Raw genomic sequence first — 57171 nt, 5'->3', positions numbered from 1 at the left:
GACATGGACCTGATCACCACGGCGCCGACGGTGATCTACCAGGTCGTGCAGCGCGACGGCACGACCATCTCCGTCGAAAACCCGGCGAAGATGCCGGAGCCGCCGAAGATCGAGGAAGTGCGTGAGCCGATCGTCACCGTGAACCTGTACATGCCGCAGGAATATGTCGGCTCGGTCATCACGCTGTGCACGAACAAGCGCGGCCAGCAGATCAACATGCAGTATCACGGCCGTCAGGTGCAGCTGACCTACGAAATCCCGATGGCGGAAATCGTGCTGGACTTCTTCGACCGCCTGAAGTCGACGTCGCGCGGCTATGCGTCGATGGACTACGAATTCAAGGAATATCGCGCGGCCGATGTAGTCAAGGTGGATATGCTCATCAACGGCGACAAGGTCGATGCGCTGTCGGTCATCGTGCACCGCTCGCAGAGCCAGCATCGCGGCCGCGAAGTGGCGTCGAAGATGCGCGAGCTGATTCCGCGTCAGATGTACGACGTGGCGATCCAGGCGACCATCGGCTCGAACATCATCGCGCGCGAAAACATCAAGGCGCTGCGCAAGAACGTGCTCGCGAAGTGCTACGGCGGCGACATCTCGCGCAAGAAGAAGCTGCTCGAAAAGCAGAAGGCCGGCAAGAAGCGCATGAAGCAGGTCGGTTCGGTCGAAATCCCGCAAGAGGCTTTCCTGGCGATCCTGCGCGTCGATGAATGACGCTGGCGCCGCGAGGCAAACAACGATAACAACCGGAAGCGATTGATGAATTTCGCATTGATTCTTTTGATTCTCGTCGTATTGACGGGTATTGCATGGGTGCTGGACAAACTGGTGTTTCTGCCGCAACGGCGGCGCGCCGCCGAGGCCGCGGTGGCCGAGTTCGATCGCCAGCAGGAGCGCGTCGGCGAGCGTTTCGCCGATGAAAACGCCGCGCAGACGCGCGCCCGCCTGCGCGACGACAAGCTGCGCCAGCCGTGGTGGCTCGAATACACGGCGAGCTTCTTTCCGGTGATTCTCGCGGTGTTCGTGGTGCGCTCGTTCATCATCGAGCCGTTCAAGATTCCGTCCGGCTCGATGGTTCCGACCTTGCTCGTCGGTGACTTCATCCTCGTGAACAAGTACGAGTACGGCCTGCGCATGCCGATCACCAACACGAAGATGACGAACGGCGGCCCGCTCAAGCGCGGCGATGTCGTGGTGTTCCGCTACCCGAAGGACGAATCGGTCGACTACATCAAGCGTGTGATCGGTCTGCCGGGCGACACGGTCGCGTATGAAGACAAGAAGCTCACGATCAACGGCAAGCCGGTGCCCGAAACCCCGCTGCCGGACTACTTCGACGACGAGCGCATCGGCTATGCAAAACAGTTCGAGGAAGACCTCGACGGCCGCAAGAACGCGATCCTGAACAATCCGCAGGTGCCGCCGTTCGTCGTCGGCGCGGACGACTTCCCGTTCCGCGACAACTGCAACTACAACGCGCAGGGCGTCACGTGCAAGGTGCCGCCGGGCAACTACTTCATGATGGGCGATAACCGCGACAACAGCGCGGACAGCCGCTACTGGGGCTTCGTGCCGGACAAGAATATCGTCGGGCGCGCGTTCTTCATCTGGATGAACTTCAGCAATCTGAAGCGCATCGGCTCCTTCCAGTGATATGCGCAACGCCGGCTCGTCCCGATAAGACCGCCGGCGTTCGTCTCGATAAAAACAAGCTTCGAAACGGCGTGAAGAAGCGCGGCTAACACCGTCTCGCCACGCGTTTTCCGGCGTGGACCGGCGGAATCGTCCGCCCGCGCGCCCGCGTTATACTCTCTCCATGCCATCTTCTCCGTTGGAAAGCCGGCTGCGGTACGAATTTCGCAATGCGGAATTACTGCGCCAGGCGATGACCCACCGCAGTCACAGCGCCACGCACAATGAACGGCTCGAATTTCTCGGCGATTCCGTTCTAAATTGCGTGGTGGCGGCGCTTTTGTTCCAACGATTCGGCAAACTCGACGAAGGCGACCTGTCGCGCGTGCGCGCGAATCTGGTCAAACAGCAGTCGCTTTACGAAATCGCGCAGGCGCTCAACGTGTCCGAAGGCTTGCGGCTCGGCGAAGGCGAACTGCGCAGCGGCGGCTTCCGCCGTCCGTCGATTCTCGCCGATACCCTCGAAGCCATCTTCGGCGCGATCTTCCTCGACGGCGGTTTCGACGCCGCGTACACGGTCATCAAGCGGCTCTACACGCCGGTGCTCGATCACATCGATCCGCGCACCATCGGCAAGGATGCGAAGACGCTGCTGCAGGAATATCTCCAGGGACACAAGATCGCGCTGCCGACTTACACGGTCATCGCGACTCACGGCGCCGCGCACAATCAGCAGTTCGAAGTCGAATGCACGGTGCCGAAGCTCGACGTGAAGGTGTCGGGTTCCGGCGCGAGCCGCCGCGCCGCCGAACAGGCTGCCGCCAAAAAAGCGCTCGACGAAGTGGCGGCCGCCGCGCCGACGCTCGGCGTGAAGCCGAAGCGCAAGGGCGCACGCGCCGCGAAACTGGTCGAACCGGAAGTGGTGCCCGGCGTGACCGGCATCCAGACGGCGCTCGATCTGCGTTCTCCCGACCGGCGCGAGCGCCATCATGGTCCGCACGGCGCGCAAAACGCGGCGCAGGAACGCCCGGCCACCGCGCCGCTCGCCGTGATCCGCGCGACGCATGTTGAGCCGTCCGCGAGCGCCTATGCGGCCGCCGACAAAACCGAACGCGCCGTGATCCACAAGCCGGAAAAAGCAGCGAAGAGCGATTCGACGGAGCCGTCAGAGCGCAGCGCGAACGCAGACAAGCCCGCACCTTCCGGCGATCGTGAAGACGATTCAGCAGCCGACACCGAAACGAGTAACGCCGCGGGCCCCGATGCGACCAGCCACGTCGTGCGCGCCGCCGACGCCGGCCACTGACGCGTGCCGCCGCGCCTATCGCGCACACGCGCCCCAACGATTTATTGCCGCACACATCTATGAACGCTCCTACTTCTTCTGGTTTCCGCTGCGGCATGGTCGCGATCGTCGGCCGTCCGAACGTCGGCAAGTCGACGCTAATGAACGCGCTCGTCGGTCAGAAGGTGAGCATCACCTCGCGCAAGGCGCAGACCACTCGCCATCGCATCACCGGCATCAATACGTTCGAGGACGCGCAGTACATCTTCGTCGATACGCCCGGTTTCCAGACGCGCCACAGCGGCGCGCTCAACCGCTCGCTGAACCGCGCGGTGACGTCGACGCTGACTTCCGTCGATGCAATTCTCTTCGTGATCGAAGCGGGCCGTTTCGGTCCCGACGACCAGAAAGTGCTCGACCTGATTCCGGCCGGCACGCCCACGCTGCTGATCGCGAACAAGCTCGATCGCGTCGGCGACAAGGATTCGCTCTTTCCCTTCATGCAGCAGATGTCGGCGCTGCGTGACTTCCGCGAGATCGTGCCGCTGTCGGCCAAGCATCCCGAGGACATCAAGCGGCTCATGTCCGTCGTGAAGCCCTATTTGCCGGAAGGCGAGCCGATCTACGGCGAGGACGATCTGACCGATCGGAGCGAGCGCTTCCTCGCGGCCGAAATCCTGCGCGAGAAGGTCTTTCGCTGGACCGGCGACGAGTTGCCGTACACGAGCACGGTGCTCATCGACAAGTTCGAAACCGAAGGACGTCTGCGCCGTGTCTTCGCGACGATTCTCGTCGACCGCGACACCCACAAGGCGATGATCATCGGCCAGAAGGGCGCGAAGCTGAAGCAGATCAGCACGGAAGCGCGACTCGACATGGAGAAGCTTTTCGATGGCCCCGTGTATCTCGAAACCTTCGTCAAGGTGAAGAGTGGCTGGGCGGATAACGAAGCGGGCCTGCGCGCATACGGCTACGAGTGATGCATGGACGACGGCTCGAACGACGCCCGGATGATTCCACCCGCCGATGATCGTCCCGCCGACGATTTCGACGCGGACGAGCGCCCGGCCGCGCGCGCCGTGCCGAAGCCCAGGCGGACGTCATCGTCGTCGTCCGTTGCCGGGAGCGGCGAGAAGCGGACGCGCGCCGCGCCGCGCTCCGACTTTCGTATCGCCGAGCAGCCGGGCTTCGTGCTGCACAGCTATCCGTATCGCGAGACGAGCCTCATCATCGATGTGTTTTCGCGCGATTTCGGCCGCGTCGCGCTCGTCGCGAAAGGCGCGAAACGCCCGCATTCCGCACTGCGCGGCGTGCTGCAGACGTTTCAGCCGCTGGGTCTCTCCTGGTCCGGAAAGGGCGAAGTCCGCACGCTGACGACCGCCGAATGGGTCGGCGGCATGCTGCCGCTGGCCGGCGACGCGTTGCTTTGCGGCTTCTACGTGAACGAACTGCTCGTTAAGTTCTGCGCGCGCGAAGACGCGCATCCGGCGCTCTTCAATCATTACGTGCTGACGCTCTCACGCCTCGCGCACGACGAGCCCGCCGTGCAGGTATTGCGCTCGTTCGAGCGCGTGCTCCTGCGCGAAACCGGCTATGCAATGAATCTCACGCGCACCGTCACGCGCCAGCCGGTCGTGGCCGAAGGCCGCTATGTGTTCGATCCGGACCGCGGCGTGCGCGAAGCGTCCGACGATCTTCCCGCGCCCTGGCCGGTGATTTCGGGGCAGACGCTCATCGACATGGAACGCGACGACTACACCAGTCCGCAGACGGCCGCGCAGAGCAAAACGCTGATGCGCTTCCTGCTGAACCATTACCTGGGCGGCACGCCGCTCGCCACCCGTCAGATATTGATCGACCTGCAAAAACTATGAGCTTCTTTCTCTCATCGCCAGCGAGCGTGATCGATCTGGGCGTGAACATCGATCACGTTGCCACGTTGCGCAATGCGCGCGGCACGACGTATCCCGATCCGATCCGCGCGGCGCTCGCCGCCGAGGAAGCGGGCGCCGACGTCATCACGCTGCACTTGCGCGAAGATCGCCGCCATATCGTGGATGCCGATGTGCGCACGCTGCGACCGCTTTTGAAAACGCGCATGAATCTCGAGTGCGCGGTGACGCGCGAGATGCTCGACATCGCGTGCGAGATCAGGCCGCACGATGTCTGCCTCGTGCCGGAAAAGCGCCAGGAGGTGACGACCGAAGGCGGCCTCGATGTCGCGGGCCGCTTCGAGGAGGTGAAGGCCGCGTGCCGGCAGCTTGCCGACGCGGGCGCGCGCGTATCGCTTTTCATCGATCCGGACGAGACGCAGATTCGCGCGGCGCATGAAGCCGGCGCGCCGGTGATCGAACTGCACACGGGCCGATATGCCGAAGCCCACGACGAAGCCGAACAGCAGCGCGAGTTCGAGCGCGTCGCAGCGAGCGTCGATTTCGGCAACTCGCTCGGGCTCAAGGTGAACGCGGGCCACGGACTGCATTACACGAACGTGCAGGCGATCGCGGCGTTGCCGGGCATCGTCGAGCTGAACATCGGGCACGCGATCGTCGCGCATTCGATTTTCGCGGGTTGGGACAACGCCGTGCGCGAGATGAAGGCGATCATGGTCGCGTCGCGCCTCGCGTCGATCCACGCCCGCTGAGCACGTCATGGCGATCTACGGAATCGGCACGGACGTCGTGCAGGTGAGCCGCGTCGCGGCGGTAATGCGGCGCACGAAAGGACGCTTCGCCGAAAAGGTGCTCGGCCCCGACGAGTTGCGCATCTATCACGCGCGCAACGCGCGCTCGGAAGTACGCGGGCTCGCGTTTCTCGCGACGCGCTTTTCGGCCAAGGAAGCGTTCTCGAAGGCGATCGGCCTCGGCATGCGCTGGCCGATGACGTGGCGCGCGCTGCAGACGCTCAACGAGCCGAGCGGCAAGCCGATGATCGCCGCGTCCGGCGAGCTGGCCGAATGGCTCGCGCAACGCGGCATCACGGCGAAGGTCACGGTCAGCGACGAGCGTGACTACGCGGTGTCGTTCGTCATCGCGGAAGTGCCCGATCAGACCTGAGTTCAATCCAATTTACACACAAGAAACCAATTGAATCCGATGAAACGCACTCCCGGGCCCGTCATGTTCGACGTCGCCGGCACGACGCTGAACGACGCGGATATCGAGCGCCTCACCCATTCGATGACCGGCGGCATCATTCTGTTCGCGCGGCATTTCGAGAACCGCGTGCAGCTCGTCGCGCTGACGGATGCGATCCGCGCGGTGCGCGACGATATCCTGATCGCCGTCGATCACGAAGGCGGGCGCGTGCAGCGCTTTCGCACCGACGGCTTCACGGTGCTGCCCGCGCCGGGCAAGCTCGGCGAGTTGTGGGACCGCGACGTGCTCGCCGCGACGAAAGCCGCGACCGCATTCGGCTACGTGCTCGCGGCGGAGTTGCGCGCGTGCGGCATCGACATGAGCTTCACGCCGGTGCTCGATCTGAATTACGGACAGTCGAAGGTCGTCGGCGATCGCGCGCTGCACAGCGATCCGCGCGTCGTGACGATGCTCGCGAAGAGCCTGAATCACGGCCTCGCGCTCGCCGGCATGGCGAACTGCGGCAAGCACTTTCCCGGTCACGGTTTCGCCGAAGCCGATTCGCACGTCGCGCTGCCGACCGACGATCGCACGCTCGAAGAAATCCTCGCCACCGACGTGCGTCCGTATGACTGGCTCGGCATGTCGCTGTCATCCGTGATTCCCGCGCACGTCGTCTACACGCAGGTCGACGATAAACCCGCCGGCTTCTCGCGCATCTGGCTGCAGGACATCCTGCGCGGCAAGCTCGGCTTCAACGGCGCGATCTTCAGCGACGATCTGTCGATGAAAGCGGCCCGCGCAGGCGGCACGCTCACCGAAGCGGCCACCGCCGCGCTGACGGCGGGCTGTGACATGGTGCTGATCTGCAATCAGCCGGACGAGGCGGGCAAGGTGCTGGAGCAGTTGCGCTATACGCCGCCGAAGGCATCGGAGCAGCGCCTGAGGCAGATGCGTCCGCGCGGCAAAGCGCTGCGCTGGAGCAAGCTGCAGGCGCACGCCGACTATCAGGCGGCGCGCGCACTCGTCAAAGAGATGCTCGGCTAAAACGAAAACGCCACGACCTGAATCGTGGCGTTTTGCTTTTGGCGCCGCCGTGAATCACGACGATTCCAGCTTCATCCTCTGCAGCTTGTTGTAGAGCGTCTTCGGGCTGATGCCGAGCAGCGTCGCCGCGCGATGACGCGTACCGCCGACCGCTTCGAGCGTCGCGCGGATCAGCATGTCTTCGACATCCGCGAGCGCCGTGCCGACCGTCACCTGCACGCTGCTGCCGTTCAGGCCGCGTCCGCCGAGGCCGCCCGGCTCATCGACGCGCAGCGTCTCGATGGTTTCGCCCGACGCGTGATACGCGCGCCGCACGCGCTCGCGCATTTCGCGCACGTTGCCCGGCCATTCGCTCGTGATGCACTCGCGAATGAACGCCGGACTGATGCGCTTCGGCGAGCCGCTCGTGATCCCGGCGATGTGATTCTCGCGGTTCAGTTCATCGACGAGCGTTTCCGCGATCAGCGCGATGTCGTCGTCGCGATCGCCCAGCGGCGGCAACATGATCGACGACGCCGACAGACGCTGAAACAGATCCTCGCGCATCGCGCCGCTCGCGACCGCCTCGCGCATCGGCAGGCGGGACGCGGCGATCAGCCGGAAGTCCGTCATGATGCGATTGCTGCCGCCCACGCGCATGAAGGTCTGCGAATCGAGCGCGCGCAAGAGCGCTTCCTGCTGCGCGGGAGGCAGCGAATCGATCTGGTCGAGGAACAGCGTGCCGCCGCCCGCCTGTTCGAGCAGGCCCGGCTCGCGGTTCTCCGCGCCGGCGAACGCGTTGCGCTCGTGGCCGAAGAGGATGCTTTCCATCGAGCGCTGCGAGCCGTCGCTATTGCGGCTCGCGGAGCAATCGAAGGTGACGAACGGGCCTTTGCGGCGACGGCTCAGCTGATGAATCGTGCGCGCCGCGATCTTCTTGCCCGTGCCCGGCTCGCCGCAGATCAGCACGGCGGCTTCCGTCGGCGCGGTGTGCTCGATCAGGTCGTAGACGTGCTGCATCGCGGCGCTGCGCCCGATCATGTCGCCGAAATGGCCCAACTCGCGCAACGTCGAACGCAGCGCCTGGACTTCCTCGGTGAGCTCGTACGGTCGCGGTATGCGCGCGAGAAGGCTGCGCAGACGCGGAATGTTCACCGGCTTCAGCAGATAGTCCCAGATGCCGTGCCGCAGACCTTCGATCGCGCTTTCGACCGTCGCATTGCCGGTCATCACGATGACGGGCAACGCGCCATCGGGTGGTTGCGAGGGCAGGCTCGGCAACAGGTCGAGGCCGGAGCCGTCCGGAAGATTCAGGTCGATCAGCACGACATCCGGAATGAAGCGGGTCAGCGCGGAGCGCGCCTCGGCGAGCGTCGTCGCTGTATCGACGGAAAAGCCGTCTGCCGTGAGGATCGCGGACAGGCCGGAGAGGCTATTAGGATCGTCTTCGACAATCAGTGCGTGTGGCATGGCGGACCAACGTATCAAAGTGGACTGTAGTGCGCCGTCTCCGCGTGGGATCGGGCGGTTCGTGGGCGGGAAACGGCGCCTCGTTCCGGCGTATGGCGCGTCACCCGCTGCGGTTTTCGTCCTGCGTTACTCGTTCGTCATCTCGGGTGCTGCGCGCGTCATTGCGGCCTGAGATGCAATTCGTTGCTGACGGATTGCACGCCCGGCACGCCACGCGCCACGGCGAGCGCTTTTTGAATCTGTACCTCCGAATCCACATATCCCGACAACTGCACGACGCCGCGATAGGTCGCGACGCTCATCGGCAAAACCTTCAGCGCCGGATCCGCGACGAGCGCGGCTTTCACACGCGCGGCAAGCGCTGCATCGTCGGTGGCGATATCGCTGCCTCCGTTCGTGTTCGCCGATGTCGCCGGGGTGGACTTGCAGCCGGCAGTGAAAGCGAAGGCGGGCAGGGCGAGCGCCGCGACGATCAGAAACCGGCTCTGGATGAAAGGCGTGCTGTGCATGTCGGTTCTGAATTCTGGATTTGCACGTTCGAGCAGAAATCGTGCCAAGCAGTTAATTTTGCCGATGGAAGCGAATCGCGCGGGCCGGGCGCGGATGCTTGCGTCGATTGTCGACAAAACTTATCGGGGTGCGACCGGTAAAGTTTGCCTGAATTTGTCAAAAAATTCATGCAAAAGAAAAAGCGCCCGCGAAGGGGCGCTTTTTTGGAATGGCGGCGAGCCGTTGCGGCGGCCGCTCTGCTTACGATGCGGCGGCGCGAGGCTTACGCGCGGCTGCGATATTCGTTCGTGCGGGTGTCGATTTCGATCTTGTCGCCGATGTTGCAGAAGAGCGGCACTTGCAGTTCGAAACCGGTGTTCAGCTTGGCGGTCTTCAGCACCTTGCCCGACGACGTGTCGCCCTTGACGGCCGGTTCCGTGTAGACGATCTCGCGAACCAGCGTGGTCGGCAGTTCGACCGAGATGGCCTTCTCGTTGTAGAACACGACTTCGCAAGCCATGCCGTCTTCGAGGTAGTTGAGCGCGTCGCCCATCATTTCGGCTTCGACTTCGAACTGGTTGTAGTCGGCGTCCATGAAGACGTACATCGGGTCCGCGAAGTACGAGTACGTCACTTCCTTGCGGTCGAGCACGACGACGTCGAACTTGTCGTCCGCCTTGTAGACGGTTTCCATGCCGGCGGCCGTCAGCAGGTTCTTGAACTTCATTTTGACGACCGCGGAGTTGCGGCCCGATTTGTTGTACTCGGCGCGCTGCACGACCATGGCATCGTTGCCGATCATGACGACGTTGCCGACGCGGAGTTCTTGTGCGGTCTTCATAAAACTAGGTCCTGTACAAAAGGATTTGGCTTGAATGCCTGGAATGAATCGATCGGACGGCGGCGCTGCCGGTTTTTATTGCCGCCGCCGTGCGAGAGTTCTGGCTAACGAGGGAGAGACTCGCCTTCGGGCGGTCCCGCGCGGCGTAATGATGAAACTGCGACCTGCTTCCTCGGATAACCGCTTATTTTAACTGACTTTTTGCGTGTTTGGCCAGTCGCATGGCGCGGCGGGAAACGCCGTGAGGCGATGCTCATCGGCCCAGACGCGAGGCCGCGTGGGCGACGAGATTGCCCGCCAGATCGCCGACCCCCGCCAGTTCCTTCGCCCAGCGAGCGGCGCACGTCTCCAGCTTTTGCCGATGACGCCAGAAATCGGCCCAGTCGGGCGCGCCCGCGCCGTTCCACGCGTGCCAGAAGCGCGCGACGGCCTCGCGGGCGGACGGATCGAGCGTGCCCGTGTAATGCGCGAGCGCGGCGTCGAGTTTCGGCAGATGGGCGTCGTCGGCTTGCGGATAGATTTGCCAGACGAACGGCTTGTGCGCCCACTGCGCGCGCACGAAGGAATCCTCGCCGCGCACGAAGTTGATGTCGGCGGCCCAGAGCAACTCGTCGAAGCGTGGCTGCTCGACGAAGCCGAGCGCGTGCGCCCGCAACGCGCCCGCGCTCGCCGACGTGCCGGCCGCAAAGTTCGGCAAGCCGAAAAAGCGCGCGAGTGCGCCGGAAATACGGCCTTCGGGCACGAGCAGGACGACGGGCGCGTCGCCGTCGCGCCATTGCGCGAGCAGCGCGTCGACCGCCGGATTTTCATAGGCGAAGAGCGACACGACCGTTTCGCCGTCGCCCGGACGCTCGATGCCGACGCGCTCGCGCCACCATGCGTGCGCATCGAAGTGCTCGCGTCGCGTATCGAGATCGCGCTCCTTCAGCACGCCGCCCGTGCCCTTGCCGAGGCCCGGAAAGAAGAAGCTCTTGTCGAGCGGATAACGCGGGTGCGGAGACGGCCGCATGTGGAAATCGGCGACCCAGTCCTCGCCGCTCAGATATTCGAGATTGATCCAGACGGGCTTCGGCTCGCGGCGCGCCATCGCGGCGATGTACGCGTGCGGCAACTCGCACCCGAACGCCTCGATCACGACATCTGGGATGGCGAGCGTATCGCCGGCGTGCGACGGCTCGTGCCAGCGTTCGATCGTGACGCCCATCGCATCCTGACGCGACAGCGCCGCGTCGACCTCGGGGCAGAGCGCATGGAAGACCTTCAGATCGTCGACGAAAAGACGCACGCGCCAGCCGTGCTCCGCGCGCAACTGCCGCGCGAGACGCCAGCACACGCCGATGTCGCCGAAGTTGTCGACGACTGCGCAGAAGATGTCGCAGGCGAGTTCCGGGTCGGCGGGAAGTGGAGTCATGAGGATGAAGGCGCGCGGTTTAATGTTCTAAACTGGCGATTCTAAGATAACGCGCCTGGCACGGCTCACCGTCGTGCCGATGCTTTTCCGTCCCCCTTGCTGCATGACTGACACCGACGCCCCCCAACCGGATTTCGACTCGAAAAAGACGCTCGCGCAATTGCCGCATCTGCCCGGCGTGTACCGCTATTACGACGGCGACGGCAACGTGCTCTACGTCGGCAAGGCGCGCAACCTGAAAAAGCGCGTGTCGAGCTACTTCACGAAGACGCTGCATTCGCCGCGCATCGCGATGATGGTGACGCGCATCCGCAAGATCGAGACGACCGTCACGCGTTCGGAAGCCGAAGCGCTGCTGCTCGAGAACAATCTCATCAAGGCGCTTGCGCCGCGCTACAACATTCTCTTTCGCGACGACAAGTCGTATCCGTTTCTCAAGCTAACGGGCCACAAGTTTCCGCGCATGGCCTACTACCGCGGCGCGGTCGACAAGAAAAACCAGTATTTCGGCCCGTTTCCGAGCGCGTGGGCGGTGCGCGAGAGCATCCAGATCCTGCAGCGCGTATTCCAGTTGCGCACGTGCGAGGACTCGGTCTTCAACAACCGCACGCGGCCGTGCCTCCTGCATCAGATCGGGCGCTGCACGGCGCCTTGCACGGGACTCATCACGGAAGAGGACTACGCGCGCGATGTGTCGAACGCATCGCGCTTTTTGCTCGGGCGTCAGGGCGAGGTGATGAAGGAGCTGGAGCAGAAGATGCACGCGTTCGCTGCCGATCTGAAGTTCGAGCAGGCCGCGGCGGTGCGCAATCAGATGAGCTCGCTGTCGACCGTGCTGCATCAGCAGGCGATCGAAGTCGGCGGCGAAAGCGACGTCGATATCCTCGCGGTCGTCGCGCTCGGCGGCAAGGTCTGCGTGAATCTCGCGATGGTGCGCGGCGGCCGGCATCTCGGCGACAAGGCGTATTTCCCGGCGCACGTCGAAAGCGCGATAGCGCTGGACGATGAAGACGATCTCCCCGATGTCGCCGATCTCCCCGAAGTCGACGAAGCGGAAGCGGGCGCGCCCGTCGCAATTGAGTCTTCCGCGCAGACGAGCGTCGAGCCCGTGCAAGCCGATCCGGAAGCCGAACCCGAACCGCGCGAAGGCGCGCTCGAATCCGAAGTGCTCGAAGCCTTCATGGCGCAGCATTACATCGGCAATCGCGTGCCGCCGGTGCTCGTCGTGAGTCATGCGCCGTCGAGCCGCGAACTTGTCGATCTGCTGACGGAGCAGGCGGGCCACAAGGTCACGCTGCTGCGTCAGCCGCAGGGTCAGAAGCGCGCGTGGCTCTCGATGGCCGAAAACAACGCGAAGCTCGCGCTCGCGCGGCTTCTTTCAGAGCAAGGCTCGCAGCAGGCGCGCACGCGCTCGCTCGCGGACACGCTCTCGATGGAGATGGACGATCTCGCGCAACTGCGCATCGAGTGCTTCGACATCAGTCATACGATGGGCGAGGCGACGCAGGCGTCATGCGTCGTGTATCACCATCACAAGATGCAGTCGGGCGAATATCGGCGCTACAACATCAACGGCATCACGCCCGGCGACGACTACGCCGCGATGCGCCAGGTGCTCACGCGCCGCTACGAGAAGATGGTCGCGCAGGCAGCCGCGAACGCGAACGACGAAGCGACGACCCTGCAACCCGACGATGCCGCCGATCCCAACGTCACGCCCGATGCCGCCGAACCCGTGGCCGCGGGCGGCACGCTGCCCAACATCGTACTGATCGACGGAGGCAAGGGGCAGGTCGAGATCGCGCGGCAGGTTTTCTCCGAGCTCGGGCTGGATCACGGCATGCTGGTCGGTGTTGCGAAGGGAGAAGGGCGCAAGGTGGGGCTCGAAACGCTGGTGTTCGCCGACGGCCGCAGCGCGCTCGAGCTCGGCAAGGAAAGCGCGGCGCTGATGCTCGTCGCGCAGATCCGCGACGAGGCGCACCGCTTCGCGATCACCGGCATGCGCGCGAAGCGGGCGAAAGCGCGACAGACGTCGCGGCTGGAAGAGCTGGAAGGTGTCGGTGCGAAACGGCGTCAGCGGCTGCTGTCGCGCTTCGGCGGATTGCGCGGCGTGCAGGCGGCGAGCGTCGAGGACCTGGCGAGCGTCGAAGGCATTTCGCTTGCGCTCGCGCAGCAGATTTATCGTCAGTTGCATTGAGCCGCGAGAGCCGGCTGCGAGGCGCGCTGCGCGGGCGGCGCGCCTTGTGAGCGCGGAGTCGACGCGGCACAATGGCGGCTTCCTTACACGTCCATCAAGCGCTTTCGCCCATGCCGTTCAATCTACCGATCTTCCTGACGTGGCTGCGAATCGTGCTGATTCCGCTCGTGGTGGGCGTGTTCTATTTGCCGGACATGATGATGAGCCCGGAGCATCGCAACCTGCTCGGCATGCTTATCTTCGTGCTCGCCGCACTCACCGACTGGTTCGACGGCTTTCTTGCGCGCAAGCTCAATCAGACGTCTTCGTTCGGCGCGTTCCTCGATCCGGTCGCCGACAAGCTGATGGTCACGGCCGCGCTGCTCGTGCTCGTGCAACTGTCGCGGCTGAATGCGGTGATCGCGCTCATCATCGTCGGACGCGAGATCACGATTTCCGCGCTGCGCGAATGGATGGCGCAGATCGGCGCGTCGAAGAGCGTCGCGGTGAATCAGCTCGGCAAGTTCAAGACCGTATGCCAGATGGTCGCGATTCCGATGCTGCTTTTCTACGGGCCGCTGAAGATCGCCGGCACGCCCTGGATGATCGACACGCGCGTGTGGGGCTTGTGGCTCATCTACGTCGCGGCGTTCCTCACCGTCTGGTCGATGCTCTACTACATGAAGCTCGCGTGGCCCCAGATTCGCGAGCGCGGCGGCATGCTGTGAGACGAGCGAACGGCACATTGCAGAAATTGCGCCGAGCCGAAAAATTCCTCTCACAAAACAGTTGACAGCCCTCTTTGGCTTCTACATAATCTCGTTTCTCTGATGCACGGCGCGACGCAATAAGCGAAGCAACAGCAAAAGAGCAGCAGTAAGTGCGGGAGTAGCTCAGTTGGTAGAGCGCAACCTTGCCAAGGTTGAGGTCGCGAGTTCGAGACTCGTCTCCCGCTCCAGATTTTGAAGGTTTGATGTCATCGGCGCTGAATTGGCGAAGCGCAACGGGGCATCGGAACCGGCAGTTTCAGCATTGCAGGATATTGCGGGAGTAGCTCAGTTGGTAGAGCGCAACCTTGCCAAGGTTGAGGTCGCGAGTTCGAGACTCGTCTCCCGCTCCAGTCAAAGGGGAAGCCAAGCTTCCCTTTTTGTTTGGTGATTTAGCCGACATCATGCCGGTAAGCACCAAAACCGCTTGTGGCGCGGTAGCAAAGCGGTTATGCAGCGGCCTGCAAAGCCGTTTAGACCGGTTCGACTCCGGTCCGCGCCTCCACTTGAAAAGCCCTGATCCGTCAGGGCTTTTTTCTTTTCGGAACGCCGGCATCCAGCCGATTCTGCGTCCCCGTCGCGGCACGGCATAATTGCCATACTTCTGCCACACAAATCCAAATGACCGACCAACTCTCCGAACTCGAATGGCGCTGGAAGCGCTTCGACGACCTGACGACCACCGAGGTGTACGACATGCTCGCCGCGCGCAGCGCCGTGTTCGTCGTCGAGCAGAATTGCGTGTATGGCGACATCGACGGACTCGATGTCGATGCATGGCACCTCTTCGCTTACGGCAAGGGCGAGAAGCGTCCCGCGCTCGCGGGCTACCTGCGCGTGCTGTTGCCGGGACACCCGGACGAGAGCGAGAAGGAAGTACGCATCGGCCGCGTGCTGACGACGGCCAACTTTCGCGGTCTGAAGCTCGGCAACGCGATGCTCGAGCGCGCGCTAGAGCACATCCTGAAGCAATGGCCGGATCAGCCGGTCAGCCTGCATGCGCAAGCACATCTGCAGCGCTTCTACGGCGCGTTCGGCTTCGTGCCGTCGTCGGGTCTGCATGACGAAGACGGCATTCCGCACGTGTGGATGCGCCGCCCCGGCTTCGGTTCATGAAGTCGTGGCCTTCGGGCCGTTGACCGGCGTGCCCGCGCCGCGTCCGACACGTTCCTTTCTCAGCCGCGATCGCGCCGACAGCCGCAACCAGTGGCGCAGCGCGATCAGCGCGCCGACGACGCTCATCATCGATCCGGGAATCCACAGCAAGAGACCGCCGATCTGCTGATCGCGCATCGGCGTGATCCACGTGAACGCGCGGCCGCAGATCGAATAGATCGGATACAACTCGTGCGGCGTGAAGAAGATATAAGCGCCGAGAATGATCTGCGGCGGAATCGCGGCGATCACGACGAGAACGCGTCGACCGGGCGCGAGCCGCGCGGGCGGCGCCGGGCGTGGATCCAGAATCAGCCACCAGAACAGCAGGCCGTCGATCACCATGCTCCAGTTCATCACGCGATAGAGCCGGTAATCGAGCATCGCCTTGAAGTGGATCGGCGAAAGCAGCCAGAAGTAGATCAGCCCGACGAACAGCACGACCGCGATCACGGGATTGAACACGATATCGAAGAAGACGCGCGCCACGCGGCTCTGCGCGGCCGGGCGCAGCCAGCGTTGCCGCCATGCGAACGGAACGCCCGCGCGCAAGGCCGCGCCGGGATACGACAATGCGATCAGGAACGGCCCGAGATGATGCAGCACGATATGCTGCAGCCGATGCATGAAGAATTCATGCTCGAAGAAATAATCGAGCCGCGTGTGGAGCGCGACATAAAGGGCGATCAGGCCGAACCAGAACGCGATGCGACGCGACATCGACACGCGTGCATGTCGCGCGCCGCGCGCGAACAGAATCCCCGCGACGAGCACGGCGATGACGACTGTCGGCGACGGCTCCCACGGATCGAGCCAGTACAGAAGCGCGCTCATCGTCAGGCGTCCTTCGCGTGGATCACGCGCTTCAGATCGTTCGCGATGGCGTCGATGGAATCGTGGTCGGTCGCGAGCAGGCGCGCGTGACCGGCGGCATCGAAGATATAGACGGCCGAGCTATGCGTGACTTCGTATTCGCCGTTCGGGTCGCGCTTTTCCATCTGATACGCGATGCGATAGCGCTGCGCGACCGATTCGATCGCGCGCTCGGTGCCTGTCAGGCCGACGGCGTGTTTGTCGTCGAAAGCGCGCACGTAGGAGCGCAGGAGCGCGGGCGTGTCGCGCGCCGGATCGACCGAGACGAACACGATGCGCGTCCTGTCGGCGTCCGCGCCCACGCGCTGGAGCACCTGCATGAGGCGCGCCATCGTTTCGGGGCAGACGTCGGGACAATGCGTGTAACCGAAGTAGACGAGGGTCGTTTTGCCCGCGAACGACTGTCCGGTGACGGGCGCGCCACCATCGTCGACGAGCGAGAAGTCCAGGTCCGGCAAATGGCCCGATACGTCGGTCAATTGCCACGGCTCGGCGGGCTTCGAGCACGCGGCGAGCGCGCACAGCGAGAGAAGGGCGATGAAGCGCCGGAGTCGCATGGACCGCGCGGCGAGAAGGAGGAACGAAGCGTGCATCGGAGATTGCGTTGCAGGATGATTCGATATGAACTCCGTCGCAAAATACACGCCTTTTGCTGCGCTGCCAGCGCATCATGTCGCCATTAGACTATTATTGAGACGATTTGCCGCATGACTCGGGCGCGCTGAAAGGGCTTGGAGCGAAGGTTGTAAGCTAAGAGCTTTCTTACCCGAAAGCGTTCGCGCGGTAAGATGCGCACGCATTGCGACGTCCCAAGCGGGCGCGCGCCACATCACAGGCAAACCACAGGCCAAAGATCGATGCCAAATCTTCCCGATTCCCTGTCTCTTGCCGAGACCGCCTTTTTCTTCGATTTCGACGGCACGCTCGTCGAGCTCGCGTCCACGCCCGACGGCATCTTCGTGCCGCGCTCGGTGCCCGACATCCTGGCCGCGCTCAGGCGCGCGACCAACGGCGCGGTGGCGGTCGTATCGGGGCGCGGCATCGACAATATCGACTCGTTCCTGCAGATGCCCGATCTGCCCGTCGCGGGCATGCACGGCGCGGAACGGCGCGATTCGAACGGCGACGTGCAGCGCATTGGCTTCAACGACGAGCGGCTGCTGCGCATGGAGCACGCGCTCGAGAAGGTCGTTAGCGCGAATCCGGGCATGCTGCTCGAAATCAAGGGCGCGGCGCTCGCGCTGCATTACCGCAACGCGCCCGACCGCGAGCCGGCCGCGCGCGCGGCCACCGAGAAGCTGGTCGCGGAATACGCCGACGCCTACGTGCTGCAACCCGGCAAGATGGTCTACGAGATCAAGCCGAAGGACGTCGACAAGGGCCGCGCCGTGCGCGCGTACATGAGCGAGCCGCCGTTCACGGGCCGCAAACCGGTGTTTATCGGCGACGATCTCACCGATGAGAAGGGCTTTGCGGTGGTCAACGAATTCGACGGGCTTTCGGTGAAGATCGGTCCGGGCGACACGGTAGCGCGCTCGCGTATCGAATCGGTCGAATTGCTGCTGGACTGGCTGCAGGTGATCGCGGGCACGGCCGGGAAGCACGCGTGAGCCGGCTGATCATCGTTTCGAACCGCGTCGCGCCGATTTCCGAAGGCGGCCCCGCGGCAGGCGGTCTCGCGGTCGGCGTGTACGACGCGTTGAAAGAAACCGGCGGCATGTGGTTCGGCTGGAGCGGAGACGTGCTCACGTCTCATCCCGAAGGCATCAAGCTGGAAGAACACGGACCGGTGACCTTCGCGACCATCGGCCTCGTGCGGCGCGACTACGACCAGTACTACCGCGGCTTTTCCAACGCGACCTTGTGGCCCGCGTTTCACTATCGGCCGGATCTGATCGAGTTCGATCGCCACGAATACGACGGCTATTGCCGCGTGAACCGCTGGCTCGCGGAGCAGCTCGCGCCGCTGCTCAGACCCGACGATGTGATCTGGGTGCACGACTATCATCTGATTCCGTTCGCGCAGGCGTTGCGCGCGCTGGGCGTAAAAAATCGCATCGGCTTCTTTCTGCATATTCCGTTTCCGGCGGCGCAGATTTTGTTGAGCGTGCCGCGCCATCGCGAACTGGTGGAAGCGCTGTGCGCGTTCGATCTCCTCGGTTTTCAGACGGAGCCCGATCTGCGCGCGTTCTGCGATTACATCGAAACCGAGGCGGGCGGCTCGCTACGGCGCGATGGCGCGAGGCCGGTCGAGGTGCGCGCGTTCGGCCAGACGCTGCGCGCGGCGGCGTATCCGATCGGCGTCTATCCCGACGAGATCGCCGCGCTCGCGAAAGACGGCGAAAGCGGGCGTGACGTCGAGATCGTCAAGGCGACGCTGCATCATCGCAAGCTCGTGATGAGCGTCGATCGACTGGATTATTCGAAGGGGCTCGTCGAGCGATTTCGCGCGTTCGAGCGGCTGATCGAGCACGATTCGCGTCAGCGCAACAACGTGTCGTTTCTGCAGATCGCGCCGCCGACACGTTCCGATGTCGACGCCTATCGCGACATGCGCGTCCAGCTCGAAGCGGAATCGGGCCGCATCAACGGCCGATATGCCGAGCTCGACTGGACGCCGATTCGCTATATCCATCGTCAATATGAGCGACCGGTGCTCGCGGCGCTTTTTCGCGAGGCGCACGTCGGCCTCGTCACACCGTTGCGCGACGGCATGAATCTCGTCGCGAAGGAATACGTCTCGGCGCAGGATCCGGACGATCCCGGCGTGCTGGTGCTGTCGCAGTTTGCGGGCGCGGCGCGCGAGCTGACGGCCGCGCTCATCGTCAATCCGCTCGACATCGACGATATGGCCGATGCCCTCGCCATCGCGCTCAAGATGCCGCTCGACGAACGCAAGGCGCGCTACGGCGAGATGATGCAGCAACTTCGCGAGAACAATGTCTCCGTGTGGCGCGACAACTTTCTGCGCGATCTGAAAGCCGGCGCGTAGACGAAAAAAAGCCGTGTTTCCTCACGAAAACACGGCTTTTTCGAAGGGCGTTGCGTTCAGGCGGGCTGCTTGTGCGGCGTCGCGACGATCGACGGCAGCTTGCCGTGCTGCTTCGCCAGCAACTCGCGATACAGCCCCGGGCGATCGCGCAATTCCTGCGGCGAGCCGTCGTCGATGACCTTGCCCGCGCTCATCACGATGATGCGATCGAAGTTCTGCAGCGTCGACAGACGGTGCGCGATCGCGATCACCGTGCGGCCGACCATCAGACGGTCGAGCGCCTGCTGGATCGCTTCTTCGGATGCGCTGTCGAGTGCAGAGGTCGCTTCGTCGAGCAGGAGAATGGGCGCGTTCTTCAGGATCGCGCGGGCGATCGCGATGCGCTGGCGCTGGCCGCCCGACAGTTTCACGCCCCGGTCGCCGACGATCGTGTCGAAACCTTCCGGCATCGCTTCGATGAAGTCCGTGCAGCGCGCCTCGCGCGCGGCGGCGAGCACTTCCTCGCGGCTCGCTTCCGGACGCCCGTAAGCGATGTTCTCGAACACGGTGCGGTGGAACAGCGAAATATCCTGCGGCACGAGCGCGATCGCATGGCGCAGGCTGTCCTGCGTGATCGCGCCGATATCCTGGCCGTCGATCTTGATGCTGCCTTTCTGCGTCTCGTAGAACCGTTGCAGCAGCGCGAGCACGGTCGATTTGCCCGCGCCCGATTTGCCGATCAGACCCACGCGCTGACCCGGCTCGATATGCAGATGGAAGTTGTCGAGAATCGGGCGGCGGCGCGGATATGCGAACGTGACGTTGTCGAAATCGACGCGGCCGCCCTGCGGCACGAGTTCGGTCGCGTCCGAGCGATCCGGCATGCCATGCGGCTCGAGCAGCGTCTGGACGGCTTCGGCAAGACGTGCGACGTGCTGGGTGACATCGACGAGCGCAACCGCCAGATCGCGCGTGCCATGCAGAATCGTGAAGCCGAGCGAGCTGACGAGCACGATATCGCCCGAAGTCGCGCGCCCTTGCGACCACAGCCACAGCGCCCAGCCGAGCAGGCCGGCGGAGAGGATCGCCGTGACGACCGCGTGGAACAGGCGCAGTTTTTCGAGGTACAGAAGACTTTGCTGGCGCGCGACCATTTCGGCCTTCACCGTCGAGCCGAAGCGCTTTTGCTCGCGGAACGTCATGCCGAATGCGCGCACGAGCGCCATGTTGCCGATCACGTCGACGAGCTCGCCATCGACCGACGCCGCCTTCGACGCAAAGCTGTGATGCCGTGCCGAGCCGCGCTTCGCCAGGCGGTAGAGGATCAACGCGAGAATCACCGACGCCGACATCAGGCCGGCGGCCATCAGAGGATTGACGGAAACGATCATCACGATCGCGCCCAGCACCGCGATGCACGGCGGCAGGACGTTCCACGCCATCACGTTTTCGGAAGTGTAGATCGCGTTCGACGTGGCCGTGATCCGGCTCGCGAGCATGCCCGGCTGCTTCTCGGAGAAGTACGTCGGCGAGTGGCCGGACAGGTACGAGAACAGATCCTTGCGCAAGTCGCCGGTGACGATCACAAATACGTGCGCGCCGACCCAGCCGCCGACGCGCCAGAGCAGGTTGTCGGCGGCGATCAGTCCGACGAGGATCATGAACGCGCCCCAGAGCGGCCCGGGATGCCCGCGGCCTTGTCCGAGCACATCGATCAGATGCTTGATCGCGTACTGGGAGGCGAGGGCGCAGCCGACGGCGGCGAATACGCTGAAGAGCACGATGGCATGCGCGACGGAATGCCGGCGAATGTAGCGGAGCAGAAACGCGAGCGGCCGATGCGCGTAGCTCGAGAGCTTCGCGTTGTGCGCGTTACGCTGGGAGACGGTGAGTTGGTCCAATGGTCTTTTTTGGTCGTAGAGCGGTTGAGCGTATGTTGCGCCTTCGGGCAGTGCCATGCGCGGTGTCGACTGCGGCAACCGGCATGCGATGCGTCGCCCGATCCGGCGCGACTGACGTCAAGCGAGGCGACGCTGCGCCGTCTCCATCACGAATTGTAGCCAGTATCGCGGCGGGGCAACGCGTTCTCGGGCATATGACGTTCGGCCTATGTGGCCATCCGAACGTCGCCCGTGGCGAAAATTGGGTTGCCGCCCGGCCTTCAGGCCTGCCGGGCGCACGGCTGACGGCATGGGCGCGCATTGTAAGCATATTGCGCAGCTTTTTGCGATGAAACGCTCGCCGGGCAGGCAGACATCTCGATGAGCACGCGACGCGCCAGCCTTCGGGCTTGGCACGCGCAATCGTTCAGACGCCATTGTTTGCCGCGGCGACCGGCGTATGCCGCGACAAGCCCGTGCTCCAATGTAGAACAACCTTAATAAACAGGGGTTTGCAAAATGTATCCCCCGTGTAACAAGGTAAATAAGTTGAAATGACTGCCGTTGTGACTCTGTAAAAAGCTCCATAATCCGATCCGGGTTTGCCCTTAGGTTTCCGACAGGTTTTTGCAAGTTCCCGTCAACCGCCGAAGCAGATGCGCGTTAATTGCTGGCGCGCGGCGATTTTCGAGATGTGGAACCGCACTTGCTTGGTCCGAACGCCAGCGCGACAAACCGGTGATCAGCGACCCCGCTTTTTCACTCGAGCATCAGCCATAGCGCCGCGGCCACCGCGCCGCGGGAAGCTTCGCCCGAGCCGAGCGATTCGCTCTCCAACGTCAACATGACTGTAGTACTTGCCTGATCTTTCATTAGGAGTTTCACGACATGCGAATCGCTCAAATCGCGCCCCTCCACGAGGCTGTTCCGCCGAAGCTGTATGGCGGCACGGAACGCGTGGTGTCTTATCTGACCGAGGCACTCGTGGATGCTGGACACGATGTCACGCTCTTCGCGAGCGGTGATTCGCAGACGTCCGCCAAGCTCGAAGCATTCTGGCCGCAGGCACTGCGCCTCGACCCGACCATCCGCGACACGATGGCGCCGCACATGCTTCTGCTGGAAGAAGTTCGCCGCCGCGCGGACGAGTTCGACGTGCTGCACTTCCATATCGACTACTACCCGTTCTCGCTGTTCGCGCGCCAGCCGGTGCCGTTCCTGACGACGATGCATGGCCGTCTCGACCTGCCCGAGCTCCAGCCGATCTTCAACACGTTCAACAACGTGCCGGTCATCTCGATCTCGGACAACCAGCGTCAGCCGCTGCCGCAGGCGCACTGGCTGTCGACGGTGTACCACGGTCTGCCGGAAAACCTGCTGAAGCCGATCCCGAACGTGAAGCCCGGTTACCTCGCGTTCCTCGGCCGCATTTCGCCGGAAAAGCGCGTCGACCGCGCGATCCGCATCGCGCAGGCCGCGGGCATGAAGATCAAGATCGCTGCGAAGCTCGACAAGGCCGACCGCGCGTACTACGAAGAAGAGATCAAGCCGCTCTTCGCGCTGCCGCACGTCGAATACATCGGTGAAATCAGCGAAGCCGAAAAGACCGAGTTCCTCGGCAATGCGCACGCGCTGCTGTTCCCGATCGACTGGCCGGAGCCCTTCGGCCTCGTGATGATCGAAGCGATGGCCTGCGGCACGCCGGTGATCGCATTCAACCGCGGCTCGGTGCCGGAAGTGATCGAAAACGGCGTGTCGGGTTTCGTCGTGGAAGACGAACTCTCGGCGATCGCCGCCGTCAAGCGACTCGACACGCTGTCGCGCGAGAAGGTCCGCGGCGCGTTCGAATCGCGGTTCTCGTCGAAGGTGATGGCGAAGAATTACGTCAACGTGTACGAAGAATTGCTGCGCCAGAAGCGCCGCACCGTTCTGCGCGAAGTCAACGCGAGCTAAGTAAGTCCTGCCGCGTCGCGCGGCATCGGCTGCAAAACAACGCCCCGCGTGCCTCAAGGCACGCGGGGCGTTGTCGTAATAGCACACTTGGGTCTGCCTTTCGCGCGCCAGGCCGCGCTACGGTTGTCAAACCTCTGATGACATCCGTAATCTCCCTATAATGACCGGGCTTCGCGATGCGCGGAGCGGCATGCAACGTTCGTGGACAGGAGTGTTCTTTTGGCGAGACCCAAGCAAATCAGCGCGAGCCCGGTTCCGGGCGCCGGCACCGTGTTCGCATTGCGTGCGATCGGACTGGTGCTCGCGGCGCGTTGGGCGTTCTCGATGTCGCAGATGGGGTATTTGTCCTCGCTGCGCGCGATGACGTCGTCGCCGTGGGCGTGCGTGAACCTCGTCCTGATTTTTCTCCTGATCGTGCTGCCGGGCGCGAAGGCGCGCATGGAGCGCCCGTTGCATCCGCTGCCGCAGTGGTTGCGGCAGGCCTTGCGCTTCATCGCGCTTCTGGCATTCGGCTTTGCGATGTTTTCCGTAGGCGCGTTCATCTGGAGTTCCGGTTGGCGGCGCTTTACGCAAGCGCTCGCCGAGACCAACGGCTGGCTCGTCGTCGGCCCGGCGCTCTATGCGGTCGTCATGTGGATCTGTCGGCCGCGCGCGCTCTGGCGCACCAATGTCGCCGCGCGGCGTTTCGCGATCGGCCGCTATGCGATCTCGCTCGATCCCGTCACGCGGACGGCGGTCGTCTGGGCGGAGAGCCGCAAGCTCGGCCAGTACGATGCGCGTGAACTGTCGGTGAAATGGCCGGCGCCGTCGCCGGATGTATCGCCGTCAACGACGATGCTCACGCCGGCTACCGAGCCCGCCGGCCCGTCGATTCGCGCAAGCGGCGAAGTGCGGCGGGGCGTGTTCGCGCGGCCGCCGAAGGTCGAGTTGTTGTGGGACTCGCCCGCCGCGGCCGGACATAATCGCACCACCGTGTTCCGCGCGCCGCTCGCCAGTGAAGGCGACCGCAACGCGGCGCGCGCGCTCGATGTGACACTGCGTCAGATCTGAATCGTTCGCCTTCGCAAGCCTAGATTGCCGTGCACGTCGTTCCTGTCTCTTCAGGGAGCAAAGGATGCTGATACGTTGGACGCTGGCCGCGCTTCATCTTCTTGCTTTCGGTTTCGCGCTCGGCTCGGTGCTCGCGCGCGCCCGCGCGTTGCGGCATCTCGATGCCACGCAGTCCATTCAGGCGAACGAAATGCGGTTGCGCGACGTGTTCCGCTCGGATTCGGTGTGGGGCGTCACCGCGATCGTGTTGATTGTGACAGGCGTGACGCGCGCATTCGGCGGCTTCGAAAAAGGGGCCGCGTACTATTTGCACGAGCCGCTTTTCCATTTGAAGATGACGGTGCTCGTCGCGATTTTGCTGATCGAAGTCTCACCGATGCTCGCGCTGATTCGCTGGCGCATCGCGCTCGCGCAGGGCGGGGCGATCGATCTGACGCGCGCGCGGCGTTTTGCGTGGATGAGCGATCTGGAAGCTGGGCTCGTGATGGTGATGGTGATCGCCGCGAGCGGAATGGCGCGGGGTGTATGGGCGTCGTAGCCGCATTCGGCGACGGAAAATGAAAAAGGCCCAAGTCGTGAGACTTGGGCCTTTTGTTCTTCGGTGCTTGTCTTTACCAACACCAGAATTCTGGTGGGTAGTACTGGGATCGAACCAGTGACCCCTGCCGTGTGAAGGCAGTGCTCTACCGCTGAGCTAACCACCCGAAGAGAAACGAGATTATGTCAGGCGTTTCGCGTTTCGTAAAGACCCTGTTAAGCCAAATTCGAAAAATTATGCGGGAACGGCGTCGCCTTCGGCCGGCGCCGGTTCCGTGCGCCATACGCTCGTGCCTTTGAGCGCCTTGTCGAGATCGGTCAGCACGGCTTCGTGCGCGGCGAGCTCTTCAACGCTCGCGACGATCACCGGCAAATCCAGATCGTCGAGCGCGATGCGCGACGTCGAGACCGAGCCCGACGCGGGCTGGTCGCCGAGCATGTCGATGACGAGGCTTTCCTGGCCGCGCGTCATCGCGAGATAGACCTCCGCGAGCAACTCCGAGTCGAGCAGCGCGCCGTGCAGCGTGCGATGCGCGTTGCTGATGCCGAAGCGGTCGCACAGCGCGTCGAGCGAATTGCGTTTGCCGGGGAACATCTGCTTGGCCTGCGCGAGCGAGTCGATCACCCCGGCGCATGTTTCGGAAACCTTCGGCAATCCGAGCAGCGCGAACTCCGTGTCGAGAAAGCCGACGTCGAAGGGTGCGTTATGGATGATCAGCTCGGCGTCCGCGATGAAATCGCGCAATTCGGCGGCGATCTCCGCGAACTTCGGCTTGTCGCTCAGAAACTCGGTCGTGAGACCGTGCACGGCGAGCGCGCCGGGATCGCTGTCGCGCTCCGGATTCACGTACAGATGTAGATTGTTGCCGGTGAGCCGGCGGTTGATCAGCTCGACGCAGCCGATTTCGATGATCCGGTCGCCCGTCCTCGCGTTCAGGCCGGTAGTTTCGGTATCCAGTATCAGTTGGCGCATAGATGACGTGTAGTTTGATTAGCTGTCCGCGAGCGAGGTCACGCCACGATTGGCGAGCGCATCGGCGCGTTCGTTCTCGGGATGTCCGGCGTGGCCCTTGACCCAGCGCCACTCGATTTCATGCTGAGCGACGAGGCCGTCGAGCCGCTTCCAGAGATCGGCGTTCTTGACGGGCGTCTTCGCGGCGGTCATCCAGTTCTTTCTCTTCCAGCCGTGGATCCATTCGCTGATGCCTTTTTGCACATATTGCGAATCGGTGTGGATGACCGCGTGACACGGGCGCTTCAACGCTTCGAGCGCGGAGATCACGGCCATCAGTTCCATGCGGTTGTTGGTGGTCGCGGCTTCTCCGCCGAACAGTTCCTTTTCCTGCGTGCCGAAGCGAAGCAGGGCGCCCCAGCCGCCGGGCCCGGGATTGCCTTTGCAGGCGCCGTCCGTGTAGATGTCGATTACCTTGTTCGATGTGGGTTCTTGAGTCATCAATGCTCGTTGCGAGTCTCGTTGCGCGTGTGCGGAGCCGCGACCGGCGCGAGGCCGGGCGCGAGCGCGGTTTTTTTCAGCTTGCGGGGACCGATGACGCGCATGCCGCGCACGCGTTTCACCGCCGTGATCATGTACGCCGCGCCGAAGATGGGCCACCAGCGGTCGCCAGCGGCTTCCATGAATTCATAGCGTTGCAGCCACTTGTCCGTGACGAGCGGCGGACGATAACAGCCGAAGCGCCCGCGTTCAAGATCGAATCCGAGCAGCTTGATCCAGTCCTTGATGCGCGTGAACGCGATCATCTCGTGCGCCGACGGCACGAACGGCCGGCCCGCCACCTTGCCGAGCGATTGCCGCGCGCCCCACAGACTCAGCGAATTGAAGCCGAGGATGATCAACTGGCCCTCGGGCACGAGCACGCGTTCGGCTTCACGCAAGAGCCGATGCGGGTCCGGCGAGAATTCGAGCGTGTGAGGCAGTACGAGCAGATCGACGCTTTGCGCTTCGAAGGGCAGGTCGAGCAGATCGCACCACACGGTGCTGCGGCCATCAGGTGCGCTCGCCGCGGGTAGCGCGCTCACGCCGGGCGTCGTGGCGCGCGGCGGCGTGTAGGGCGCGCTCGATGCACTTTCGGCGTCGAGCACGAGCGCGCGGCCGGTCATGCGATTTTCACGCAACGCGTCGAGCTGCGGCATGCCGAGCTGCAGCGCGTGATAGCCGAAGATGTCGGACACCACGTGATCGAGCTGCGCCTGCTCCCATTCGAGCACGTAGCGTCCGGGCGCCGAGCTCGTCCAGGTGGGCCAGTCTATAATCGGTCGGTCAGACATGTTCGAATTGCCGCATAGAAAATCGCCATGAATTCGCTTGCCAAGAATCTATCTGCTCAGAATGCACTCGAATACGTGCCGGTTCCGGCGTTCGAGGACAACTACATCTGGCTCGTATCGGACTCGCGCGATGCGGTCGTGGTCGACCCCGGTGACGCCGCGCCCGTTGAGGCGTATCTCGCCAGGCGCGGTTGGCGACTGACCGCTATTTTACTCACGCACCATCATCAGGACCACGTCGGCGGCGTGAAAGCGCTCCTCGATAGCCGATCGGCAGAGGGTGGCATTCCCGTCTACGGCCCGGCCACCGAGCGTATCGAGCATCTGACCCAGCGCGTCACGGGCGGCGATACGGTGAGCATCGCGCATCCGGCGCTCGAACTTTCCGTGATCGACGTGCCGGGCCATACGGCCGGTCACATCGCTTACTTTCAGGCAGGCGACCCGGGCGGCACGCCGCATCTCTTTTGCGGCGACACCCTGTTCGCGAGCGGCTGCGGCCGTCTTTTCGAAGGCACGCCGCAGCAGATGCTCGCCTCGCTCGACGCGCTCGCCGCGTTGCCCGAGAACACGCAGGTTCACTGCGCGCACGAATACACGCTGTCGAATATCAAGTTCGCGCGCGCATGCGAGCCGGACAACGCCGCGCTCCTGCGCTGGAGCGACGACGCTCAGACGCTGCGCGCCACCGGCAAGCCGACTTTGCCGACGACCATCGGCCACGAAAAGGCGGTAAATCCGTTCTTGCGCTCGGACGTTCCGGCGATTCACGCGACGCTTTCGTCACAGTTCGGCACCCCGGTTTCGGACCGTCTCGAAGCGTTTCGAATGATGCGAGGCTGGAAGGATAAGTTCCGCTAACCGAACGCTTTTAGGGATAACTTCAACCGAAACGTTGGAATCGCCGTTAGATGCAGGATTTTGCAGGGGTTTTGCGCGCATTCTTATTGACGTCTTAGGTGCTGTTCCGTACTATCGGCTGCAAATTTCCAAGCATTATTTTGTGGAAGCAGAGACGTTCCATGCGACTAACCCTTAGCGCGCTGTCCGTCCTGATGCTCGCCGCGTGCGCGAGCCAGGGACCTACAGCGTCAGATCCTTTATCAGTTTCAGCCACTACCGCCGCTTCGCAGCAACAGCAGCAGCAAGTCGCCGACACCATCCGCCGCACCGCAGCAGCCAAGGAAACCATCGACGTCGACAAGACGCCCGTGACTTCGCTCGCGGGATCGTCCGATCTCTGGAACCGCATTCGTGGCGGTTTCCAGATTCCCGATCTGCAAAGCGATCTCGTCGACATGCAGGTCAACTGGTACGCGCAGCGCCCGGATTACGTCGAGCGCATGACCACGCGCTCGCAGAAGTACCTCTATCACATCGTCGAGGAACTCGAGCAGCGGCACATGCCGACCGAGCTGGCGCTTCTGCCGTTCATCGAGTCGGCTTACAGCCCGCAGGCGCTGTCGGTCGCGAAGGCAGCGGGTATGTGGCAGTTCATGCCGGGCACGGGCCGCGATTACAACCTCAAGCAGAACATGTGGCAGGACGAGCGCCGCGACGTGCTCGCATCGACGAGCGCCGCGCTCGACTATCTCTCGCGTCTGCATGACATGTTTGGCGACTGGCATCTCGCGCTCGCCGCCTACAACTGGGGCGAGGGCAATGTGCAGCGCGCGATCGCGCGCAACGAGGCCGCGGGCTTGCCGACCGACTACGAAAGTCTGCGCATGCCCAACGAGACGCGTAACTACGTGCCGAAGCTGCAGGCCGTGAAGAACATCGTGAGCAATCCGCAGATGTACGGCCTCGCGCTGCCGGACATCCCGAATCACCCGTATTTCGTGACGGTCACGACCGCGCGCGACATCGATGTGACGATGGCCGCCAAGCTCGCCGCCATGAGCGTGGAAGAATTCCGTTCGCTCAATCCGTCGTTCTCGAAGCCGGTGATTCTCGGCGCGACCAATCCGCAGATTCTGCTGCCGTTCGACAACGCGGCTTCGTTCCAGCGCAATCTCTCGTCGTATTCGGGCGCGTTGTCGTCGTGGACCACGTACACCGTGACCGAGCGTTCACGCCCGGCGGCGATCGCCGAGAAGATCGGCGTTGACGCGGACACGCTGATGTCGGTCAATCGCATTCCGGCGGGCATGCGTCTGAAGCCTGGTTCGACGATTGTCGTACCACGTACGGACGACGACGATGAAGACATCAGCGCCGACGTCGCCGCAAACGCGATGCTCGCGATCGAGCGCGACGTGCCCGACACGCGCCGACTCGTGATCCGCGTTCGCCGGAAGCAGGCCGTCAGCACGTTAGCGGATCGCTATAACGTGTCTCCGGCGCAGGTGCGCGCGTGGAACCGTACTCACGGCGATGTGATCATGCCGGGCCAGGTGGTCGTCCTGCACGTGCCTTATGGCCGTCCGGTGCCAGCCGAGCCGGGTCCGGCGCGCCTGGAGACGGTGGCGGCGTCGAGCCGTTCGTCAGGCGGCGTGTCGAAGATCGGCACGCGCGTGCCAGAATCGAAGTCGTCGCGCGGCGGCAAGGCAACCGCGCATTCGTCGGGCAAGGTGACGAAAGTGTCGGCTTCGACCGCGTCGCACGCGGCAAAGCCCGCCGCCACGGCCAAGACCGTGAAGCCGGCCGCATCGACGAAGACCAGCAAGAAGAAATAAGCCCGGCGTTTCGGCGAAGCGCTATCCCACGCCGTCACCAAGGTGACGGCGTTTTCTTTTGGCGACGCCGCTAAACTGGCGGTCCATAAGAATGAAGCGTCCGTTTCACATGCCTTCCACACGTCTCCGTGTTTTTTGCCTGTTCGCCGCCGGATACTTCGTCTCGTACGTGTTCCGCGGGGTCAATCTCGGCTTCGCGCCACTCATCACGCACGAGCTGGGTCTGTCCGCGGCCGATCTGGGTCTTCTCACCTCGCTGTACTTCATCGGCTTCGCGCTGGCGCAGATTCCGGTGGGCGTATTGCTCGATCATTTCGGCCCGCGCCGCGTGACGGCCAGCATGCTCGTCTTCGCGGCGGCCGGCATCTGGGTGTTCGGTGCATCCCACGGGCTCGCGGGGCTGATGATCGGCCGGTTCCTGATCGGCGTCGGCGTATCGGTGTGTCTGAGCGCGGCCTTCAAGGCGTCGGCGCAACATTTCGCGCTCGCGCGCCTGCCGCTCATCAACGGACTCACGATGGCCGTTGGTGGACTGGGCGGGGTCGTGGTCGGATCGCCGCTCGCATCGCTTTTGCATGTCGCGAGCTGGCGGCAGGTGTGCGTGGGACTGGGCGTGTTCACGCTCGCCGTCGCTGCCGCGATCGTCCTGTTCGCACCGCGCAAGGCGGAGGCCGAGCCGCATCATCGGGCGGACGTCGTTACCCAGTTCAAGGGCACGTGGCTCATCCTGAAAAGTGGCGTGTTCTGGAAGATCGCTTCGTTTTCTGTCGTCACGCAGGGCGTTTTCTACGCGATGCAATCGCTATGGATTCGCCCCTATTTGCTCGATGTAATGAATCTCGCGCCCGCGCACGCCGCAGCGCTCGTGTCGGTTCTCGGCTTCGCGATGATGTTCGGCTGCGTCGGCTTCGGCGCGGCGGCGCGCGGCATGGAGCGGCGTGGCGTTTCCGTGTATGCGTTCTGCGGCGCTGGTATGGTGCTGTTCGTCGTGACGCAAGTGTTGATGGTGCTGCGCGTGCCGCTGCCGCCGTCCGTGCTGATTACCGCATACGGGATTTTCGGCGGGACGGGCATTCTGAGCTACGCAGTCGCCGCCGAGTATTTTCCATCGCACATGATCGGACGCGCGCACACGACGCTCACGCTCGTGATTTTCCTGTTGATCTTTGGCTTCCAGGTGAGTGTCGGCGCGATGCTTTCGCTCTGGCCGTCCGATGGCGGACGCTACCCGGCGTCGGCGCATCTGACAGTGTGGATCGTGCTGATCGGGCTGCAAGTCGCGAGTGCGGTCTGGTACGTTTTTCCGAGCCGCGTGCTGCACAAGTCTGATCGAAAAGTAGAGCGCGCGGCGCACTGACCGGCACGCGCGAGGCAGGCAGTACGCAAGCGGACGCTTCCGAAATCTGGCGAATGCGACGTTTTCGCGCTATAATTCGAAGGTTTGAGCATATCAACCCGCACCCTAGCGCCTACCTCCCATTCACCGTCGTTCGCTGCGCATGAACTGCGCGCCGCACGGTGCCGATCGCCCGCTTGAATTCGTCGATGCCACGCGCAAGCGTGCCGGTTCGAGCCACGATGCGCGCACAGCGAGCCGCCGCTTTCACTGCGAAGGAAACCCTCGTTCTTCGAGCGACGGGAGGCCAAGCCTGAATTTCGGACAGACAGGTCGGTAACAGGGTGTTCCCCAAGGAGCTTCCCGTGTTGCCGTCATTTTCCCCCGCACTCCTCGCACTTGCCGACGGCACGGTCTTTCGTGGTCAATCGATCGGCGCGCCCGGTTCGACGATCGGCGAAGTGGTGTTCAACACCGCCATCACCGGTTATCAGGAAATCCTGACCGATCCGAGCTATGCCCGCCAGATCGTCACGCTGACCTATCCGCACATCGGCAACTACGGCGTGAGCGCCGAAGACGTCGAAGCCACCAAAGTCCATGCCGCCGGCCTCATCATTCGTGATCTGCCGGTGCTCGCTTCGAACTTCCGCTCCGAGCAATCGCTCTCCGATTATCTGAAGGCGCAAGGCGTCGTCGCCATCGCGGGCATCGACACGCGCAAGCTCACGCGCATCCTGCGCGAGAAGGGCGCGCAGAACGGCTGCATTCTCGCCGGCACCGACGATGAAGCGAAGGCGCTCGGCCTCGCGCGCTCGTTTCCGGGTCTCGCGGGCATGGACCTCGCGAAGGTCGTGTCGACGCAAGAGAACTACGAATGGACGCAGACCGAATGGCGTCTCGGCAGCGGCTACGGCAAGCAGGAAGCGCCGAAGTTTCGCGTCGTCGCGTTCGACTACGGCGTGAAGTTCAACATCCTGCGCATGCTGGCCGAGCGCGGTTGCCACGTGACCGTGCTGCCAGCGCAATCGAGTGCCGCTGACGCGCTCGCGCTGAATCCGGACGGCATCTTCCTCTCGAACGGCCCGGGCGACCCGGAACCCTGCGACTACGCGATCCGCGCCACGCGCGAGTTCATCGAGCGCGGCATTCCGACGTTCGGTATCTGCCTCGGCCATCAGATCATGGGTCTCGCCGTCGGCGCGAAGACAATGAAGATGAAGACCGGCCACCACGGCGCGAACCATCCGGTGAAGGACATGGAAGACGGCCGCGTGGTGATCACGTCGCAGAACCACGGCTTCGCGGTCGATGCATCGACGCTGCCCGCCAACGCGAAGGTCACGCACGTCTCGCTGTTCGACGGCACGCTGCAAGGTTTCGCGCTCACGGATAAGCCCGCGTTCTGTTTCCAGGGTCACCCGGAAGCGTCGCCCGGCCCGCACGACATCGCGTATCTGTTCGACCGCTTCATCAAGCTGATGGAGTCGGCGAAGGTCGCCGCTTAAAAGTACCGAACATATATATCGAGAGCAGTTATGCCGAAGCGCACAGACATCAAGAGCATCCTCATCATCGGCGCGGGTCCGATCATCATCGGCCAGGCGTGCGAGTTCGATTATTCGGGCGCGCAAGCCTGCAAAGCGCTGCGTGAGGAAGGCTATAAGGTCATCCTCGTCAACAGCAATCCGGCGACGATCATGACCGATCCGAACACGGCCGACGTCACCTACATCGAGCCGATTTCGTGGGAAGTGGTCGAGCGCATCATCGCGAAGGAGCGCCCGGACGCGATCCTGCCGACCATGGGCGGACAGACCGCGCTCAATTGCGCGCTGGACCTGTTCCATCACGGTGTGCTGGAGAAGTACAACGTCGAACTGATCGGCGCGTCGCCCGAAGCGATCGACAAGGCCGAAGACCGCCAGAAGTTCAAGGACGCGATGACGAAGATCGGCCTCGGTTCGGCCAAGTCGGGCATCGCGCATTCGATGGAAGAAGCGCTCGCCGTGCAGGCGCAGATCGCCGAGGCGACGGGCAGCGGCGGTTATCCGACCGTCATTCGTCCTTCGTTCACGCTGGGCGGCTCGGGCGGCGGCATCGCGTACAACAAGGATGAGTTCGAGGAAATCTGCCGCCGCGGTCTCGATCTTTCGCCCACGCGCGAACTGCTGATCGAAGAATCGCTGCTCGGCTGGAAAGAGTACGAGATGGAAGTCGTCCGCGATAAAAAGGACAACTGCATCATCGTGTGCTCGATCGAAAACCTCGACCCGATGGGCGTGCACACGGGCGACTCGATTACCGTCGCGCCCGCGCAGACGCTCACCGACAAGGAATATCAGGTGCTGCGTAACGCGTCGCTTGCGGTGTTGCGCGAGATCGGCGTCGATACGGGCGGCTCGAACGTGCAGTTCGCCATCAACCCTGTCGATGGCCGCATGGTCGTCATCGAGATGAACCCGCGCGTGTCGCGCTCGTCGGCGCTGGCATCGAAGGCGACGGGCTTCCCGATCGCGAAGGTCGCCGCGAAGCTCGCGTGCGGCTACACGCTCGACGAGCTCAAGAACGAAATCACCGGCGGACAGACGCCCGCATCGTTCGAACCGACGATCGACTACGTCGTGACGAAGGTGCCGCGCTTTGCGTTCGAAAAATTCCGCGAAGCCGATTCGCGCCTGACGACGCAGATGAAGTCCGTCGGCGAAGTGATGGCGATGGGCCGCACATTCCAGGAATCGTTCCAGAAGGCGCTGCGCGGTCTGGAAGTGGGCGTCGATGGTCTCGATGAAAAGACCGCGAGCCGCGACGAAGTCATCCGCGAAATCGGCGAGCCGGGCCCGGACCGTATCTGGTATCTCGGCGACGCGTTCCGTCTCGGTCTCACGATGGAAGAGATCTTCGAAGAGACGTCGATCGATCCCTGGTTCCTCGCGCAAATCGAACAGATCATCCTGAAGGAAAAGGCGCTCGAAGGCCGCACGCTCGCGAGCCTCACGCGAGACGAACTGCTGTATCTGAAGAAGAGCGGCTTCTCGGATCGCCGTCTGGCGAAGCTGACGGGCTCGACGCAGGACGATGTGCGCAAGAAGCGCCACGAACTGAAAGTGCGCCCGGTCTACAAGCGCGTGGACACGTGCGCGGCCGAGTTCGCGACGAAGACCGCCTACATGTACTCGACCTACGAGGAAGAGTGCGAAGCGAATCCGACGGACAAGAAGAAGATCATGGTGCTCGGCGGCGGCCCGAACCGGATCGGGCAGGGCATCGAGTTCGACTATTGCTGCGTGCATGCCGCGCTCGCGATGCGCGAGGACGGCTATGAAACCATCATGGTCAACTGCAACCCTGAAACCGTGTCTACCGACTACGACACGTCCGATCGTCTGTACTTCGAATCGCTGACGCTGGAAGACGTGCTCGAGATCGTCGATCTCGAAAAGCCGGTCGGCGTGATCGTGCAGTACGGCGGACAGACGCCGCTCAAGCTCGCGCTCGATCTCGAAGCGAACGGTGTGCCGATCATCGGCACGTCGCCGGACATGATCGATGCCGCCGAAGACCGCGAACGCTTCCAGCAGCTTCTGAAAGATCTCGACCTGCGCCAGCCGCCGAACCGCACGGCGCGCGCCGAAGATGAAGCGTTGAAGCTCGCGGAAGAGATCGGCTATCCGCTCGTCGTGCGTCCGTCTTACGTGCTGGGCGGCCGCGCAATGGAAATCGTCCACGAGCCGCGCGATCTCGAACGCTACATGCGCGAGGCCGTGAAGGTATCGAACGACTCGCCGGTGCTGCTCGACCGCTTCCTGAACGACGCGATCGAATGCGACGTCGACTGCATCTCCGATGGCGATGACGTGTTCATCGGCGGCGTCATGGAGCACATCGAACAGGCGGGCGTGCACTCGGGCGACTCGGCCTGCTCGCTGCCGCCGTATTCGCTGTCGAAGGAAACCGTCGACGAGCTGAAGCGGCAAACCGCCGCGATGGCGAAGGCGCTGAACGTCGTCGGCCTGATGAACGTGCAGTTCGCAATCCAGCAAGTACCGCAAGACGATGGTTCGAAGAAGGACGTCATCTACGTGCTGGAAGTGAACCCGCGCGCATCGCGCACGGTGCCGTACGTGTCGAAGGCGACGGGCCTGCCGCTCGCGAAGATCGCCGCGCGTGCGATGGTCGGTCAAAAACTGAAGCAGCAAGGCGTCACGAAGGAAGTCATTCCGCCTTACTTCAGCGTGAAGGAAGCTGTGTTCCCGTTCGTCAAGTTCCCGGCCGTCGATCCCGTGCTCGGACCCGAGATGCGTTCGACCGGCGAAGTGATGGGCGTGGGCCGCACCTTCGGCGAAGCGCTTTTCAAGTCGCAGCTCGCGGCCGGCTCGCGTCTGCCGGAATCGGGCACGGTGCTGCTGACGGTGATGGACGCGGACAAGCCGAAGGCCGTCGAAGTCGCGCAGATGCTGCACGAACTCGGCTATCCGATCGTCGCGACCAAGGGCACGGCGGCCGCGATCGCGGCGGCGGGCGTGCCGGTGAAGGTCGTGAACAAGGTGAAGGACGGCCGTCCGCACATCGTCGACATGATCAAGAACGGCGAGATCGCGCTCGTATTCACGACCGTCGATGAAACGCGCGCCGCCATCGCCGATTCGCGTTCGATCCGCATGAGCGCGCAGGCCAACAAGGTCACGTACTACACGACCATGTCGGGCGCGCGCGCGGCCGTCGAGGGCCTGCGTTATCTCCGCGATCTGGAAGTCTATGATTTACAAGGGCTGCATGCTCGCCTAAACTAAGGCTTCGATTACAAGTCTAAGCATCACGAGCCGCGGTTAAGCGGCGTCTCCTTTGATCGGGAGATGCGCTTAACCGCGGTAATTTTTTTGACGAAATTGTTTGTGAGTGGTCTATGAGCACGATTCCTTTGACGAAGCGCGGCGCGGAGTTGCTGCGCGACGAATTGCAACGCCTGAAGGCCGTGGAGCGTCCGGCGGTCATCACTGCGATCGCGGAGGCCCGCGCACAAGGCGACCTGTCGGAAAACGCGGAATACGACGCCGCAAAAGAAAAGCAGGGATTCATCGAGGGCCGCATCGCCGAGATCGAGTCGAAGCTCGCCGCCGCACAAGTGATCGACCCGACGCAGGTCGAGGCCGAAGGCCGCGTGGTGTTCGGTGCGACGGTCGAACTGGAGGATCTGGAGTCGGGCGACATGGTGACGTATCAGATCGTCGGCGATGACGAAGCGAATATCGATCACGGTCTCATCTCGGTGAGTTCGCCGATCGCGCGCGCGCTCATCGCGAAATCGGAAGGCGACGTGGCGTCGGTGCAGGCACCGAGCGGCGCGCGCGAATACGAAATCATCGCGGTACGTTACGTCTGATGGAGCACCGGCTCTTTCGCACCATCAGCATGGTCTGGGTCGGCAGCTTGCTGACCCTGGGCCTCGTCGCCGCGCCCGTCCTTTTCTCGATGCTCGACCGCACGTCGGCGGGCTCGGTGGCGGCGCAACTCTTCAGGATCGAGGCGATCATCGGCGTGGTCAGCGCGCTCGTGCTGATTCTGATCGGCAATCGCTTCGTGAAAAGCGGCATCGTCGATTACAAGCGCGTTCGGTGGATCGTCGCGGTGATGCTTCTGTGCGTGCTGGTCGGCTACTTCGCGCTGCAGCCGTTCATGAACTCGCTGCGCATGGCCGCGCAGGAAGCGGGCACCGATCTCGCCAGCGCTCCGTATGCGAAGGAGTTCGGGGTGCTGCACGGCATATCGAGCGCGATCTATCTGATCGAATGCCTGTTCGGTATCGCGCTGGTTTGGCGCCTGCCGGGTGCGGCGCCGGTCAAGGTCGTGCCGAAGGGCAAATCTGCCAAGGTGGCGGCGAAACGAGCGCGCAGCTGAATCGCGGTGGTTACGGAACGGCGCGTGCGTTACGTCGGCAACGCACGCGCCGTTCGATCATTTCACGGCTTGATGCTGGCGCTTCGAGCCGGTCTGACGCTTCTTCGCGCGCTTCACGTTGCCGCCGGCCGTCACGCGTTCGTTGCCCAGCACTTTCAGCGTGGTCTTTTTCGGCTTCTTGAAGGCGGGCGCATCGCGCGTGATCTTCACAGCCTTGACGGTGCGAGGCGCGCGGCCCTTGGTCGAATGTTCGGCGGCTTCGCCCGCGCTCGGCGGCATCGTGCTGCGCGTACGGGTGGCGCTTCTTTTCGGCGCGGCGCCTTCAGGTCTCCAGATCACGAGCAGCTTGCCGATATGCTGGATGGGCGCGGCGTTCAGGCGATCGCAAATTTCGTCGTAGACCTCGACGCGCGCTTCGCGCTCGTCGCCGAATACGCGAACCTTGATGAGCTGGTGCGCTTCGAGGTGGACGTTGATCTCTTTCAGCACGGCATCGGTCAGACCCTCCGCGCCGACGAGCACGACGGGCTTGAGCGCATGGGCCTGGGAGCGCAGATCGGCGCGCTCGGCGGGGGAGAGTTTAAGAGCTGGCATGAGAAATTTGGGACTCGACTAAAATGTGGGCGGCGTGAGGTAGCTCGCGAGGCGGTTTGAACACGCTGAAGCGAAAGCGCATGGCTTCGCGCCGGATCTGCGGCGCATCGATCGCGCCACCGCCCACCAGAAACAGAACAGGCCGGATGCCGGGTTTCGGCGCACGTTAGCGTCCGAGGGCCGGTCCGGCCGACAAGACGCGTATTATCCGCTAAAAGCATCGCGCGATGCAGCAAAATCCGCACCGGGCGCGCTGTCAGCGCGCCACATGAGCTCAGTTTGAATGGCAAAGAACCGTTTTAATCATTCGTGGTTGCACGACCACATCAACGATCCTTACGTGAAGATGGCGCAGCGCGAGGGCTACCGCGCGCGCGCCGCATACAAGTTGAAGGAGATCGACGAGCAGGACAAGCTCATCAAGCCGGGGCAGGTCATCGTCGATCTCGGCTCGACGCCCGGCAGCTGGAGCCAGTACGCGCGCAACAAGCTGGCGCAGGGCGCGAAGCGGGATGCCGAACGCGAGGGCGGCATCGATGGCACGATCATCGCGCTGGATATTCTGCCGATGGACCCGATTGCGGACGTCACGTTCATTCAGGGCGACTTCCGCGAGGACGAGGTGCTCGCGCAACTCGCTGAAATCGTCGGCGAGCGTCAGGTGGACCTTGTAATTTCCGACATGGCCCCCAACCTCTCTGGCGTAGCGAGTGCGGATGCGGCGCGCATCGAGCATCTCTGCGATCTGGCGCTGGAGTTTGCGCAGAGCCATCTGAAACCGGAGGGTGCACTGCTGGTCAAATGTTTTCACGGCAGCGGTTACAGTCAGATCGTCGAAAAGTTCAAGCAGCAGTTCAAAGTGGTGGCGCCGCGCAAGCCGAAGGCCTCTCGCGACAAATCGTCGGAGACGTTTATTCTCGGGCGGCGGCTCAAGCACCCGAACTGAAAAGGCCCGCAACCAATTTGGCGAAAATCGGCGATATTCGCGCGGATAATGTCGAAAAAAGCCTGTCTGCCGATATTTGTGCGGTAGATAAACCTTATGGCAGGGGTTAGCGGTCTGGATTAGAATGCTTTAGTGGCGTCGCAAGGTTTATGTAGGCGCCCGTCTATGAGTGAGGAGTGGTGCTTTGAACAACAATATGTTCTCTAAAGCGGCAGTGTGGCTCGTGATCGCACTGGTGCTGTTTACGGTGTTCAAGCAGTTCGATAAGCCCCGCGTCCAGGAAGGTGTGTCCTATTCGCAGTTCATGGACGACGCGAAGAACGGCAAGGTCAAGAATGTCACCGTTCAAGGGCGCAATCTGACGGTCACTCCGGCAGACGGCCAGAAGTATCAGATCGTGTCGCCCGGCGACATCTGGATGGTCGGCGATTTGATGAAATACGGCGTTCAGGTCAGCGGCAAGGCTGACGATGAACCGAATGCGCTCGTCTCCGCGCTGTACTACCTCGGACCCACGATCCTGATCATCGGGTTCTGGTTCTACATGATGAGGCAGATGCAGGGGGGCGGCAAAGGCGGGGCGTTTTCGTTCGGGAAGTCGCGAGCGCGGCTGATTGACGAGAACAACAACGCAATCAATTTTACCGACGTCGCGGGCTGCGACGAAGCCAAGGAAGAAGTGTCGGAGCTGGTGGATTTCCTGCGCGATCCGCAGAAATTCCAGAAGCTGGGCGGGCGCATACCACGCGGTGTGCTGCTGGTCGGCCCTCCGGGTACAGGTAAGACGCTGCTGGCGCGCGCCATCGCAGGTGAAGCGAAGGTGCCGTTCTTCAGTATCTCGGGTTCGGACTTCGTGGAAATGTTCGTCGGTGTTGGCGCGGCGCGTGTGCGCGACATGTTCGAGCAGGCGAAAAAGCATGCGCCGTGTATCGTGTTCATCGACGAAATCGACGCGGTCGGCCGTCATCGCGGCGCGGGCATGGGCGGCGGTAACGACGAGCGCGAGCAGACGCTGAACCAGATGCTCGTCGAGATGGACGGCTTCGAGGCGAACTCGGGCGTTATCGTGATCGCGGCGACGAACCGTTCGGACGTGCTCGATAAAGCGCTGCTCCGTCCGGGCCGTTTCGACCGTCAGGTGTACGTCGGTCTGCCGGATATCCGCGGCCGCGAGCACATCATGAAGGTGCACCTGCGCAAGGTGCCGATCGCGAACGACGTGGACGCATCGGTCATCGCACGCGGCACGCCGGGCTTCTCGGGCGCGGATCTCGCGAACCTCGTGAACGAAGCGGCGCTGTTCGCGGCGCGTCGTGGCAAGCGCATCGTCGAGATGCAGGACTTCGAGGACGCGAAGGACAAGATCTTCATGGGTCCGGAGCGCAAGTCGGCGGTCATGCGCGAAGAAGAGCGTCGCAATACGGCTTATCACGAGTCCGGTCACGCGGTGGTGGCGAAGTTGCTCCCGCACGCTGATCCGGTGCACAAGGTCACGATCATGCCGCGCGGTTGGGCGCTTGGCGTTACCTGGCAGTTGCCGGAGCATGATCGCGTGAATCTTTATCGCGACAAGATGCTCGAGGAAATCGCGATCCTGTTCGGCGGCCGCGCGGCGGAAGAAGTGTTCCTGAACTCGATGTCGACGGGTGCTTCGAACGACTTCGAGCGCGCGACAAAGATGGCGCGCGATATGGTCACGCGTTACGGCATGTCGGATGTGCTCGGCACGATGGTCTACGTCGACACGGAAGACAACGGCATGTTCGGCAAGATGGGCGCTAAGTCGGTGTCCGAAGCCACGCAGCAAAAGGTCGATGCGGAAATCCGCCGCATCCTCGACGAGCAATACGCGCTCGCCCGCAGGCTGCTGGAAGACAATCGCGCCAGGGTCGATGCGATGACCAAGGCACTGCTCGAATGGGAAACCATCGACGCAGACCAGATCAGCGACATCATGGCGGATCGTCCGCCGCGTCCGCCGAAGAACCTGCCGCCTCCGTCAGGCGATACGCCGCCGGGTGGCAGCAGCGGCACCGAGGTCAAGCCGGGCAACGCGCCGGCAACGGCCTAAGGTCTCTGCGTCCGTTCATGGGCCGGTGTGCATTGCACGCCGGCCCATTTTGACTTTACGGCCCCGGTTTTAATGAGATGCTGAACCACGCGCCGCACAATGCGGGTTCGTTTCGAATTTCATCGCGGGCAAGAGCCGCTTCCCATTTCTTTTTCTCCGCTTCGTTCCTACTCGCTTGACCACGACGATCTCATCCCCGCTTCCCGCAGCGCCGCTCCAGTGCGGCCGCTTCACGCTGACTTTCGAACGTCCGCTCGTCATGGGCATTCTCAACGTTACGCCGGATTCGTTCTCGGACGGCGGCCGTTTCGTCTCGCGCGATGCCGCGCTCGCGCGCGCCGAGCAGATGCTTGCCGATGGCGCCGACATGATCGATATCGGTGGTGAATCCACGCGTCCTGGCGCGCCGCCCGTGCCGCTCGACGAGGAACTCGAGCGCGTCGTGCCGATCGTCGAGGCGCTGCGCGCCATGCGAGTGCCGCTTTCCGTCGATACCTACAAGCCTGCCGTGATGCGCGCCGTGCTCGAAGCCGGCGCGGACATGATCAACGATATCTGGGGCCTGCGCCGGGAAGGCGCGCTCGACGCCGTGAAGGACAGCAATTGCGGGCTATGCGTGATGCACATGCTCGGCGAGCCGCGCACGATGCAACTCCACGATCCGGTGTACGAGGACGTCGTGGCCGACGTGCGGGCGTTCTTCGCGGAGCGCGTCGCCACGCTCGCGCACGCAGGCATCGCGGCGGAGCGCGTCAGTCTCGATCCGGGCTTCGGGTTCGGCAAGACCGTCGAGCATAATTACTCGTTGCTGGCGCATCTCACGGGCACGTTGCCAGCCGGGGCGAATTTTCCGTTGCTCGCGGGCATGTCGCGCAAGTCGATGCTCGGCGCAGTCACCGGACGCGGCGCCGGCGAGCGGCTCGCGGCAAGCGTCGCCGGTGCGGTTTGCGCGGCAGAGCGGGGCGCGGCGATCATTCGGGTGCACGACGTCGCGGAGACCGTCGATGCGCTGAAAGTCTGGCAGGCCACAAAGAATGCTGCCCGGAATGGGCATCATTGACACTGGCCTCATTCATCAGGAATTAGGCGCAGGCGCGCGCCGATAGAACTCATCAACTAAAAATCGCGGTCCGATAACAAGCGCCCTAAGGCCGCGAGGAGGGTCAGCAACAATGGCACGTCAATACTTTGGAACAGACGGCATCCGCGGTCGCGTCGGCGTCGCGCCGATCACGCCGGATTTCGTACTCAAGCTCGGCTACGCGGCGGGCAAGGTGCTGGCGGGCGCCGACCGCGCCCAGCAGAAGAAGGGCAATCGCCCGACGGTGCTGATCGGCAAGGACACGCGCGTGTCGGGCTATATGCTCGAAGCCGCGCTCGAGTCGGGCTTCTCGGCGGCCGGCGTCGATGTCATGCTGGCCGGCCCGATGCCAACGCCGGGCGTCGCATATCTGACGCGCGCGTTGCGCCTGTCGGCGGGCGTCGTGATCAGCGCGTCGCACAATCCGTACAACGACAACGGCATCAAGTTCTTCTCCGCCGACGGCAACAAGCTGCCCGACGAAGTCGAGCTCGAAATCGAGCGCCAGCTCGAACAGCCGATGGAATGCGCGCCGTCCGAGCGCCTCGGCAAGGCGCGGCGTCTCGATGACGCGGGCGGGCGCTACATCGAATTCTGCAAGAGCACCTTTCCGGCGAACTTCGACCTGCGCGGACTGAAGCTCGTGGTCGATTGCGCGCACGGCGCCGCGTACGACGTCGCGCCGCACGTGTTCCATGAACTCGGCGCGGAAGTCGTGTCGATCGGGGCGTCGCCGAACGGCTTCAACATCAACGACGGCGTCGGCGCTACCGCACCCGAGGCTCTCGTGCGCGCCGTGCTGGAGCACAAGGCCGATCTCGGCATCGCGCTCGATGGCGACGCGGACCGCTTGCAGATCGTCGATTCGACCGGCCGTCTCTATAACGGCGACGAGCTGCTATACGTGCTGGTCAAGGACCGCATCGCGACCGATGGCAAGGTGGAAGGCGCCGTCGGCACACTGATGACCAACATGGCCGTCGAAGTGGCGCTGAAGGAAGCCGGCGTGCAGTTCGTCCGCGCGGCGGTCGGCGACCGCTACGTGCTCGAAAAGCTGCGCGAGAACGGCTGGCTGCTGGGCGCGGAAGGCTCGGGTCATATCCTGTCGCTCGACCGTCACTCCACCGGCGACGGCATCGTCTCGGCGCTCCTCGTGCTCGCGGCGATCCAGCGCAGCGGCAAGTCGCTCGCCGATTTGCTGCACGGCGTGAGCCTGTTCCCGCAAAAGCTCATCAACGTGCGCATGAATGCGGGCGCGAACTGGAAGACGAGCGATGCGATCCGGCGCGCGGTCGAACAAGCCGAGCATTCCCTCCAATCGCACGGCCGGGTCTTGATTCGCGCGTCGGGAACGGAGCCGGTCTTGCGCGTGATGGTCGAAGCGTCGGCGCAAAAGGATGCGGTTCGGTACGCGGAAACGATTGCGCAAGTGGTGAAAGAAGCGACTTCGTAGGCGTTTACTGAAACTCGTCACATTCTTCTAAAAGCGGGCTGCGGCCCGCTTTTTTATTTGCAGCGACGCCTTGACAAATCGGGCGTGATCAAACTTTCAGCGCGTAAGCAGAATGACATGCTGGCTTCACAGTAATTCATATTACTGTCACAGACTCCTCCTATATTTCGCGGTGTCGTCTCACACGCATACACGACACACGCTCACAAACCCTGGAGGTTTCAATGAAATTGATGCAAACCGCGCTGGCCGGCGTTATTGGCGCCCTGTTCGCCATCTCCGCGCAAGCCGCCGACATCACCGGCGCGGGTTCTACCTTCGCAGCTCCGATCTACACGAAGTGGGCAGACGCCTACCAAAAGACCGGCGGCGGCAAGGTGAACTACCAAGGCATCGGCTCGTCGGGCGGTATCAAGCAAATCATCGCGAAGACGGTGGATTTCGCGGGCTCGGACGCTCCGCTGAAAGATGAAGAACTCGCGAAGGACGGCCTGTTCCAGTTCCCGACGGTGGTCGGCGGCGTCGTGCCGGTCATCAACGTGCCGGGCGTGAAGGCTGGCGAAGTGACGTTGTCGGGTCAGGTGCTCGGCGACATCTACCTGGGCAAGATCAAGAAGTGGAACGACCCGGCGATCGCCGCGCTGAACCCGAAGGCCAAGCTGCCGGATACGGACATCGCCGTGGTCCGCCGCGCTGACGGCTCGGGCACCAGCTTCATCTGGACGAACTATCTGTCGAAGGTGAACCCCGAGTGGAAGTCGAAGGTCGGCGAAGGCTCGACGGTGAACTGGCCGACGGGCACGGGCGGCAAGGGCAACGACGGCGTCGCGGCCTTCGTGCAGCGTCTGCCGGGCGCGATCGGCTACGTCGAGTGGGCGTACGCGAAGCAGAACAAGATGACCTACGTCGGCATGAAGAACTCGGCCGGCACGATCGTCGAGCCGAAGACGGACACGTTCAAGGCAGCCGCCGCCGGTGCGGACTGGTCGAAGTCGTTCTACCAGATCCTCACGAACGAGCCGGGCCAGAACGCATGGCCGATCGTCGGCGCGACGTTCGTGCTGCTGCACGCGACGCAGGAGAAGCCGGCGCAAGGCACGGAAACGCTGAAGTTCTTCGACTGGGCATTCAAGAACGGCGGTCAGGCCGCGAACGATCTCGACTACATCTCGCTGCCTGATTCGGTCGTCGCCGAAATCAAGTCGCAATGGAAGGCGAAGGTCAAGGATGGTTCGGGCAAGTCGGTTGCCGAGTAAGCGCAGTACTCATAGCTGGAAACTGTCCTAAGCTTCTGAAGCCCGGACGGTCTGTAACAAAGAAAGCCGCGCGGCGGGCCGGAAGGCTGCCGCGCGGTCTGACACGTAGCGAAACCAAGGCTCCCATGTCGGACATCAACTTAACGTCGGCGGTGCCGGCAGCGCACACGCAGCGCGCGCCCAGCCGTCTCGGCGACATCATTTTCGGCGGCGTGACACGGCTCGCGGCCGTCGTCACGCTGCTTTTGCTTGGCGGCATCATCGTTTCGCTGCTCGTCGCCTCGATGCCGACCATCCAGAAGTTCGGCCTCTCGTTCCTGTGGCGCTCGGAGTGGGATCCGCCCAGCGAGACGTTCGGCGCGCTCGTGCCGATCTACGGCACCATCGCGACCTCGATCATCGCGCTCATCATCGCGGTGCCGGTGAGCTTCGGCATCGCGCTCTTCCTGACGGAACTGTCGCCCGCGTGGCTGCGCCGCCCGCTCGGCGTCGCGATCGAACTGCTCGCGGCGATTCCGTCGATCGTCTATGGCATGTGGGGCCTGCTCGTGTTCGCGCCGATCTTCGCGCAGTACTTCGAGAAGCCGCTCGGCCATCTGCTCGGCGACGTGCCCGTCATCGGCATGTTCTTCCAGGGCGCGCCGATCGGCATCGGCATCCTGTGCGCGGGCGTAATTCTCGCGATCATGATCATCCCGTACATCGCGTCCGTGATGCGCGATGTGTTCGAAGTCACGCCCGTGCTGCTGAAGGAATCGGCGTACGGCATCGGCTGCACGACCTGGGAAGTGATGTGGAAGATCGTGCTGCCCTATACGCGCGCCGGCGTGATCGGCGGCGTCATGCTCGGCCTCGGCCGCGCGCTCGGTGAAACGATGGCCGTCACGTTCGTCATCGGCAACACGAACCTGCTCGACAACGTGTCGCTCTTTTCGCCCGGCAACAGCATCACCTCGGCGCTTGCCAACGAATTCGCGGAAGCGAGCCCGGGCCTGCATACCTCGGCGCTGATGGAACTCGGTCTGATTCTCTTCGTGATCACGTTCTTCGTGCTCGCGCTTTCGAAGCTGATGCTTCTGCGCATGGAACGCGGGGAGGGCCGTAAATAATGAGCCGTCCCGCTACGTTCAACCAGGATCCGGATCGCGTGCAGGCCACGCGCAAGAAGCTGCAGAGCCGCCGCCGCGGCACCAATGCGCTCGCGCTGACGCTCTCGCTCGCCGCGATGGCCTTCGGCCTCATCTGGCTCGTCTGGATTCTTTACACGACGCTCAAGCTCGGCATCGGCGGACTGTCGGTCGATCTTTTCACGCAGTCGACGCCTCCGCCGAACACCGATGGCGGCGGTCTCGCCAACGCGATCGTCGGCAGCCTGCTGCTCGTCGTGCTCGCGACGTTCGTCGGCACGCCGCTCGGCATTCTCGCGGGCGTGTATCTCGCGGAATACGGCCAGAAGCGCTGGCTCGCGAGCGTGACGCGCTTCATCAACGACATCCTGCTGTCGGCGCCTTCGATCGTCGTCGGTCTGTTCGTGTATGCGATCGTCGTCGCCAAAATGGGCCGCTTCTCGGGCTGGGCCGGCGTGATCGCGCTGGCGCTGTTGCAGATTCCGATCGTGATCCGCACGACCGAAAACATGCTGAAGCTCGTGCCGAACGCATTGCGTGAAGCCGCGTTCGCACTTGGCACGCCGAAGTGGAAGATGGTGATGTCGATCACGCTGAAGGCGTCGGTCGGCGGCATCGTGACCGGCGTGCTGCTGGCGATCGCGCGTATCGCCGGCGAAACCGCGCCGCTGCTTTTCACGGCGCTGTCGAATCAATTTTTCTCGTGGGACATGAATCAGCCGGTGGCAAACCTGCCGGTGACGATCTACAAGTTCGCGATGAGTCCGTTCCCGCAGTGGCAATCGCTCGCGTGGGCCGGTGTGTTCCTGATTACGCTCGGCGTGCTGGGTCTGAATATCCTGGCGCGTGCGATCTTCTCGAAGAAATAAGGGCGGAGTGATTCCATGAATATGGTCGAAAGTGGTGTCAACCACCTGAATCCGAAGGCTGACGCAAAGCCGGTCGAGCGTGGCCCGGTGCCGGGCAGCGTGCGTCCGACGCACGCCTCGCAGCCTGCCGATTCCATCAAGCCGAAGATCGAGGTGAAGAACCTCAACTTCTTCTACAACAAGTATCACGCGCTGAAGAACATCAACCTGCGCATTCCGGAGAAGAAGGTGACGGCCTTCATCGGTCCGTCGGGTTGCGGCAAGTCCACGCTTCTGCGCACGTTCAACAAGATGTACGCGCTTTATCCGGAGCAGCGCGCCGAAGGCGAAATCCTGATGGACGGCGCCAATCTGCTCGATACGACGAAAGACATCTCGCTCCTGCGCGCGCGCGTGGGCATGGTGTTCCAGAAGCCGACGCCGTTTCCGATGTCGATCTACGACAACATCGCGTTCGGCGTGAAGATGTTCGAGCAGCTCTCGCGCTCGGAGATGGACGATCGCGTCGAATGGGCGCTCACGAAAGCGGCGCTCTGGACCGAAGTGAAGGACAAGCTGCAACAGAGCGGCTACGGTCTGTCGGGCGGCCAGCAGCAGCGACTTTGCATCGCGCGCGGCATTGCGATCCGCCCGGAAGTGCTCTTGCTCGACGAGCCTTGCTCCGCGCTCGACCCGATTTCGACGGGCCGTATCGAAGAGCTGATCGCCGAACTGAAAAGCGATTACACGGTTGTCATAGTCACTCACAACATGCAGCAGGCGGCGCGCTGTTCGGACTACACTGCCTACATGTACCTCGGTGAATTGATCGAGTTCGGCGATACCGAAAAGATCTTCATCAAGCCGGCCCGCAAGGAAACGGAAGATTACATCACGGGCCGCTTCGGCTGATCGTCAGCCAGGTCAAACAGAAAGGCTTAAGGAGCATATATGTCCGATAAACACCTCTCGAGCCAGTTCGACGCCGACCTCAACGCAGTGTCGTCGAAGGTGCTGGAAATGGGCGGTCTGGTCGAGTCGCAGATCATCAACGCGATGCAGGCGCTGAACGAATTCGATATCGGCATCGCGGATCAGGTGATCGCGGCCGAAGCGCGCCTGAACACGATGGAAGTCGAGATCGACGAGGACTGCAGCAACATCATCGCGCGCCGTCAGCCGGCTGCGCGCGACCTGCGTCTGCTCATGGCGATCTCGAAGACGATCACGAACCTCGAACGCGCCGGCGACGAAGCCGAGAAGATCGCGAAGCGTGTGAAGCGCATCAACGAAGACGGCGCTGGGCGCACGGTGAATATCGCCGAGATCAAGCTGTCGGGCGAGATGGCGGTGTCGATCCTGCGCCGCGCGCTCGACGCGTTCGCGCGTCTCGACACGGTGGCGGCCGCGCAGATCGTGCGCGACGACAAGGCCATCGACGATGAATTCCGCGCCTTCGTGCGCAAGCTCGTGACCTACATGATGGAAGATCCGCGCACGATTTCCGCGGGCCTCGACTATCTGTTCATCGCGAAGGCGGTGGAGCGCATCGGCGATCACGCGAAGAACATCGCCGAGTTCATCATCTATATCGTGAAGGGCACGGACGTGCGCCATATCTCGCGCGACCAGCTCGAGCGCGAAGCGCTCAGCTGAGCGTCGGGCGCGCAATCGTTTTAACTCAAGCAAAAGGTCAAGAGGTGCCGATGCCCAGCAGTATCCTCGTCGTCGAAGACGAACCCGCGATCTCCGAACTGATTTCGGTGAATCTTCAGCATGCGGGACATTGCCCGATCCGCGCATACAACGCGGAGCAGGCGCAAAACCTGATCAGCGACGTGCTGCCCGATCTCGTGCTGCTCGACTGGATGTTGCCCGGCAAGTCGGGCATCTCGTTCGCGCGCGACCTGCGCAACAACGAGCGCACGAAGCACATCCCGATCATCATGCTGACTGCGCGCGGCGACGAGCAGGACAAGGTGCTCGGCCTCGAGATCGGCGCGGACGATTACGTCACGAAGCCTTTCTCGCCGAAGGAACTGATGGCGCGCATCAAGGCGGTTCTGCGCCGCCGCGCGCCGCAGCTGACGGAAGACGTGGTCGCGATCAACGGCCTGCGCCTCGATCCGGCGACGCATCGCGTGGCGGCGAGTCATTCGGGCAACGACATCAAGCTCGATCTCGGTCCGACCGAATTCCGTCTGCTGCATTTCTTCATGACGCATCCGGAGCGCGTGCACAGCCGCACGCAGTTGCTGGATCAGGTCTGGGGCGATCACGTGTTCGTCGAAGAGCGCACGGTCGATGTGCACATCAAGCGTCTGCGCGCCGCGCTCAAGCCGGCGGGCTGCGATGCTATGATCGAAACGGTGCGCGGCAGCGGATACCGGCTTGCGAAGAGCGCCTGAGTTCGCGGCTGGCGTCATCCGCTTTAACGTTCCGCATCAACGTCACTCAGACTCACCGACAACATGAACATCATCTGGACGCGTGCGATCGTGTCCCTCGCGCTGCTCGCCGCGCTCAGCGCAGCGATCGGCGCACTGGCGGGCGTGCGCATTGCGCTCGCCTTCGCGGTGCTCATGCTGGTCGTGCAGGGCTTCTTCGTCACCTATCACATGCAGCGCCTGTGGCGTCTGCTCGAAGCGCCGGTCTACGGCGAAGTGCCGAGCGCGCTCGGCGTCTGGGGCGAAATCTATTACCGTCTGCACAAGCTCGCGAAGCGGTGGCATGCGCAGGTGCGCCAGGTCGAGCAACAGCATGCGCGCTTCATTCAGGCGATCCAGGCGTCCCCGAACGGTGTCGCGATGCTCGACGATCACGATCAGATCGAGTGGTGCAACGCCATCGCCGAAAAGCACTTCGGGCTCGATGCCAAGCGCGACTTGCGCCAGCACATCACGCATCTCGTGCGCCATCCGGATTTCGTCCGCTATCTGAACGCGCACCACTACGAAGAGATGCTCGTGATGCGCGGCATGGGCGTGAATCGCAAGTACACGGTGTCGGTGCAGGTGTTTCCGTATGGCGACCATCGCAAGCTGATTCTCACGCAGGACATCACCGAGCTCGAACGCACGGATTCGATGCGGCGCGACTTCGTCGCCAATGTCTCGCATGAATTGAAAACGCCGCTCACGGTGCTTTCCGGCTTCCTCGAAACCATGCGCGAACTGCCGCTCGATGAGGCCGACCGCATGCGCTATCTCGACATGATGGAGCAGCAGGCGTTGCGTATGCAGAACATCGTGCGCGATCTGCTCGTGCTCGCCAATCTGGAGGGCGACATGCGTCCGCCGGGCGATGAACTGCTCGACATGCGTGCCGTGATGCGCCATCTGGAAGACGATGCGAACAATCTGTCGAGCGGGCGGCATCGCATCACGTTTCATAGCGATGATGCGCTGACGATCGCGGGCGCGGAGACTGAGGTGATGAGCGCGCTCGGCAATCTCGTCACGAACGCGGTGCGGTATACGCCGGACGGCGGGACGATTGAAGTGACGTGGCAGCGGATGAAGGAGCGCGCGGTGTTCACTGTGCGGGATAGCGGGCTCGGGATTCCGGCCGAGCATATTCCGCGGTTGACCGAGCGTTTTTATCGCGTGGATCGCAGCCGGTCGCGGGATACGGGGGGCACGGGGCTGGGGCTTGCCATCGTCAAGCATGTGTTGCAGCGGCATAATGCCGAGCTTGATGTGAAGAGTGAAGTGGGGAAGGGGAGTATGTTTATCGTGCGGTTTCCGGGGTCGCGGACGGCTTCGAGGAAGTCGCTGGCCGCGTGAGGTTTTTTGGGGGTGTGTTGTTGCCGGATCCCGTTATCGCGGTGGTCTATTAGCACTGCCCCTCCCCGGGGCGGGGGTCACTTTCTTTGCTGCTGCAAAGAAAGTAACCAAAGAAAGCAGCTCGTTTAAGCCCGCGGTCACACGCAGTTTGGCCATGCTTGCCAGCCCGCCGGTGGCACTCGCCTAAGTGTCGCCCCCACAGGCCCAACCGGGCTTGGCTCGCGCACGGTCTGTCACCTCGCACCGCTTACCTCACTGGTTCAGCACGAAATGGCTCCGGCCCGCTTCGCGGCCGACCGGTCAATCGGGTCGGCGCAGACCTTCTTGCTAAAGCCGCCATCGCATGCACAGCACATGCGCACCGTTGGTTTCCCTTGCATACCCGGCGGCAGCGCGTAGCGCTGTGCCGAAGCTATTTGGTGCTGAACCAGCGCGCTTAAACATTTGGAGCGGCGGACCGTGCGCGGTCCAAGCCCTTATCTGCTTGTGGGGGCACTTGCTACTGCCAGGCCATTAGGCCAATCGCCTGTGCCGCGGCCGGTGTGAAGTGCTTAGGCTGGGGATAGCTGTTTCTTTGGTTACTTTCTTTGCAGCAGCAAAGAAAGTGACCCCCGCCCCGGGGAGGGGCAGTGCTAATAAACCGACACGCTAACGGGATCCGGTGACAACAACAAAACAACAAAAACCATCAAGAACAAAACTTCGCCAGCAACCCCAACTGCGCATTGCGAATAGACTTCCCCGGCCGCCGCTTCCGATAATGCCCATCGCTCTGCATGACCCAGGCCGATTGGTTATCGCCGAGACAAACCGACAAGCCCTCGGCAATCACGCGCCGCTTCAACCGCCGATCGCGAATCGGAAACGCCACCTCCACACGACGGAAAAAGTTTCGATCCATCCAGTCCGCGCTGGAAAGAAACACATCTTCCTTGCCGTTCGCATAAAAATAGAAGATGCGATGATGCTCGAGAAAGCGCCCGACGATCGACCGGACCGTGATGTTCTCCGACAGATCCTCAACGCCCGGCTTGAGCGAGCACACCCCGCGCACGATCAGATCGATCTTCACCCCCGCATGCGACGCCTCGTAAAGCGCAGCGATGACCGTAGGCTCCAGCAACGCATTCATCTTCGCGACGATACGCGCACGTCGTCCCGCGCGCGCATGTTCGGCCTCGGCGCGAATCGCATCGATGAGCTTGGCGTGCAGCGTGAACGGCGATTGCCATAGCTGATGCAGCGCAATCTCGCCGCCAATGCCAGTCAGTTGCTGAAAGACGTGATGCACGTCCTCGCACATTTCCTGATCCGAAGTCATCAGGCCGAAGTCGGTATAAAGACGCGCCGTGCGCGGATGATAGTTGCCCGTGCCCAGATGCGCATAACGCTTCAGCACGAGCTTGCCGCCTTGCGACACGCGCCGCACGATCAGCATCATCTTCGCGTGGCACTTGTGGCCGACCACGCCATACACGACATGCGCGCCCACCGCTTCGAGCTGCGATGCCCAGTTGATATTCGTCTCCTCGTCGAAACGCGCGAGCAGCTCCACGACCACGGTCACTTCCTTGCCGTTGCGCGCGGCCTGCATGAGCGCGTCCATCAGCGGCGAATCGGTGCCCGTACGATAGATGGTCTGCTTGATCGCGACGACCTGCGGATCTTTCGCCGCCTGAAGCAGCAACTCCAGCACCGGCTGAAAGCTCTCGTACGGATGATGCAGCAGGATATCGCCCTGATCGATCGCATCGAAGAGATTCGACGTATTCGCGATCGCCTTCGGCACAGACGGAATATGCGGCACGAACTTGAGGTCCGGGCGATCGACCATCTCGGGCAACTGCATGAGCCGCACGAGATTGACCGGCCCGTTCACGCGATACAAATCGCGTTCGCTCAACTGGCCTTCATCGAGGAGACGCCGCACGAGATGCGGAGGCGTTTCCGCCGATACTTCCAGACGCACCGCGTTGCCCAGATGACGTGCCGGCAATTCGCCCTGCAGCGCGACGCGCAGATTGGTGATTTCGTCCTCGTCGACGAAAAGCTCACTGTTACGCGTGATGCGAAACTGATTGCAACTGCGCACGACGAGATGCGGGAACAGCTCGTTCACGAAGTGCTGCATGAACGAACTCAGCAGCACGAAACCATGCGGATAACCCGACAACGCTTCGGGCATGCGCACGAGTCGCGGCAGCGCGCGCGGCGCCTGGACGATGCCCATCATCGCCTGACGGCCGAAGGCGTCGGTGCCTTCCAGTTCGACGACGAAGTTCAGGCTCTTGTTCAACACGCGCGGAAACGGATGCGCGGGGTCGAGTCCGATCGGCGTCAGCACCGGCAATAGCTCGTTGTGAAAGTATTCGCGCGCCCACGCGTTCTGCTGCTCGGTCCAGTCTTCCGCGCCGTGGAAGTAGATGCCTTCCATTTCGAGCGCGGGCAGCACGATGTCGTGCAGCATCGAGTATTGCTGGCGCACGAGACGTTGCGCGCGCTCGGAGACGAGATCGTAGACGTGCTGCAGCGACATGCCGTCCGGCGAGAGCGAGCCGGGATTGTCGCGCATCTGCTCTTGCAGACCCGCCATCCGGACTTCGAAGAATTCGTCGAGGTTGCTGCTGGTGATGCAGATGAAACGCAGGCGTTCCAACAAGGGAACCGTCGTGTCGGCGGCTTGCGCAAGGACGCGCTCGTTGAAACCTAGTATGCCCAGTTCGCGGTTGAATAGCGGATAGCGTATGGACATCGGAGGGAGGGAAGGTGTCTCGATCAGATGGGCAAAGGAACTCTCGGATGCTCTCACAGTATGATGTCTTTTTTAAGACAGAACGAATTTCACAAATTCTACTCACAATGCGGATAGCGTCGCTAGCGCAAAAGCGCGATTCCGGCAAAGACGCGGTTTCGAACGAGTTGGCAAGGGCCGCGGGCCGCGTCGGCATAGAATAGAATTCGTGCGCTGCAACAGCGCCGCTGTGACAGTGCCTTTCCCACTTCACGAATCTGGAACTCCGATGGTCACACATCCCCATCTACTTGCCGCCGTCGACCTCGGATCGAACAGTTTCCGGTTGATCGTCGGACGGGTCGAGGAAACGCCCGCCGGCAGCCAGATCTATCAGGTCGACGCGCTGCGCGAACCCGTGCGGCTCGGCGGCGGCCTGTCGAAGGACAAGATGCTCGACCGCGCATCGCAGGTGCGCGGCTGGGATGCGTTGAAGCGTTTCGGCGAACGTCTGCGCGACTTTCATCCCGATCAGGTGCGTGCCGTCGCCACCAACACGCTGCGCGTCGCGAAGAATGCACACGACTTTCTCGTCGAAGCGGAAGCGGCGCTCGGTTTCCCGATCGAAGTGATCGCGGGGCGCGAGGAAGCGCGCCTCATCTACGCGGGCGCCGCGCATTCGGTGCCGGCAAGCGCGGGCAAGCGGCTCGTGGTCGATATCGGCGGCGGTTCGACGGAGTTCATCATCGGCTCGCACTACACGCCGATTCACATGGAAAGTCTCTATATCGGCTGCGTGAGCCATAGCCGCCAGTTCTTCCCGGCGGGCAACGTTGACGAATACACGATGCGTCAGGCCGAACTCGCCGCCAAGCGCGAAATCCAGATCATCTCGAGCGAATACAAGGGCACCGGCTGGGATCAGGCGATCGGCTCGTCGGGCACGGCGCGCGCGCTCGCGGAACTGATCGAGGCGAACGACTTCAACGACGAAGGCATCACACACGGCATCTCGCGCGGCGGGTTGGAGAAGCTGAAACGCGCGCTCATCAAGGCCGAGAACGTGAACCGGCTGAAGCTCATCGCGTTGAAGCCCGATCGCATACCGGTGCTGGCGGGCGGTCTGTCGATCATGCTGGGCGTGTTCGAGGAACTGGGCATCGAATACGCCGATACGACCGACGCCGCGCTGCGTCTCGGCGTGCTGTACGACCTGCTCGGGCGCTCGCAGCATCAGGACATGCGCACGGTAACGGTCGAAGGCTTCAAGCGCCGTTATGGCGTCGATGCCGCGCAGGCCGAACGCATCGGCGAACTGGCGATCAGCTTTTACGATCAACTCGGCGAACCCGACGAAGACGTGCGCGAAGAAAACCGCATGTTCCTCGCGTGGGCGGCGTCGCTGCATGAGATCGGCCTGTCGATCGCGCATAGTGCCTATCACAAGCATTCCGCGTATATCACGAGCAACGCCGACATGCCCGGCTTCTCCCGCACCGATCAGGCGCGCCTCGCCGCGCTCGTGCTCGGCCACGCGGGCAAGCTCGGCAAGCTCGCACAGGCGCGCGACGTCGAGTGGACGCTGCTCTTCTGTCTGCGGCTCGCGGCGCTCCTGTCGCGCCGCCGCGCGGATGTCGGGCTGCCCGGCATTGAGGTGAAAAAAGCGGGCGGCGGTTTCGACGTGCATCTGCCGAGCGAATGGGTGACGAACAATCCGCTCACCGATTACAGCCTCGTCCAGGAAGCGATGGAATGGGAGAAGATCGGCCGGCCGTATCGCGTGGTGTACACGGGCGACTGATGCCGCGATGACAAGGCCCCGTCGAGCGGGGCCTTTTTTGTATCGGGGCGTCAGCGTCCCTGCATGTCGCCGATGAAGTGCCGCGCGTAACGCGCGTTGATCTCGGACAGACGAAAGAGCGTGAGGAAGTCGGCCGTGTTGAAATCCGGATCCCAGGCCGGCGCGCCGCAGATTTTCGCGCCCAGGCGCAGATAACCTTTCACGAGCGGCGGCGGGCTCACGCTGGCGCCCGTGCGCAGTTCCTCGACGGGCAGCGGCGTGTGCGGGAACGCGCGATATTCGGGCGCGGTGAGCGCGTCGGGCGGCAGCGAAGTGTAGAGATTCGCGGCATAGTGGCCGCCGTCGATCATGCCGACGCTCGCGCAGCCGAGCATCGTTTCATAGCCGTTCTGCATCATGTACGCGGCGAGGCCGCCCCACAGCGACATGATCACCGCGCCATTGCGAAAGTCCGGATGCACGCACGACCGGCCCACTTCGACGAGCTTCGGCCGCAGGTGCGTCAGGCGCGACACGTCGAATTCGCTTTCGGCATAAAGACGGCCGATGCGCGCGGCCTGATGCGGCGGCAGCACGCGATACGTGCCGACCACTTGCAGCGTGTCGAGATCGCGCACGAGCAGGTGATCGCAATAGGCGTCGAAGGCATCGACGTCGAGCCCCGCGGGGCCGGACAGACGTGCACCCATTTCTTCGGAAAACACGCGGTAGCGCAGGCGTTGCGCGTCGCGCAGCGCGTCTTCGTCACGCGCCCACGTGACTTGCAGGCGCTCGCGGCCCGTGACGGTTTCCGACGTGCGCGGAAGGTGACGGCGCGAATCGAGCGAGAGCGATGACGCTCCGAGTTGCAGGAAAGGCGTCGGCAAATCTTGCATTGGCATTCCTCGACAGGACGTTGCTGTGGCTTCAAGTCCTCGCCAATGTAGTAATGCACGGTGACGCTCGCATGGCATCGCAATGACGTTTCGATGAAACGACACGCGCATGAATGCGAGCTTGCGCCGCCGCTGCCGCGCTCAGAGCAGATCGGGATTGACCACCGCGCGAAGCACGACGTGGCCGTCGCCGCCGCGCGTGCGTCCCTGAAACCACCAGATGGCCGCTTTCTTGATCGACCATTCCGTTTCGTGGCCGGTCATGAGGAGCGCGGCGACGCGGCCGAGCGTCGGCTGATGCCCGATCACGACGACCGTCTCCGCGACGCCTTCCGGCCAGCCCGCAGCATCGAGCACGGCTTGCGCGCCGTTGCCCGGCGCGAGCGCGTCGATCACGCGATAGCGGTCGCCGAAGGCTTCCGCGGTCTGGATCGTGCGCGTCGCGGGACTGGCGAGCAGCACGGCGTCGTCGCCGACGCGCGACTTCAGCCATTTCGCGATGCCTTGCGCCTGTTTTCGTCCGCGCGGCGTGAGCTGGCGCGCGAGATCGCTCGACGCCTGATCTTCCGCTTCGGCGTGACGCCAGAGGATGAGGTTCATTGATCGTCTCCGGGTGATGAGGTTCGCTTTCGGATGAACCAGAAAGATGCGTGCCCGCGTTTGGCATTGCGGATGCTCGCGGGCCGCGTTACAATCTGCGGCTCGTCGGAGCGTAGCGCAGCCTGGTAGCGCATCTGATTTGGGATCAGAGGGTCGAAGGTTCGAATCCTTTCGCTCCGACCACGATACACGAAGGGGTTACAAGTTACGGCTTGTAACCCCTTTGTCTTTTCGACGCTCATCCGGGAGTCTCATGCCGCGTATCGTTTTCAACATCGTCTGCGCCGTATTCATCGCGATCGGCTTCGCTGCCTGCGCCGACTCCGCTCACCAGAAGCACGAGCCGCAAGATCCGCCCGACTACAAGGGCGTGCCGACGGACATGACCCCGCCGTCGATGGTCCCCGATCCCGCCAAGCCGCAGTAACCGCCACAAAAGGCGAAGCCCCGATGCGGGCACATCGGGGCTTCTGACCCGCGTCGACTGTTCGCGCTGATATCGTGCGCGGGCTGTCGCCAGTGTAGGAATATCGCCGGCTCATGACTGTATGCGCTTGTTTCGGCGCGTAACGGGATGCAAGCGGGGATGCAAGCCGGGGATCCAGGCCGTTGCACGGATCAACGTATGCTCGCGCACAGTTCAAACTCGGGAAACGCTACCTGCCGCACGATTCGGAGGATTCGCTCAAGCGGAATATTTGCCTGGCAAGTATGATTCGAGCAGTGTGTTTCGAAGTGTATCTGTCATGGATCTGCTCTGGGTTTTCGCCGCCGTCGCGCCGCTCGCCGTAGGATCGCTCGTTGCGTTCGCGGCGCATATTGATCCGTTATCCGGGCATTGGCGCACGCCAGGCTCGAACAAGCCGAAAGACGAAACGTTCGACACCTGACGGCGCAGGCGTTACTGCTTGCAGCGAATGACCATCGAGCGGTTCTTGATGTTCGCGCCGAAAATCCCGCCGACAGACCCGCCCGCGGTCGCGCCGTTATCGGCATCCTTCGACACCACGTCGTAGCCGTACGCCCCGCACATTTCGCCCGCCTGCTTGTAGCAGGCCGCCCAGGTCGTGCTCGCATCGCCGCCGCTGCAGTTGATCGCAAAGCCCGTGTCGCCCGAAGGGAGATAGGTCATCGTCGCCGTCTGCGCGCATCCTGCGAGTGCGCCGGTCAAAGCCAGAGCCGCGCCGAGCGCGGCCGTGTGCATCCTCATCG

52 protein-coding genes and 5 tRNA genes (2 of these 57 running past the window's edge) are annotated in these 57171 nt (G+C 63.0%); 41 read left to right on the top strand and 16 right to left on the bottom strand.

Features of this window, described 5'->3' with window-relative positions; genetic code table 11:
• The 8 genes from lepA to nagZ all read left to right on the top strand — a co-directional run.
• Positions 1-714 carry the 3' portion of a translation elongation factor 4 gene (gene lepA / locus IAG25_RS16270; RefSeq protein WP_035501666.1) on the top strand. The gene continues 1077 nt to the left of window position 1, outside the view, so only the last 714 of its 1791 coding nucleotides appear in the window; its start codon lies off the left edge, out of view; its stop codon occupies positions 712-714.
• Between the two features lie 45 nt (positions 715-759).
• Positions 760-1653, top strand: a complete 894-nt coding sequence (gene lepB / locus IAG25_RS16265; protein WP_035501663.1) for a signal peptidase I — start codon at positions 760-762, stop codon at positions 1651-1653.
• Between the two features lie 163 nt (positions 1654-1816).
• Complete coding sequence (gene rnc / locus IAG25_RS16260) at positions 1817-2938, top strand: ribonuclease III (protein WP_187605791.1); 1122 nt, start codon at positions 1817-1819, stop codon at positions 2936-2938.
• Between the two features lie 59 nt (positions 2939-2997).
• Positions 2998-3897: a GTPase Era gene (gene era, locus IAG25_RS16255; RefSeq protein ID WP_187605790.1), complete on the top strand. Its 900-nt coding sequence runs from the start codon at positions 2998-3000 to the stop codon at positions 3895-3897.
• Positions 3898-3900: 3 nt separating this feature from the next.
• Complete coding sequence (gene recO / locus IAG25_RS16250; protein ID WP_187605789.1) at positions 3901-4791, top strand: DNA repair protein RecO; 891 nt, start codon at positions 3901-3903, stop codon at positions 4789-4791.
• Positions 4788-5561 carry a pyridoxine 5'-phosphate synthase gene (pdxJ, locus tag IAG25_RS16245; RefSeq protein ID WP_187605788.1) on the top strand — a complete coding sequence of 258 codons (774 nt, stop codon included), beginning with the start codon at positions 4788-4790 and terminating at the stop codon, positions 5559-5561. Before recO ends, pdxJ begins: the two co-directional genes overlap by 4 nt.
• Before the next feature lie 7 nt (positions 5562-5568).
• Complete coding sequence (gene acpS, locus IAG25_RS16240) at positions 5569-5973, top strand: holo-ACP synthase (RefSeq protein ID WP_187605787.1); 405 nt, start codon at positions 5569-5571, stop codon at positions 5971-5973.
• 39 nt (positions 5974-6012) lie between these two features.
• Positions 6013-7041, top strand: coding sequence for a beta-N-acetylhexosaminidase (gene nagZ / locus IAG25_RS16235; protein WP_187605786.1), 1029 nt, complete (start codon positions 6013-6015; stop codon positions 7039-7041).
• Between the two features lie 54 nt (positions 7042-7095).
• Here nagZ and IAG25_RS16230 read toward each other — a convergent pair whose 3' ends face one another.
• From IAG25_RS16230 to earP, 4 genes are all read right to left on the bottom strand, one after another.
• The gene (locus IAG25_RS16230; protein ID WP_187605785.1) at positions 7096-8490 is read right to left on the bottom strand and encodes a sigma-54-dependent transcriptional regulator; all 1395 of its coding nucleotides are present in this window, start codon (positions 8488-8490) and stop codon (positions 7096-7098) included.
• A 158-nt stretch (positions 8491-8648) separates the two neighbouring features.
• Positions 8649-8999, bottom strand: coding sequence for a BON domain-containing protein (locus IAG25_RS16225; protein ID WP_187605784.1), 351 nt, complete (start codon positions 8997-8999; stop codon positions 8649-8651).
• 263 nt (positions 9000-9262) lie between these two features.
• Positions 9263-9820 carry an elongation factor P gene (gene efp / locus IAG25_RS16220; protein ID WP_035501653.1) on the bottom strand — a complete coding sequence of 186 codons (558 nt, stop codon included), beginning with the start codon at positions 9818-9820 and terminating at the stop codon, positions 9263-9265.
• A gap of 253 nt (positions 9821-10073) precedes the next feature.
• Positions 10074-11231, bottom strand: a complete 1158-nt coding sequence (gene earP / locus IAG25_RS16215; protein WP_187605783.1) for an elongation factor P maturation arginine rhamnosyltransferase EarP — start codon at positions 11229-11231, stop codon at positions 10074-10076.
• Positions 11232-11334: 103 nt separating this feature from the next.
• On the opposite strand from earP, the gene uvrC reads away from it, so the two are divergent.
• The 6 genes from uvrC to IAG25_RS16185 all read left to right on the top strand — a co-directional run bounded on the left by uvrC (position 11335) and on the right by IAG25_RS16185 (position 15290).
• Entirely contained in the window at positions 11335-13428 is a 2094-nt protein-coding gene (gene uvrC / locus IAG25_RS16210) for an excinuclease ABC subunit UvrC (RefSeq protein ID WP_187605782.1), read from the top strand.
• 110 nt (positions 13429-13538) lie between these two features.
• Entirely contained in the window at positions 13539-14135 is a 597-nt protein-coding gene (gene pgsA, locus IAG25_RS16205; RefSeq protein ID WP_035501650.1) for a CDP-diacylglycerol--glycerol-3-phosphate 3-phosphatidyltransferase, read from the top strand.
• Between the two features lie 154 nt (positions 14136-14289).
• Positions 14290-14365, top strand: a tRNA-Gly gene (locus IAG25_RS16200).
• Between the two features lie 86 nt (positions 14366-14451).
• Positions 14452-14527, top strand: a tRNA-Gly gene (locus tag IAG25_RS16195).
• 78 nt (positions 14528-14605) lie between these two features.
• Positions 14606-14679 (top strand) — tRNA-Cys (locus IAG25_RS16190).
• A gap of 116 nt (positions 14680-14795) precedes the next feature.
• Complete coding sequence (locus IAG25_RS16185; RefSeq protein ID WP_187605781.1) at positions 14796-15290, top strand: GNAT family N-acetyltransferase; 495 nt, start codon at positions 14796-14798, stop codon at positions 15288-15290.
• Here IAG25_RS16185 and IAG25_RS16180 read toward each other — a convergent pair.
• Positions 15285-16163, bottom strand: coding sequence for a cytochrome c oxidase assembly protein (locus tag IAG25_RS16180; protein WP_187605780.1), 879 nt, complete (start codon positions 16161-16163; stop codon positions 15285-15287). The two genes, IAG25_RS16185 and IAG25_RS16180, sit on opposite strands and share 6 nt — an antisense overlap.
• A gap of 2 nt (positions 16164-16165) precedes the next feature.
• On the bottom strand, positions 16166-16795 hold the full coding sequence (locus IAG25_RS16175) for an SCO family protein (RefSeq protein ID WP_187605779.1): 630 nt from the start codon (positions 16793-16795) through the stop codon (positions 16166-16168).
• A gap of 264 nt (positions 16796-17059) precedes the next feature.
• Here IAG25_RS16175 and otsB point away from each other — a divergent pair, with 264 nt between their 5' ends.
• Positions 17060-17812: a trehalose-phosphatase gene (gene otsB / locus IAG25_RS16170; RefSeq protein ID WP_187605778.1), complete on the top strand. Its 753-nt coding sequence runs from the start codon at positions 17060-17062 to the stop codon at positions 17810-17812.
• Positions 17809-19194, top strand: a complete 1386-nt coding sequence (gene otsA, locus IAG25_RS16165; protein WP_187605777.1) for an alpha,alpha-trehalose-phosphate synthase (UDP-forming) — start codon at positions 17809-17811, stop codon at positions 19192-19194. Before otsB ends, otsA begins: the two co-directional genes overlap by 4 nt.
• 56 nt (positions 19195-19250) lie before the next feature.
• On the opposite strand, the gene IAG25_RS16160 is transcribed toward otsA, so the two are convergent.
• Positions 19251-21131, bottom strand: a complete 1881-nt coding sequence (locus tag IAG25_RS16160) for an ABC transporter ATP-binding protein (protein WP_255503753.1) — start codon at positions 21129-21131, stop codon at positions 19251-19253.
• A gap of 810 nt (positions 21132-21941) precedes the next feature.
• Between IAG25_RS16160 and IAG25_RS16155 the strand changes: the two genes are divergently transcribed.
• From IAG25_RS16155 to IAG25_RS16145, 3 genes are all read left to right on the top strand, one after another.
• Positions 21942-23006, top strand: coding sequence for a glycosyltransferase family 4 protein (locus tag IAG25_RS16155; protein WP_187605775.1), 1065 nt, complete (start codon positions 21942-21944; stop codon positions 23004-23006).
• Between the two features lie 219 nt (positions 23007-23225).
• Positions 23226-24056 (top strand): hypothetical protein, encoded by an 831-nt coding sequence (locus IAG25_RS16150; RefSeq protein ID WP_187605774.1) that lies wholly within the window; start codon positions 23226-23228, stop codon positions 24054-24056.
• Between the two features lie 64 nt (positions 24057-24120).
• Positions 24121-24594, top strand: coding sequence for a DUF2214 family protein (locus IAG25_RS16145; RefSeq protein WP_187605773.1), 474 nt, complete (start codon positions 24121-24123; stop codon positions 24592-24594).
• 91 nt (positions 24595-24685) lie between these two features.
• Here IAG25_RS16145 and IAG25_RS16140 read toward each other — a convergent pair.
• The 4 genes from IAG25_RS16140 to IAG25_RS16125 form a co-directional block, all read right to left on the bottom strand.
• A tRNA-Val gene (locus tag IAG25_RS16140) sits at positions 24686-24760 on the bottom strand.
• A 68-nt stretch (positions 24761-24828) separates the two neighbouring features.
• Positions 24829-25566: a DNA polymerase III subunit epsilon gene (dnaQ, locus tag IAG25_RS16135; RefSeq protein ID WP_187605772.1), complete on the bottom strand. Its 738-nt coding sequence runs from the start codon at positions 25564-25566 to the stop codon at positions 24829-24831.
• An 18-nt stretch (positions 25567-25584) separates the two neighbouring features.
• The gene (gene rnhA / locus IAG25_RS16130; RefSeq protein ID WP_187605771.1) at positions 25585-26046 is read right to left on the bottom strand and encodes a ribonuclease HI; all 462 of its coding nucleotides are present in this window, start codon (positions 26044-26046) and stop codon (positions 25585-25587) included.
• Positions 26046-26879 carry a class I SAM-dependent methyltransferase gene (locus tag IAG25_RS16125; RefSeq protein WP_187605770.1) on the bottom strand — a complete coding sequence of 278 codons (834 nt, stop codon included), beginning with the start codon at positions 26877-26879 and terminating at the stop codon, positions 26046-26048. The genes rnhA and IAG25_RS16125 overlap by 1 nt, the downstream gene beginning before the upstream one ends.
• 27 nt (positions 26880-26906) lie before the next feature.
• On the opposite strand from IAG25_RS16125, the gene gloB reads away from it, so the two are divergent.
• The 7 genes from gloB (at position 26907) to IAG25_RS16090 (ending at position 36791) form a co-directional block, all read left to right on the top strand.
• A complete protein-coding gene (gene gloB, locus IAG25_RS16120) occupies positions 26907-27740 on the top strand; it encodes a hydroxyacylglutathione hydrolase (protein ID WP_187605769.1) in 834 nt (277 codons plus the stop codon).
• A gap of 161 nt (positions 27741-27901) precedes the next feature.
• A complete protein-coding gene (locus IAG25_RS16115; RefSeq protein WP_187605768.1) occupies positions 27902-29557 on the top strand; it encodes a transglycosylase SLT domain-containing protein in 1656 nt (551 codons plus the stop codon).
• 109 nt (positions 29558-29666) lie between these two features.
• Positions 29667-30914: an MFS transporter gene (locus IAG25_RS16110; RefSeq protein WP_187605767.1), complete on the top strand. Its 1248-nt coding sequence runs from the start codon at positions 29667-29669 to the stop codon at positions 30912-30914.
• Positions 30915-31258: 344 nt separating this feature from the next.
• On the top strand, positions 31259-32401 hold the full coding sequence (gene carA / locus IAG25_RS16105) for a glutamine-hydrolyzing carbamoyl-phosphate synthase small subunit (protein WP_187605766.1): 1143 nt from the start codon (positions 31259-31261) through the stop codon (positions 32399-32401).
• A 30-nt stretch (positions 32402-32431) separates the two neighbouring features.
• Positions 32432-35686 (top strand): carbamoyl-phosphate synthase large subunit, encoded by a 3255-nt coding sequence (carB, locus tag IAG25_RS16100; RefSeq protein ID WP_187605765.1) that lies wholly within the window; start codon positions 32432-32434, stop codon positions 35684-35686.
• A 113-nt stretch (positions 35687-35799) separates the two neighbouring features.
• A complete protein-coding gene (gene greA / locus IAG25_RS16095) occupies positions 35800-36276 on the top strand; it encodes a transcription elongation factor GreA (RefSeq protein ID WP_035501637.1) in 477 nt (158 codons plus the stop codon).
• On the top strand, positions 36276-36791 hold the full coding sequence (locus IAG25_RS16090; RefSeq protein ID WP_187605764.1) for a DUF4149 domain-containing protein: 516 nt from the start codon (positions 36276-36278) through the stop codon (positions 36789-36791). Before greA ends, IAG25_RS16090 begins: the two co-directional genes overlap by 1 nt.
• 57 nt (positions 36792-36848) lie before the next feature.
• Here IAG25_RS16090 and IAG25_RS16085 read toward each other — a convergent pair whose 3' ends face one another.
• Positions 36849-37385, bottom strand: coding sequence for a YhbY family RNA-binding protein (locus IAG25_RS16085; protein ID WP_187605763.1), 537 nt, complete (start codon positions 37383-37385; stop codon positions 36849-36851).
• Positions 37386-37668: 283 nt separating this feature from the next.
• On the opposite strand from IAG25_RS16085, the gene IAG25_RS16080 reads away from it, so the two are divergent.
• The 11 genes from IAG25_RS16080 (at position 37669) to phoR (ending at position 49952) form a co-directional block, all read left to right on the top strand.
• Complete coding sequence (locus IAG25_RS16080) at positions 37669-38331, top strand: RlmE family RNA methyltransferase (RefSeq protein WP_187605762.1); 663 nt, start codon at positions 37669-37671, stop codon at positions 38329-38331.
• A 184-nt stretch (positions 38332-38515) separates the two neighbouring features.
• The gene (ftsH, locus tag IAG25_RS16075) at positions 38516-40402 is read left to right on the top strand and encodes an ATP-dependent zinc metalloprotease FtsH (RefSeq protein ID WP_187605761.1); all 1887 of its coding nucleotides are present in this window, start codon (positions 38516-38518) and stop codon (positions 40400-40402) included.
• Between the two features lie 259 nt (positions 40403-40661).
• Positions 40662-41462 (top strand): dihydropteroate synthase, encoded by an 801-nt coding sequence (gene folP / locus IAG25_RS16070; protein WP_375336527.1) that lies wholly within the window; start codon positions 40662-40664, stop codon positions 41460-41462.
• A 112-nt stretch (positions 41463-41574) separates the two neighbouring features.
• Entirely contained in the window at positions 41575-42936 is a 1362-nt protein-coding gene (gene glmM, locus IAG25_RS16065) for a phosphoglucosamine mutase (protein ID WP_187605759.1), read from the top strand.
• Between the two features lie 224 nt (positions 42937-43160).
• Complete coding sequence (pstS, locus tag IAG25_RS16060; protein WP_187605758.1) at positions 43161-44192, top strand: phosphate ABC transporter substrate-binding protein PstS; 1032 nt, start codon at positions 43161-43163, stop codon at positions 44190-44192.
• A 125-nt stretch (positions 44193-44317) separates the two neighbouring features.
• Positions 44318-45301 (top strand): phosphate ABC transporter permease PstC, encoded by a 984-nt coding sequence (gene pstC, locus IAG25_RS16055; protein ID WP_035501629.1) that lies wholly within the window; start codon positions 44318-44320, stop codon positions 45299-45301.
• Positions 45301-46188 carry a phosphate ABC transporter permease PstA gene (pstA, locus tag IAG25_RS16050; RefSeq protein ID WP_035501628.1) on the top strand — a complete coding sequence of 296 codons (888 nt, stop codon included), beginning with the start codon at positions 45301-45303 and terminating at the stop codon, positions 46186-46188. The genes pstC and pstA overlap by 1 nt, the downstream gene beginning before the upstream one ends.
• 15 nt (positions 46189-46203) lie before the next feature.
• The gene (gene pstB, locus IAG25_RS16045; protein WP_035501627.1) at positions 46204-47079 is read left to right on the top strand and encodes a phosphate ABC transporter ATP-binding protein PstB; all 876 of its coding nucleotides are present in this window, start codon (positions 46204-46206) and stop codon (positions 47077-47079) included.
• Between the two features lie 39 nt (positions 47080-47118).
• Positions 47119-47823 carry a phosphate signaling complex protein PhoU gene (phoU, locus tag IAG25_RS16040; protein WP_035501626.1) on the top strand — a complete coding sequence of 235 codons (705 nt, stop codon included), beginning with the start codon at positions 47119-47121 and terminating at the stop codon, positions 47821-47823.
• 50 nt (positions 47824-47873) lie between these two features.
• A complete protein-coding gene (phoB, locus tag IAG25_RS16035; protein ID WP_035501625.1) occupies positions 47874-48575 on the top strand; it encodes a phosphate regulon transcriptional regulator PhoB in 702 nt (233 codons plus the stop codon).
• A gap of 63 nt (positions 48576-48638) precedes the next feature.
• Positions 48639-49952: a phosphate regulon sensor histidine kinase PhoR gene (gene phoR / locus IAG25_RS16030; RefSeq protein ID WP_187605757.1), complete on the top strand. Its 1314-nt coding sequence runs from the start codon at positions 48639-48641 to the stop codon at positions 49950-49952.
• 688 nt (positions 49953-50640) lie between these two features.
• Here phoR and ppk1 read toward each other — a convergent pair.
• Positions 50641-52704, bottom strand: a complete 2064-nt coding sequence (ppk1, locus tag IAG25_RS16025; RefSeq protein WP_035510828.1) for a polyphosphate kinase 1 — start codon at positions 52702-52704, stop codon at positions 50641-50643.
• Between the two features lie 268 nt (positions 52705-52972).
• On the opposite strand from ppk1, the gene ppx reads away from it, so the two are divergent.
• Positions 52973-54484, top strand: a complete 1512-nt coding sequence (ppx, locus tag IAG25_RS16020; RefSeq protein ID WP_187605756.1) for an exopolyphosphatase — start codon at positions 52973-52975, stop codon at positions 54482-54484.
• A gap of 50 nt (positions 54485-54534) precedes the next feature.
• On the opposite strand, the gene IAG25_RS16015 is transcribed toward ppx, so the two are convergent.
• Positions 54535-55359 carry a GNAT family N-acetyltransferase gene (locus IAG25_RS16015; protein ID WP_187605755.1) on the bottom strand — a complete coding sequence of 275 codons (825 nt, stop codon included), beginning with the start codon at positions 55357-55359 and terminating at the stop codon, positions 54535-54537.
• Between the two features lie 141 nt (positions 55360-55500).
• A complete protein-coding gene (locus tag IAG25_RS16010) occupies positions 55501-55959 on the bottom strand; it encodes a SixA phosphatase family protein (protein ID WP_187605754.1) in 459 nt (152 codons plus the stop codon).
• Between the two features lie 106 nt (positions 55960-56065).
• Between IAG25_RS16010 and IAG25_RS16005 the strand changes: the two genes are divergently transcribed.
• The 3 genes from IAG25_RS16005 to IAG25_RS15995 all read left to right on the top strand — a co-directional run bounded on the left by IAG25_RS16005 (position 56066) and on the right by IAG25_RS15995 (position 56849).
• Positions 56066-56142, top strand: a tRNA-Pro gene (locus IAG25_RS16005).
• Positions 56143-56212: 70 nt separating this feature from the next.
• Positions 56213-56386, top strand: coding sequence for a hypothetical protein (locus tag IAG25_RS16000; RefSeq protein WP_187605753.1), 174 nt, complete (start codon positions 56213-56215; stop codon positions 56384-56386).
• A 319-nt stretch (positions 56387-56705) separates the two neighbouring features.
• Positions 56706-56849 carry a hypothetical protein gene (locus tag IAG25_RS15995; RefSeq protein ID WP_187605752.1) on the top strand — a complete coding sequence of 48 codons (144 nt, stop codon included), beginning with the start codon at positions 56706-56708 and terminating at the stop codon, positions 56847-56849.
• A gap of 11 nt (positions 56850-56860) precedes the next feature.
• Here the strand turns inward: IAG25_RS15995 and IAG25_RS15990 are convergent, their stop codons facing one another.
• On the bottom strand, positions 56861-57171 hold the 3' portion of the coding sequence (locus IAG25_RS15990) for a hypothetical protein (RefSeq protein WP_035510821.1). 10 nt of this gene lie beyond the right edge of the window; 311 of the gene's 321 nt are visible here — the last part of the coding sequence; its start codon lies beyond the right edge, outside the window; its stop codon occupies positions 56861-56863.

The organism is Caballeronia sp. EK (assembly GCF_014384845.1).
Taxonomy (GTDB): Bacteria; Pseudomonadota; Gammaproteobacteria; order Burkholderiales; family Burkholderiaceae; genus Caballeronia; species Caballeronia jiangsuensis.
Note: the sequence above shows the minus strand (reverse complement) of the source record. Positions and strands in the feature narration are given on the sequence as shown.

Excerpts from the sequence above, each read along its gene's own strand:
- gloB (WP_187605769.1), top strand. The coding sequence starts at position 26,907 with ATGAATTCGCTTGCCAAGAATCTATCTGCTCAGAATGCACTCGAATAC.
- pgsA (WP_035501650.1), top strand. The coding sequence starts at position 13,539 with ATGCCGTTCAATCTACCGATCTTCCTGACGTGGCTGCGAATCGTGCTG.
- IAG25_RS15995 (WP_187605752.1), top strand. The coding sequence starts at position 56,706 with ATGGATCTGCTCTGGGTTTTCGCCGCCGTCGCGCCGCTCGCCGTAGGA.
- IAG25_RS16160 (WP_255503753.1), bottom strand. The coding sequence starts at position 21,131 with ATGGCACTGCCCGAAGGCGCAACATACGCTCAACCGCTCTACGACCAA.
- IAG25_RS16230 (WP_187605785.1), bottom strand. The coding sequence starts at position 8,490 with ATGCCACACGCACTGATTGTCGAAGACGATCCTAATAGCCTCTCCGGC.
- recO (WP_187605789.1), top strand. The coding sequence starts at position 3,901 with ATGGACGACGGCTCGAACGACGCCCGGATGATTCCACCCGCCGATGAT.
- greA (WP_035501637.1), top strand. The coding sequence starts at position 35,800 with ATGAGCACGATTCCTTTGACGAAGCGCGGCGCGGAGTTGCTGCGCGAC.
- dnaQ (WP_187605772.1), bottom strand. The coding sequence starts at position 25,566 with ATGCGCCAACTGATACTGGATACCGAAACTACCGGCCTGAACGCGAGG.
- IAG25_RS16185 (WP_187605781.1), top strand. The coding sequence starts at position 14,796 with ATGACCGACCAACTCTCCGAACTCGAATGGCGCTGGAAGCGCTTCGAC.
- efp (WP_035501653.1), bottom strand. The coding sequence starts at position 9,820 with ATGAAGACCGCACAAGAACTCCGCGTCGGCAACGTCGTCATGATCGGC.
- carB (WP_187605765.1), top strand. The coding sequence starts at position 32,432 with ATGCCGAAGCGCACAGACATCAAGAGCATCCTCATCATCGGCGCGGGT.
- IAG25_RS16085 (WP_187605763.1), bottom strand. The coding sequence starts at position 37,385 with ATGCCAGCTCTTAAACTCTCCCCCGCCGAGCGCGCCGATCTGCGCTCC.
- nagZ (WP_187605786.1), top strand. The coding sequence starts at position 6,013 with ATGAAACGCACTCCCGGGCCCGTCATGTTCGACGTCGCCGGCACGACG.
- IAG25_RS16145 (WP_187605773.1), top strand. The coding sequence starts at position 24,121 with ATGCTGATACGTTGGACGCTGGCCGCGCTTCATCTTCTTGCTTTCGGT.
- ppk1 (WP_035510828.1), bottom strand. The coding sequence starts at position 52,704 with ATGTCCATACGCTATCCGCTATTCAACCGCGAACTGGGCATACTAGGT.
- IAG25_RS16125 (WP_187605770.1), bottom strand. The coding sequence starts at position 26,879 with ATGTCTGACCGACCGATTATAGACTGGCCCACCTGGACGAGCTCGGCG.
- folP (WP_375336527.1), top strand. The coding sequence starts at position 40,662 with ATGGGCATTCTCAACGTTACGCCGGATTCGTTCTCGGACGGCGGCCGT.
- IAG25_RS16000 (WP_187605753.1), top strand. The coding sequence starts at position 56,213 with ATGCCGCGTATCGTTTTCAACATCGTCTGCGCCGTATTCATCGCGATC.
- uvrC (WP_187605782.1), top strand. The coding sequence starts at position 11,335 with ATGACTGACACCGACGCCCCCCAACCGGATTTCGACTCGAAAAAGACG.
- IAG25_RS16180 (WP_187605780.1), bottom strand. The coding sequence starts at position 16,163 with ATGAGCGCGCTTCTGTACTGGCTCGATCCGTGGGAGCCGTCGCCGACA.
- rnhA (WP_187605771.1), bottom strand. The coding sequence starts at position 26,046 with ATGACTCAAGAACCCACATCGAACAAGGTAATCGACATCTACACGGAC.
- IAG25_RS16090 (WP_187605764.1), top strand. The coding sequence starts at position 36,276 with ATGGAGCACCGGCTCTTTCGCACCATCAGCATGGTCTGGGTCGGCAGC.
- era (WP_187605790.1), top strand. The coding sequence starts at position 2,998 with ATGAACGCTCCTACTTCTTCTGGTTTCCGCTGCGGCATGGTCGCGATC.
- rnc (WP_187605791.1), top strand. The coding sequence starts at position 1,817 with ATGCCATCTTCTCCGTTGGAAAGCCGGCTGCGGTACGAATTTCGCAAT.
- earP (WP_187605783.1), bottom strand. The coding sequence starts at position 11,231 with ATGACTCCACTTCCCGCCGACCCGGAACTCGCCTGCGACATCTTCTGC.
- lepB (WP_035501663.1), top strand. The coding sequence starts at position 760 with ATGAATTTCGCATTGATTCTTTTGATTCTCGTCGTATTGACGGGTATT.
- ppx (WP_187605756.1), top strand. The coding sequence starts at position 52,973 with ATGGTCACACATCCCCATCTACTTGCCGCCGTCGACCTCGGATCGAAC.
- pstA (WP_035501628.1), top strand. The coding sequence starts at position 45,301 with ATGAGCCGTCCCGCTACGTTCAACCAGGATCCGGATCGCGTGCAGGCC.
- IAG25_RS16225 (WP_187605784.1), bottom strand. The coding sequence starts at position 8,999 with ATGCACAGCACGCCTTTCATCCAGAGCCGGTTTCTGATCGTCGCGGCG.
- otsB (WP_187605778.1), top strand. The coding sequence starts at position 17,060 with ATGCCAAATCTTCCCGATTCCCTGTCTCTTGCCGAGACCGCCTTTTTC.
- IAG25_RS16155 (WP_187605775.1), top strand. The coding sequence starts at position 21,942 with ATGCGAATCGCTCAAATCGCGCCCCTCCACGAGGCTGTTCCGCCGAAG.
- IAG25_RS16010 (WP_187605754.1), bottom strand. The coding sequence starts at position 55,959 with ATGAACCTCATCCTCTGGCGTCACGCCGAAGCGGAAGATCAGGCGTCG.
- acpS (WP_187605787.1), top strand. The coding sequence starts at position 5,569 with ATGGCGATCTACGGAATCGGCACGGACGTCGTGCAGGTGAGCCGCGTC.
- glmM (WP_187605759.1), top strand. The coding sequence starts at position 41,575 with ATGGCACGTCAATACTTTGGAACAGACGGCATCCGCGGTCGCGTCGGC.
- pstS (WP_187605758.1), top strand. The coding sequence starts at position 43,161 with ATGAAATTGATGCAAACCGCGCTGGCCGGCGTTATTGGCGCCCTGTTC.
- IAG25_RS16110 (WP_187605767.1), top strand. The coding sequence starts at position 29,667 with ATGCCTTCCACACGTCTCCGTGTTTTTTGCCTGTTCGCCGCCGGATAC.
- pstC (WP_035501629.1), top strand. The coding sequence starts at position 44,318 with ATGTCGGACATCAACTTAACGTCGGCGGTGCCGGCAGCGCACACGCAG.
- IAG25_RS16080 (WP_187605762.1), top strand. The coding sequence starts at position 37,669 with ATGGCAAAGAACCGTTTTAATCATTCGTGGTTGCACGACCACATCAAC.
- IAG25_RS16175 (WP_187605779.1), bottom strand. The coding sequence starts at position 16,795 with ATGCACGCTTCGTTCCTCCTTCTCGCCGCGCGGTCCATGCGACTCCGG.
- IAG25_RS16015 (WP_187605755.1), bottom strand. The coding sequence starts at position 55,359 with ATGCAAGATTTGCCGACGCCTTTCCTGCAACTCGGAGCGTCATCGCTC.
- phoU (WP_035501626.1), top strand. The coding sequence starts at position 47,119 with ATGTCCGATAAACACCTCTCGAGCCAGTTCGACGCCGACCTCAACGCA.
- pstB (WP_035501627.1), top strand. The coding sequence starts at position 46,204 with ATGAATATGGTCGAAAGTGGTGTCAACCACCTGAATCCGAAGGCTGAC.
- phoR (WP_187605757.1), top strand. The coding sequence starts at position 48,639 with ATGAACATCATCTGGACGCGTGCGATCGTGTCCCTCGCGCTGCTCGCC.
- IAG25_RS16115 (WP_187605768.1), top strand. The coding sequence starts at position 27,902 with ATGCGACTAACCCTTAGCGCGCTGTCCGTCCTGATGCTCGCCGCGTGC.
- pdxJ (WP_187605788.1), top strand. The coding sequence starts at position 4,788 with ATGAGCTTCTTTCTCTCATCGCCAGCGAGCGTGATCGATCTGGGCGTG.
- phoB (WP_035501625.1), top strand. The coding sequence starts at position 47,874 with ATGCCCAGCAGTATCCTCGTCGTCGAAGACGAACCCGCGATCTCCGAA.